Origin of the sequence: Spirilliplanes yamanashiensis, from assembly GCF_016863475.1 — a bacterium.
Taxonomy (GTDB): domain Bacteria; phylum Actinomycetota; class Actinomycetes; order Mycobacteriales; family Micromonosporaceae; genus Spirilliplanes; species Spirilliplanes yamanashiensis.
In genome coordinates, this window is record NZ_BOOY01000033.1 from 54,265 (window position 1) to 109,605 (window position 55,341).

55 protein-coding genes (2 of these 55 cut by a window edge) are annotated in these 55,341 nt (G+C 76.8%); 27 read left to right on the forward strand and 28 right to left on the reverse strand.

Translation table 11 applies throughout. From position 1 onward, the window contains the following. Together Sya03_RS23875 and Sya03_RS23880 are read left to right on the forward strand one after the other, a co-directional pair. Positions 1 to 536, forward strand: partial view of an SGNH/GDSL hydrolase family protein gene (locus Sya03_RS23875; RefSeq protein ID WP_203940635.1) — the 3' portion only. Its footprint begins 238 nt before the window's first position; 536 of the gene's 774 nt are visible here — the last part of the coding sequence; the start codon falls outside the window, past its left edge; it ends in the stop codon at positions 534 to 536. 375 nt (positions 537 to 911) lie between these two features. Beyond that, positions 912 to 2,435 carry a TROVE domain-containing protein gene (locus Sya03_RS23880; protein WP_203940636.1) on the forward strand — a complete coding sequence of 508 codons (1,524 nt, stop codon included), beginning with the start codon at positions 912 to 914 and terminating at the stop codon, positions 2,433 to 2,435. A 1-nt stretch (position 2,436) separates the two neighbouring features. Here the strand turns inward: Sya03_RS23880 and Sya03_RS23885 are convergent, their stop codons facing one another. Continuing rightward, the gene (locus tag Sya03_RS23885) at positions 2,437 to 2,898 is read right to left on the reverse strand and encodes an SRPBCC family protein (protein WP_203940637.1); all 462 of its coding nucleotides are present in this window, start codon (positions 2,896 to 2,898) and stop codon (positions 2,437 to 2,439) included. After that, positions 2,895 to 3,224: an ArsR/SmtB family transcription factor gene (locus Sya03_RS23890; RefSeq protein ID WP_203940638.1), complete on the reverse strand. Its 330-nt coding sequence runs from the start codon at positions 3,222 to 3,224 to the stop codon at positions 2,895 to 2,897. The genes Sya03_RS23885 and Sya03_RS23890 overlap by 4 nt, the downstream gene beginning before the upstream one ends. An 87-nt stretch (positions 3,225 to 3,311) precedes the next feature. Between Sya03_RS23890 and ygiD the strand changes: the two genes are divergently transcribed. From ygiD to Sya03_RS23905, 3 genes are read left to right on the forward strand one after another with little or no spacing between them, the layout of a single operon-like run. Further along, a complete protein-coding gene (gene ygiD, locus Sya03_RS23895; RefSeq protein WP_239107796.1) occupies positions 3,312 to 4,166 on the forward strand; it encodes a 4,5-DOPA-extradiol-dioxygenase in 855 nt (284 codons plus the stop codon). A gap of 10 nt (positions 4,167 to 4,176) precedes the next feature. After that, on the forward strand, positions 4,177 to 5,676 hold the full coding sequence (locus Sya03_RS23900) for a DUF4419 domain-containing protein (RefSeq protein ID WP_203940639.1): 1,500 nt from the start codon (positions 4,177 to 4,179) through the stop codon (positions 5,674 to 5,676). Positions 5,677 to 5,691: 15 nt separating this feature from the next. After that, a complete protein-coding gene (locus Sya03_RS23905) occupies positions 5,692 to 6,651 on the forward strand; it encodes a CE1 family esterase (protein WP_203940640.1) in 960 nt (319 codons plus the stop codon). Positions 6,652 to 6,661: 10 nt separating this feature from the next. Here the strand turns inward: Sya03_RS23905 and Sya03_RS23910 are convergent, their stop codons facing one another. Both Sya03_RS23910 and Sya03_RS23915 read right to left on the reverse strand, forming a co-directional pair. Further along, complete coding sequence (locus Sya03_RS23910) at positions 6,662 to 7,486, reverse strand: amidohydrolase family protein (protein ID WP_203940641.1); 825 nt, start codon at positions 7,484 to 7,486, stop codon at positions 6,662 to 6,664. Further along, positions 7,483 to 8,703 carry a kynureninase gene (locus Sya03_RS23915; protein ID WP_203940642.1) on the reverse strand — a complete coding sequence of 407 codons (1,221 nt, stop codon included), beginning with the start codon at positions 8,701 to 8,703 and terminating at the stop codon, positions 7,483 to 7,485. Before Sya03_RS23915 ends, Sya03_RS23910 begins: the two co-directional genes overlap by 4 nt. Positions 8,704 to 8,770: 67 nt before the next feature. On the opposite strand from Sya03_RS23915, the gene Sya03_RS23920 reads away from it, so the two are divergent. Together Sya03_RS23920 and yidC are read left to right on the forward strand one after the other, a co-directional pair. Then, the gene (locus Sya03_RS23920) at positions 8,771 to 9,034 is read left to right on the forward strand and encodes a DUF6412 domain-containing protein (RefSeq protein WP_239107797.1); all 264 of its coding nucleotides are present in this window, start codon (positions 8,771 to 8,773) and stop codon (positions 9,032 to 9,034) included. 69 nt (positions 9,035 to 9,103) lie between these two features. Continuing rightward, positions 9,104 to 9,766 (forward strand): membrane protein insertase YidC, encoded by a 663-nt coding sequence (yidC, locus tag Sya03_RS23925; RefSeq protein WP_203940643.1) that lies wholly within the window; start codon positions 9,104 to 9,106, stop codon positions 9,764 to 9,766. On the opposite strand, the gene pcaF is transcribed toward yidC, so the two are convergent. Both pcaF and Sya03_RS23935 read right to left on the reverse strand, forming a co-directional pair. After that, positions 9,763 to 10,965, reverse strand: coding sequence for a 3-oxoadipyl-CoA thiolase (gene pcaF, locus Sya03_RS23930; protein ID WP_203940644.1), 1,203 nt, complete (start codon positions 10,963 to 10,965; stop codon positions 9,763 to 9,765). The two genes, yidC and pcaF, sit on opposite strands and share 4 nt — an antisense overlap. Before the next feature lie 78 nt (positions 10,966 to 11,043). Then, positions 11,044 to 11,274, reverse strand: a complete 231-nt coding sequence (locus Sya03_RS23935) for a hypothetical protein (RefSeq protein WP_203940645.1) — start codon at positions 11,272 to 11,274, stop codon at positions 11,044 to 11,046. Between the two features lie 331 nt (positions 11,275 to 11,605). Between Sya03_RS23935 and Sya03_RS23940 the strand changes: the two genes are divergently transcribed. From Sya03_RS23940 to Sya03_RS23950, 3 genes are all read left to right on the forward strand, one after another. Beyond that, positions 11,606 to 12,511 (forward strand): TIGR03619 family F420-dependent LLM class oxidoreductase, encoded by a 906-nt coding sequence (locus tag Sya03_RS23940; protein ID WP_203940646.1) that lies wholly within the window; start codon positions 11,606 to 11,608, stop codon positions 12,509 to 12,511. Positions 12,512 to 12,681: 170 nt separating this feature from the next. Beyond that, positions 12,682 to 13,401: a SigB/SigF/SigG family RNA polymerase sigma factor gene (locus tag Sya03_RS23945; protein ID WP_203940699.1), complete on the forward strand. Its 720-nt coding sequence runs from the start codon at positions 12,682 to 12,684 to the stop codon at positions 13,399 to 13,401. 48 nt (positions 13,402 to 13,449) lie between these two features. Then, positions 13,450 to 13,650 carry a helix-hairpin-helix domain-containing protein gene (locus Sya03_RS23950; RefSeq protein WP_203940647.1) on the forward strand — a complete coding sequence of 67 codons (201 nt, stop codon included), beginning with the start codon at positions 13,450 to 13,452 and terminating at the stop codon, positions 13,648 to 13,650. A 7-nt stretch (positions 13,651 to 13,657) separates the two neighbouring features. Here Sya03_RS23950 and Sya03_RS23955 read toward each other — a convergent pair whose 3' ends face one another. Together Sya03_RS23955 and Sya03_RS23960 are read right to left on the reverse strand one after the other, a co-directional pair. After that, positions 13,658 to 14,299 (reverse strand): hypothetical protein, encoded by a 642-nt coding sequence (locus tag Sya03_RS23955; protein WP_203940648.1) that lies wholly within the window; start codon positions 14,297 to 14,299, stop codon positions 13,658 to 13,660. 131 nt (positions 14,300 to 14,430) lie between these two features. Next, positions 14,431 to 15,357, reverse strand: a complete 927-nt coding sequence (locus Sya03_RS23960; protein WP_203940649.1) for an FAD-dependent oxidoreductase — start codon at positions 15,355 to 15,357, stop codon at positions 14,431 to 14,433. A gap of 78 nt (positions 15,358 to 15,435) precedes the next feature. Between Sya03_RS23960 and Sya03_RS23965 the strand changes: the two genes are divergently transcribed. Further along, a complete protein-coding gene (locus tag Sya03_RS23965; protein ID WP_203940650.1) occupies positions 15,436 to 18,192 on the forward strand; it encodes a hypothetical protein in 2,757 nt (918 codons plus the stop codon). Between the two features lie 57 nt (positions 18,193 to 18,249). Here Sya03_RS23965 and Sya03_RS23970 read toward each other — a convergent pair whose 3' ends face one another. Beyond that, entirely contained in the window at positions 18,250 to 19,539 is a 1,290-nt protein-coding gene (locus tag Sya03_RS23970; RefSeq protein WP_203940651.1) for a hypothetical protein, read from the reverse strand. A 157-nt stretch (positions 19,540 to 19,696) separates the two neighbouring features. Between Sya03_RS23970 and Sya03_RS23975 the strand changes: the two genes are divergently transcribed. Beyond that, positions 19,697 to 20,821: a sensor histidine kinase gene (locus Sya03_RS23975; RefSeq protein WP_203940652.1), complete on the forward strand. Its 1,125-nt coding sequence runs from the start codon at positions 19,697 to 19,699 to the stop codon at positions 20,819 to 20,821. Next, positions 20,818 to 21,471, forward strand: a complete 654-nt coding sequence (locus Sya03_RS23980) for a response regulator (protein WP_370872073.1) — start codon at positions 20,818 to 20,820, stop codon at positions 21,469 to 21,471. Before Sya03_RS23975 ends, Sya03_RS23980 begins: the two co-directional genes overlap by 4 nt. Here Sya03_RS23980 and Sya03_RS23985 read toward each other — a convergent pair. Continuing rightward, positions 21,438 to 22,370 (reverse strand): DMT family transporter, encoded by a 933-nt coding sequence (locus Sya03_RS23985; protein ID WP_203940653.1) that lies wholly within the window; start codon positions 22,368 to 22,370, stop codon positions 21,438 to 21,440. The genes Sya03_RS23980 and Sya03_RS23985 overlap by 34 nt on opposite strands. A gap of 88 nt (positions 22,371 to 22,458) precedes the next feature. Between Sya03_RS23985 and Sya03_RS23990 the strand changes: the two genes are divergently transcribed. Next, complete coding sequence (locus Sya03_RS23990) at positions 22,459 to 23,688, forward strand: glycoside hydrolase family 32 protein (protein ID WP_203940654.1); 1,230 nt, start codon at positions 22,459 to 22,461, stop codon at positions 23,686 to 23,688. Here the strand turns inward: Sya03_RS23990 and Sya03_RS23995 are convergent. Together Sya03_RS23995 and Sya03_RS24000 are read right to left on the reverse strand one after the other, a co-directional pair. Then, on the reverse strand, positions 23,685 to 24,584 hold the full coding sequence (locus Sya03_RS23995; protein ID WP_203940655.1) for a M56 family metallopeptidase: 900 nt from the start codon (positions 24,582 to 24,584) through the stop codon (positions 23,685 to 23,687). The two genes, Sya03_RS23990 and Sya03_RS23995, sit on opposite strands and share 4 nt — an antisense overlap. Before the next feature lie 4 nt (positions 24,585 to 24,588). Further along, a complete protein-coding gene (locus Sya03_RS24000) occupies positions 24,589 to 24,960 on the reverse strand; it encodes a BlaI/MecI/CopY family transcriptional regulator (protein WP_203940656.1) in 372 nt (123 codons plus the stop codon). A gap of 86 nt (positions 24,961 to 25,046) precedes the next feature. Between Sya03_RS24000 and Sya03_RS24005 the strand changes: the two genes are divergently transcribed. The 3 genes from Sya03_RS24005 to cydC are packed head-to-tail and all read left to right on the forward strand — an operon-like array spanning position 25,047 to position 30,783. After that, positions 25,047 to 26,387 (forward strand): cytochrome ubiquinol oxidase subunit I, encoded by a 1,341-nt coding sequence (locus Sya03_RS24005; RefSeq protein ID WP_203940657.1) that lies wholly within the window; start codon positions 25,047 to 25,049, stop codon positions 26,385 to 26,387. 11 nt (positions 26,388 to 26,398) lie between these two features. Further along, the gene (gene cydB, locus Sya03_RS24010; RefSeq protein WP_203940658.1) at positions 26,399 to 27,367 is read left to right on the forward strand and encodes a cytochrome d ubiquinol oxidase subunit II; all 969 of its coding nucleotides are present in this window, start codon (positions 26,399 to 26,401) and stop codon (positions 27,365 to 27,367) included. Further along, positions 27,364 to 30,783 carry a thiol reductant ABC exporter subunit CydC gene (gene cydC, locus Sya03_RS31650; protein ID WP_203940659.1) on the forward strand — a complete coding sequence of 1,140 codons (3,420 nt, stop codon included), beginning with the start codon at positions 27,364 to 27,366 and terminating at the stop codon, positions 30,781 to 30,783. Before cydB ends, cydC begins: the two co-directional genes overlap by 4 nt. On the opposite strand, the gene Sya03_RS24020 is transcribed toward cydC, so the two are convergent. Genes Sya03_RS24020 through Sya03_RS24055 form a run of 8 tightly spaced genes read right to left on the reverse strand, consistent with a single transcriptional unit; the run spans position 30,758 to position 37,754 of the window. After that, positions 30,758 to 31,342 carry a 3'-5' exonuclease family protein gene (locus Sya03_RS24020; protein ID WP_203940660.1) on the reverse strand — a complete coding sequence of 195 codons (585 nt, stop codon included), beginning with the start codon at positions 31,340 to 31,342 and terminating at the stop codon, positions 30,758 to 30,760. The two genes, cydC and Sya03_RS24020, sit on opposite strands and share 26 nt — an antisense overlap. A 57-nt stretch (positions 31,343 to 31,399) precedes the next feature. Then, a complete protein-coding gene (mnhG, locus tag Sya03_RS24025) occupies positions 31,400 to 31,744 on the reverse strand; it encodes a monovalent cation/H(+) antiporter subunit G (RefSeq protein ID WP_203940661.1) in 345 nt (114 codons plus the stop codon). After that, positions 31,741 to 32,046 carry a monovalent cation/H+ antiporter complex subunit F gene (locus Sya03_RS24030; protein WP_203940662.1) on the reverse strand — a complete coding sequence of 102 codons (306 nt, stop codon included), beginning with the start codon at positions 32,044 to 32,046 and terminating at the stop codon, positions 31,741 to 31,743. Before Sya03_RS24030 ends, mnhG begins: the two co-directional genes overlap by 4 nt. Continuing rightward, on the reverse strand, positions 32,043 to 32,588 hold the full coding sequence (locus Sya03_RS24035; RefSeq protein ID WP_203940663.1) for a Na+/H+ antiporter subunit E: 546 nt from the start codon (positions 32,586 to 32,588) through the stop codon (positions 32,043 to 32,045). The genes Sya03_RS24030 and Sya03_RS24035 overlap by 4 nt, the downstream gene beginning before the upstream one ends. Continuing rightward, positions 32,585 to 34,081: a Na+/H+ antiporter subunit D gene (locus Sya03_RS24040; RefSeq protein ID WP_203940664.1), complete on the reverse strand. Its 1,497-nt coding sequence runs from the start codon at positions 34,079 to 34,081 to the stop codon at positions 32,585 to 32,587. The genes Sya03_RS24035 and Sya03_RS24040 overlap by 4 nt, the downstream gene beginning before the upstream one ends. Next, the gene (locus tag Sya03_RS24045) at positions 34,078 to 34,491 is read right to left on the reverse strand and encodes a Na(+)/H(+) antiporter subunit C (RefSeq protein ID WP_203940665.1); all 414 of its coding nucleotides are present in this window, start codon (positions 34,489 to 34,491) and stop codon (positions 34,078 to 34,080) included. Before Sya03_RS24045 ends, Sya03_RS24040 begins: the two co-directional genes overlap by 4 nt. Further along, positions 34,488 to 37,241, reverse strand: coding sequence for a Na+/H+ antiporter subunit A (locus Sya03_RS24050; protein ID WP_203940666.1), 2,754 nt, complete (start codon positions 37,239 to 37,241; stop codon positions 34,488 to 34,490). The genes Sya03_RS24045 and Sya03_RS24050 overlap by 4 nt, the downstream gene beginning before the upstream one ends. 39 nt (positions 37,242 to 37,280) lie before the next feature. Continuing rightward, positions 37,281 to 37,754, reverse strand: coding sequence for a cation:proton antiporter regulatory subunit (locus Sya03_RS24055; protein ID WP_203940667.1), 474 nt, complete (start codon positions 37,752 to 37,754; stop codon positions 37,281 to 37,283). Between the two features lie 158 nt (positions 37,755 to 37,912). Here Sya03_RS24055 and Sya03_RS24060 point away from each other — a divergent pair, with 158 nt between their 5' ends. Genes Sya03_RS24060 through Sya03_RS24075 form a run of 4 tightly spaced genes read left to right on the forward strand, consistent with a single transcriptional unit; the run spans position 37,913 to position 41,744 of the window. Beyond that, the gene (locus Sya03_RS24060; RefSeq protein WP_203940668.1) at positions 37,913 to 39,592 is read left to right on the forward strand and encodes an FAD-dependent oxidoreductase; all 1,680 of its coding nucleotides are present in this window, start codon (positions 37,913 to 37,915) and stop codon (positions 39,590 to 39,592) included. Beyond that, on the forward strand, positions 39,592 to 40,386 hold the full coding sequence (locus tag Sya03_RS24065) for an SDR family NAD(P)-dependent oxidoreductase (RefSeq protein WP_203940669.1): 795 nt from the start codon (positions 39,592 to 39,594) through the stop codon (positions 40,384 to 40,386). Before Sya03_RS24060 ends, Sya03_RS24065 begins: the two co-directional genes overlap by 1 nt. A gap of 57 nt (positions 40,387 to 40,443) precedes the next feature. After that, positions 40,444 to 41,109: a hypothetical protein gene (locus Sya03_RS24070; RefSeq protein WP_203940670.1), complete on the forward strand. Its 666-nt coding sequence runs from the start codon at positions 40,444 to 40,446 to the stop codon at positions 41,107 to 41,109. Next, entirely contained in the window at positions 41,106 to 41,744 is a 639-nt protein-coding gene (locus tag Sya03_RS24075) for a hemerythrin domain-containing protein (RefSeq protein ID WP_203940671.1), read from the forward strand. The genes Sya03_RS24070 and Sya03_RS24075 overlap by 4 nt, the downstream gene beginning before the upstream one ends. Here the strand turns inward: Sya03_RS24075 and Sya03_RS31655 are convergent. After that, entirely contained in the window at positions 41,741 to 45,118 is a 3,378-nt protein-coding gene (locus Sya03_RS31655) for an ATP-binding protein (protein WP_203940672.1), read from the reverse strand. The genes Sya03_RS24075 and Sya03_RS31655 overlap by 4 nt on opposite strands. A 90-nt stretch (positions 45,119 to 45,208) precedes the next feature. Here Sya03_RS31655 and Sya03_RS24085 point away from each other — a divergent pair, with 90 nt between their 5' ends. Then, on the forward strand, positions 45,209 to 45,751 hold the full coding sequence (locus Sya03_RS24085; RefSeq protein WP_203940673.1) for a hypothetical protein: 543 nt from the start codon (positions 45,209 to 45,211) through the stop codon (positions 45,749 to 45,751). A 15-nt stretch (positions 45,752 to 45,766) separates the two neighbouring features. On the opposite strand, the gene Sya03_RS24090 is transcribed toward Sya03_RS24085, so the two are convergent. Beyond that, positions 45,767 to 46,396 (reverse strand): histone deacetylase, encoded by a 630-nt coding sequence (locus Sya03_RS24090; RefSeq protein WP_203940674.1) that lies wholly within the window; start codon positions 46,394 to 46,396, stop codon positions 45,767 to 45,769. An 11-nt stretch (positions 46,397 to 46,407) separates the two neighbouring features. On the opposite strand from Sya03_RS24090, the gene Sya03_RS24095 reads away from it, so the two are divergent. Next, complete coding sequence (locus Sya03_RS24095) at positions 46,408 to 46,761, forward strand: DNA polymerase ligase N-terminal domain-containing protein (RefSeq protein ID WP_203940675.1); 354 nt, start codon at positions 46,408 to 46,410, stop codon at positions 46,759 to 46,761. On the opposite strand, the gene Sya03_RS24100 is transcribed toward Sya03_RS24095, so the two are convergent. From Sya03_RS24100 to Sya03_RS24115, 4 genes are read right to left on the reverse strand one after another with little or no spacing between them, the layout of a single operon-like run. Beyond that, complete coding sequence (locus Sya03_RS24100) at positions 46,736 to 47,749, reverse strand: zinc-dependent alcohol dehydrogenase (protein ID WP_203940676.1); 1,014 nt, start codon at positions 47,747 to 47,749, stop codon at positions 46,736 to 46,738. The two genes, Sya03_RS24095 and Sya03_RS24100, sit on opposite strands and share 26 nt — an antisense overlap. A gap of 32 nt (positions 47,750 to 47,781) precedes the next feature. Then, the gene (locus Sya03_RS24105) at positions 47,782 to 48,177 is read right to left on the reverse strand and encodes a ChaB family protein (RefSeq protein WP_203940677.1); all 396 of its coding nucleotides are present in this window, start codon (positions 48,175 to 48,177) and stop codon (positions 47,782 to 47,784) included. Between the two features lie 29 nt (positions 48,178 to 48,206). Then, on the reverse strand, positions 48,207 to 49,451 hold the full coding sequence (locus Sya03_RS24110; RefSeq protein ID WP_203940678.1) for an erythromycin esterase family protein: 1,245 nt from the start codon (positions 49,449 to 49,451) through the stop codon (positions 48,207 to 48,209). A gap of 36 nt (positions 49,452 to 49,487) precedes the next feature. Next, positions 49,488 to 50,369, reverse strand: coding sequence for a phosphotransferase enzyme family protein (locus tag Sya03_RS24115; protein ID WP_203940679.1), 882 nt, complete (start codon positions 50,367 to 50,369; stop codon positions 49,488 to 49,490). 71 nt (positions 50,370 to 50,440) lie between these two features. Here Sya03_RS24115 and Sya03_RS24120 point away from each other — a divergent pair, with 71 nt between their 5' ends. Further along, positions 50,441 to 52,090, forward strand: a complete 1,650-nt coding sequence (locus Sya03_RS24120; protein WP_203940680.1) for an EVE domain-containing protein — start codon at positions 50,441 to 50,443, stop codon at positions 52,088 to 52,090. Positions 52,091 to 52,094: 4 nt separating this feature from the next. On the opposite strand, the gene Sya03_RS24125 is transcribed toward Sya03_RS24120, so the two are convergent. Beyond that, the gene (locus Sya03_RS24125; protein WP_203940681.1) at positions 52,095 to 53,324 is read right to left on the reverse strand and encodes an MFS transporter; all 1,230 of its coding nucleotides are present in this window, start codon (positions 53,322 to 53,324) and stop codon (positions 52,095 to 52,097) included. A 22-nt stretch (positions 53,325 to 53,346) separates the two neighbouring features. Further along, complete coding sequence (locus Sya03_RS24130; protein WP_203940682.1) at positions 53,347 to 54,348, reverse strand: sulfotransferase family protein; 1,002 nt, start codon at positions 54,346 to 54,348, stop codon at positions 53,347 to 53,349. A gap of 98 nt (positions 54,349 to 54,446) precedes the next feature. Between Sya03_RS24130 and Sya03_RS24135 the strand changes: the two genes are divergently transcribed. The 3 genes from Sya03_RS24135 to Sya03_RS24145 all read left to right on the forward strand — a co-directional run. After that, positions 54,447 to 54,824 (forward strand): cupin domain-containing protein, encoded by a 378-nt coding sequence (locus Sya03_RS24135; RefSeq protein WP_203940683.1) that lies wholly within the window; start codon positions 54,447 to 54,449, stop codon positions 54,822 to 54,824. After that, complete coding sequence (locus Sya03_RS24140; protein WP_203940684.1) at positions 54,821 to 55,177, forward strand: VOC family protein; 357 nt, start codon at positions 54,821 to 54,823, stop codon at positions 55,175 to 55,177. The genes Sya03_RS24135 and Sya03_RS24140 overlap by 4 nt, the downstream gene beginning before the upstream one ends. 78 nt (positions 55,178 to 55,255) lie before the next feature. Continuing rightward, positions 55,256 to 55,341 carry the 5' portion of a sensor histidine kinase gene (locus Sya03_RS24145; protein WP_203940685.1) on the forward strand. The gene runs 1,306 nt beyond the window's last position, so the window shows 86 of its 1,392 coding nt (coding positions 1-86); the start codon lies at positions 55,256 to 55,258; its stop codon lies beyond the right edge, outside the window.

Below are 55,341 nucleotides of genomic sequence, written 5' to 3' on the forward strand. Positions count from 1 at the left end.
CCGCCGACGTGCGCAACCTGCAGCTGTGGGCGCTGAGCGCGAAGACCGACCTCGTCACCCTGACCGTCGGCGGCAACGACGCCGGGTTCGTGCCCGCCGTGCTGACCTGCCTGCTCGGCACCGACGCCGCGTGCCTGCGCGAGGCCGAGAAGAGTCGCTCCTTCATCCGCACCGGGCTGGCCGCCCGCCTCGACGCCACCTACCGCGACGTCGCCCGCCGCGCCCCCAACGCCACGGTGGTCGTGCTGTCCTACCCCCGCCTGTACGACGAGGCGGCCACCACCTGCGACATGAGCCCGGCGAAGCGCCGCACCCTCAACGCGGGCGCCGACGAGCTCGCCGCCGTCACCCGCGCCCGCGCCGCCGCGGCCGGCTTCACCTACGCCGACGTCCGCGACACGTTCGCCGGGCACGGCATCTGCGCCCGCACCCCGTGGGTCAACCCGGTGAACGTCCTCAACCCGGTGGCGTCGTTCCACCCCAACGCCGCCGGCTACCGCGGCGGCTACCTGCCCGCCCTGTCCGCCGCCCTGTGAGGCATTATTCGATCGACGCCCGGCCCGGCCGCGGTTAGCGTTCGTCCTGCGTGAAGCCGTCCGGTGCGCAGGCGCCGGCTACTTCGACTGTTCATCGGCAGGTCGGCGGGTTCGAGTCCCGCCCCCGGCTCCGGCCGGGTAGCTCAGGGGCAGAGCGGCACGTACCGGCACCGACTCCGACCTCGGGCGGTCTTCACGCACCTGACGCCCGGTGCGCAGGGCACGGTTACTTCACTCCACGGATCCGGAGGTTGCGGGTTCGAGCCCCGCGGGCGGCCCCGGCCGCCGTAGCTCAACTGGCAGAGCGCCGGAATGAACACCGTGCCCGACTCCTGATCTCGGGCGCTCCACATGCGACACCACGGGGGCACCACCATGGCCAAGTTCAACCTGATCCGGCGGCGGGCGCCCGCGACCACCCACGAGGGCGGGCGCGGCTACCGGCGCGACCCGAAGCGCGAGCTGTTCCTGCTCGCGGTCACCAACCTCGTCGGCGAGGGCACGTTCTACGAGCGGGCCGCCGACCGCGACGACCGGTACGCGCGGCTCGTGCGCGAGGTCGCGGCGCAGGACCCGGCGTGGACGCTGGCGTTCCTGCGCTGGCTGCGCGGCGACGCGAACATGCGGTCCGCCGCGCTCGTGGGCGCCGCCGAGGCGGTGCGCGGCATGCTGACCGCCGGGCACCCGGGCGGGCGGGCCGTCGTGGACGCGGTGCTGCGCCGGGCCGACGAGCCGGGCGAGCTGCTGGCGTACTGGACGGGCGCGTACGGCCGGGCCGTGCCGAAGCCGGTCAAGCGCGGCCTGGCCGACGCGGCGACCCGGCTGTACTCCGAGCGCAGCCTGCTCAAGTACGACACCGCCACCAAGGGCTTCCGGTTCGGCGACGTGCTGGAGCTGGTGCACGCGGCGCCGGCCGACGAGCGGCAGGGCCTGCTGTTCCGGCACGCGATCGACCGCCGGCACGACCGGGGCGACCACGCGGGCCTGCCGACGGTGGCCGCGCAGGCGGCGCTGCGGGCGGCGGCCGCGGACGACCCGGCGGTGCTGCTCGACCCGGACGCGCTGCGGGCGGCCGGCATGACGTGGGAGGACGCGCTGTCGCTGGCGGGCCCGCGGGTGGACCGGCGCGCGCTGTGGGAGGCGCTGATCCCGTCCATGGGCTACATGGCGCTGCTGCGCAACCTGCGCGCCTTCGACGGCGCGGGCGTCTCCGACGAGGTGGCCGGGGCCGTCGCGGCGAAGCTGGCCGACCCGGGCGAGGTGGCCCGGTCGCGGCAGCTGCCGCTGCGGTTCCTGTCGGCGTACCGGGCGGCGCCGTCGCTGCGCTGGGCGTACCCGCTGGAGCAGGCGCTCGGGCACAGCCTGGCGGGCGTGCCGGAGCTGCCGGGGCGCACGCTGGTGCTGATCGACACGTCGTACTCGATGCACTCGGGGTTCTCGCGCGACGGCAAGCTGCTGCGCTGGGACGCGGCGGTGCTGTTCGGGCTGGCGCTAGCGCGCCGGTGCGCGGCGGCCGACGTGGTGTCGTTCTCGAGCGCGACGCGGGTGTTCCCGCGGGTGCCCGGCGAGTCGGTGCTGGCGGCCGTGCAGCGCTGGCAGCGCGACGGGTACTTCCTGGGCCAGGGCACCGACACGGCGGCCGCGCTGCGCGACCACGTGCGCGGGCACGACCGGGTGGTGGTGCTGACCGACGAGCAGGCCGCGGCCGACGCGCACGGCGGCGTGCACGCGGCGGTGCCGGCGGGCACGGCGCTGGTGACGTTCAACCTGGCCGGCTACCGGCACGGCCACGCGCCGGACCCGGCGCCGGGCCGGATCACGGTCGGTGGCCTGTCGGACCAGGCGTTCCGGCTGCTCCCGCAGCTGTCGGGAGCAGCCGGCGCCTGGCCGTGGGAGTAGATCAGCGGATGGCGGCGAGGTACTTGTCGAGGGCGGTGTAGCTCTCGTTGGCGCCCGCCTCCATCCCCGACTGCACCATGCCGTCGCGCGCCTCGGTGGAGTCGAACTCGCTGACGGTGGTGACGATCGTCCGGCCGTCCTCCTCGGTCAGCGTCAGCGTCTCGACGCAGACCTGGCCGGGCATGGGCTCGTACTCGAAGGTCTGGACGATCCTCTCGCCGGGCACAATCTCGCGGTACTCGCCGCGGAAGGCGTGCTCCTGGCCGTCGGCGTGCTCGACGAAGCGGTAGCCGCCGCCGACCCGGAAGTCCATGGTGACGTCGAGCGGGTTGCCGCGGCCCCACCAGTGCTTCACGTGCTCGGGCTCGGTGTGGGCGGCCCAGACCAGGGCGCGGGGCGCGTCGAAGGCGCGGACCATCTTGATCGTGGTGGCGGTGGGCTGGGTGACGGTGATGGCGGTCATGACTGCTCCTTCAGGTCGCGGAGGTAGGTGTCCAACGTGTCGTAGCGCTGCTCCCAGTGCCGGCGGTACTGCTCGACCCACTCCGCCACGCTCTTGAGCGGGGCCGGGTCGAGGCGGCAGCGCCGCCACTGGGCGTCGCGGGTGCGGACGATCAGCCCGGCCTTCTCCAGCACCCCGAGGTGCTTGGAGACGGCCTGCAGGCTCATCGGGAACGGCTCCGCCAGCTCGTTGACCGTGGCGTCGCCGGCGGCGAGCCGGGTGAGGATCGCGCGGCGGGTCGGGTCGGCGAGTGCGGCGAAGATCGTGCTGACTGTGTCCGTTGCCATTGCTTTCAACCACCTGGTTAATCAACCGATAGGTTGAACATAGCGTTCCGGGCGCGGATGTCAAGGGGCAAGCGGAGAATGACCGGCATGACGACGATGCCGGCGGCCTTCATCGGGCACGGCAGCCCCATGAACGCGCTCGAGGAGAACCGCCACACCACCGCCTGGCGCGACCTCGGCGCTGCCGTGCCCAGGCCGCGCGCCGTGCTGGTCGTGTCCGCGCACTGGTACATCCAGGCCACCGCCATCACGACCATGGCGCGCCCGCGCACCATCCACGACTTCTTCGGCTTCCCGCAGGAGCTGTTCGACGCCGAGTACCCCGCGCCCGGCCTGCCCGAGCTGGCCGACGAGATCGCCGACGTCGTCGAGCCCGTGTGGATCGGCCGCGACGTCGACAGCTGGGGGCTGGACCACGGCACCTGGTCGGTGCTGCGGCAGATGTTCCCCGCCGCGGACGTGCCGGTCGTGCAGCTGTCCGTGAACGCCACCAAGCCCCTCGGCTACCACCTCGACCTGGGCGCCCGGCTCGCCCCGCTGCGCGAGCGCGGCGTCATGATCGTCGGCAGCGGCAACGTCGTGCACAACCTGCGCATCCTCGACCGGGCGATGGGCGAGTCCGGCTTCGACTGGGCGCACCGCTTCGACGACGCGGTCCGCGACCGGATGACCGCCGACCCCGCCGAGGTGGCCGGCATGACCGCGCACCCGGACTTCGGCGTCGCCGCCGAGCTGCCCGACCACTTCCTGCCGCTGGCCTACCTGGCCGGGCTGGCGGCCGCCGCCGGGCGCGGCACCGGCGTGCTGACCGACGGCTACCTCGGCGGGTCGCTGTCGATGACCGCGTACACCCTGGACGCTCCCCCGCTGCCCGCCGGCGGCGGCGGGGCGGCCGGCGCGGTCGTGCCGAGCGGGGTCCCGGCGGACGGGGCGAACGTCTAGGGTCGCCCCCGTGGTGACCTTCCCCGTGGACGACGTGCCCCCAGCCACCGACCGGCTGCCCACCCGGGCGCTCGGCGAGCTGTGCGACGGCGCGCTGGCCGTCGGCGGCGACCCCGGCCTGCCGGTGCTGGAGCCGGACGGGATGCACCCGCTGCTGTCCGCCGTCGGGCGGGCCTTCGCGCAGCACCGGCCGCTCGTGCTCAGCCCCGACGCGGTGTGGCTCACCATCGCCCAGGGCGTCGCCCAGCACGTGCGCCTCAACGCCGAGCGGCTGCGTCCCGCCCTCGTGCGGCACACCGGGCGCAAGCGGCTCACCGTGCCGCTGCACGGGCCCATGCCCCGCGACGCCGCGTCCTGGGGCGGCATCGTCGACGCGTTCACCGGCCTGCTCGGCGCCGAGATCCGCGACCCGGGCCTGTTCGAGTGCGACTTTTCCACCAGCACCGGCGTCGAGCGCACCGCCGGGCGGATCGTGCTGCTCGACGCGTACTCCGCCTACTTCGGCCTGCAGCTGGTGTGCGTGTGCGGCATCCCGTCCGTCACCCTCACCGGCACCGCCGCCGACTGGCGGCGCATCCGCGAGCGCGTCGACGCGATCGCCGCGCTCGACCCGGACCTGCGGCGGTGGTGCCGGTCGCTGGCGCCCATCGCCGACCAGTTCGTCCGCGCCGCCGCCGGGGATCCCGACACCGCGTTCTGGCGGCGCATCTACAGCCCGCTGGACGCCTACGGTGGCGACGTCGTCACCGGCTGGGTCGCGCGGCTGTACCCGTACCTGATGGGCGACGGCGCGCAGGACCGCCCCAACCCGCTGCTGCGCCTGCCCCTGGACGAGCCGCGCGACGTGCCCGCGGGGCAGCGCCCGGCCGGCATCCGCACCGACACCGTGCCCGCCACGCTGTCCCGGGTCACCGTCACCGTCACCGACCTCACGGACGCCGACAACCGGCTCGTCGCCCTGCACGCGGGCGTGGCCGCCGTCGCCCAGGACGCCGACGGGGCGCTGCGCCCGGTCGCCGGCTGGCACCTCGCGCCGGCCACGCGGGGCATCGACGAGGTGCTCGACCGGATCCTGGACGACCACGAGCCCGGCCCCGAGCAGCCGCTGCCGCCGACGGCCGACGTGCCCGCCGACCTCGTCGCCGTCTGCCGGCGGCTCGGGGCCACCACCCTGTTCGGCGGGGCGTGGCGGCTGCCGTTCCACGACGAGCGCCGCACCGCCTGGTGGGCCGCCGGCCGGCGGCAGCTCGTCGAGGTCGCCGGTCTGGCGGACGGCCGCAGCATCTGCGCGGTGCCCGGCGCGGGCGACACGGTGCACTGGGCGCTCTGCCGGCTCGACCCGCCCGAGGACCCGGACGACCCGGACGCCCACCACCGCCCGGCCGGCGACCCGGCCGACGTGCCGCTGCTCGGCACGTCGCTGGCCGTGCTGCTGGACGCCGCCGCCGACTCCGGCGGCGACGTGGACCACCTGGCGACCGGCCGGCTGGCCGACCTGGCGCGGGCCTGACGCTACGATCCGGCGGTGCGTCCCGCCCTGCTCGCGCTGACCGCCGCGCTCGTCCTCGGTGGAACCGCGGCGTGCTCCGGCCCGCCCGCCGGGCCCGCCGCCCCTCCCCCCGCGTCGTCCGTGCCGGCCCCGCCGGCCGCGCCGGCCGGCCCGCCGGCCACCGTGCTCACCGTCGGGGACCGGCCGGTGGCCGTGACCGTCCCGCCCGGGTACCGGCCCGGCACGCCCGCGCCCCTGCTGGTGATGCTGCACGGGTACGGCGGCACCGGCGACCGGGAGGAGGCGTACCTGCGGCTCGCCCCCGAGGCGGCCGCCGCCGGCATGCTGTACGCCCGGCCCGAGGGCACCGCCGACGCCCGCGGCGAGCGGTTCTGGAACGCCGACCCCGCCTGCTGCGACACCGCCCGCACCGGCGTCGACGACTCCGCCCACCTGCGCCGCGTCATCGGCGCGCTGCAGGACGCCTACACCGTCGACCCGGACCGGGTGTACCTGGTCGGCGTGTCCAACGGCGGGTTCATGGCGCACCGGCTCGCCTGTGACCACGCCGGGCTGGTGGCGGCGATCGTCAGCGCCGCGGGCGCCGGGCCGTCCACGCCGTGCCGGCCGGCCGCGCCGGTGAGCGTGCTGCAGATCCACGGCGACGCCGACTCCGTCGTCGGCTACGCCGGCGGCACGGTGTTCGGCCCGCACCCCGGCGCGGTCGGCACCGTCGCCGACTGGGCCCGCCGCAACGGCTGCGCCGCCGCCACCCGGCCCGGCCCGGACCTCGACCTGGCGCTGTCCGCCGACGTGCAGGCCCCGGGCACCCGGCCGCTGGACGGCCCGGAGACCCGGGTCACGAGCCACCCCGGGTGCCGGCCCGGCGGGCACGCCGAGCTGTGGACCGTCGCCGGCGGCGACCACGCCCCCGCGCTCGCCCCCGGCCACGCCCGGCGGGTGGTGCGGTTCCTGCTCGACCACCCGAAGCCGTAGCGCCGCGGGGCTAGTCGGCCACCCGGGCCGTGGCCAGGGAGTCGGCGAAGCGGGCCGGGCCGAGGTCCAGCCCGCCCGGCACCACGCAGTCCGGGGCGGGCAGGTCGTCCGGGTCCACGGCGGTCATCGCGGCCAGCACGTCGTCCGGGCTCAGGCCCGCCGACTGCAGGGCGCGGACCTCGTGCGGGTTCACGCCGGGCGGCTGCGGGCCGTTGCCCAGGTCGGTGCCGTAGCGGACCTCGCCGCCGTGGCCCAGGAACAGCCGCAGGTTGCGCAGCGCGGCGTCGCGGTCGCCGCCGCCGTGGATGGCCAGGGTGCTGATCCACACCTGGCGGGCGGCGCACGCGCGCAGCAGGCCGTCGTCGAGCGGCCCGGTCCACGGGGTGTGCGCCAGCCGCGGCACGCCCGCGTCCAGCGCCAGCTCCACCATGCCCGGGCCCTGGGCGTGCGCGACCACCGGCAGGCCGGCCGCCACCACCGCGGCGACCGTCGCGCGGTCCGGCACCGGGCCCGCGTCCGCGTTCAGGCACACCTTCAGCAGGGTGGCGCCGGCGGCGCGCTGCTCCGCGGCCGCCTCCGCCGCGTCGGCCGGCGAGCGCACGAACCGCCAGCAGCCCGGCGGCGCCCACGCCCGGTCGCTGGGGTAGCCGCCGGGCGCAGTGAGGAACGCGCCCGCGTACCGGACCACCGGCAGGCCCGGCCCGCCCAGCCGGGCCAGGTCCGCCGGGACGCCGCCGAGGTCGGTCACGGCGGCGATGCCGCCGCGCCGGACCGCCGCCAGGTCGGCCAGGGCACTGTGGACGTGCGCGTCGCGCAGCGCCGGCAGCCGGGTCATGCCGGGGTACGGGCGAGCAGGTCGCGCAGCGCCGCCAGCCCGTCGTGCACCTCGCGGAAGCTGGTGCTCAGCGGCGACAGGCCGACGCGGATGCCGTCCGGGCGGCGGTAGTCGGGGATGACGCCGCGCTCGTACAGCGGGGCGAGGACCCGCTCGAAGCCGGGGCGCCGGAGCATCAGGTGGCCGCCGCGGCGCGCGTCGTCGCGGGGGCCCGCCACGGTCACGCCGAGCGGCGCCAGCCAGGCGTCCGCCAGGTCGAGGGCGTACCCGGTGAGCCGCAGCGACTTGGCGCGGATCGCCGCGATGCCCGCCCGCTCGATCAGGTCGAGGCTCGCCGCGAGCGGCACCATGCCCAGGATCGGCGGGGTGCCGCTGATCAGGGCGCGGGCGCCGGGGGCGGGCACGTGCTCGGGGCCCATCGCGAACGGCTCGGCGGTGCCCAGCCAGCCGCGGATCGGCTGGCGCACGTCGAGCCCGGCCCGCACGTACGCGTACGCGGGCGCGCCCGGCCCGCCGTTGAGGTACTTGTACGTGCACCCGGCGGCCAGGTCGGCGCCCCAGTCGTCGAGCGCCACCTCGACGGAGCCGCCGGAGTGGCTGAGGTCCCACAGCGTCAGCGCCCCCGCGTCGTGGGCGATACGGGTGATGGCGGCCGCGTCGGCGATCCAGCCCGACCGGTACGCCACGTGGCTGAAGCTGACCAGCGCCGTGTCCGGGCCCACCGCGGCGGCCACCTGCTCGGGGCGGATCCCCTCGGCCGGGTCGGTCTCGATCCAGTCCAGGTGCAGGCCGCGCTCGGCGGCGACGCCGGCCAGCACGTACCGGTCGGTGGGGAAGTTGTCGGTGTCCAGCACGATGCGGGTGCGCCCGGGGCGGGCGTCGACGGCGGCCCGGGCCAGCTTGTAGAGCAGCACGGTGGTGGAGTCGGCGACGACGACCTGGCCGGCGGCGGCGCCCAGCACGGCCCGGCCCAGCCGGTCACCGAGCGTCTGCGGCCAGTCCAGCCAGCCGTCGGTCCACCCGCGGATGAGCCGGCCGGCCCACTCGTCGGCGACGAACGCGGCGAGCCGCTCGGCCGCGGCCCGGGGCGGGCGGCCCAGCGAGTTGCCGTCGAGGTAGGCGAGCACGTCGCCGCTGGGCAGGAACTCGTCGCGGAACCCGGCCAGGGGGTCGCCCCGGTCGAGCTCGTCCGCTCTGTCGCGCGCACCGTCGGTCACGACTCACCAGCATCGCGGCCCTTACGCCGCGGGGCAAGCGTTGCGCGGCGGCGCTACCGTTCGCGTCGTGCTGGTCGCGGTGCTGTGGCTCGGGGCGTTCGTCGGTGGTCTCGCCGACGTGTCCCCCGCCGCCGTGCTGACCGGGGCGCTGGTGCTGCTGGTGGCCGCCGTCGCGGCCCGCGCCGTGCTGCGCGCGGCGGCGGGCGGCGCCCGGCCGTGGGTGGCGGCGCGGCACCGGCAGCGCGCCGCGGGCGTGCCCCGGCACCGCGACCCCGACGCGGCGGGCCGCTCGCGCCCCCGGGCCCCGGCGGCGGTCCCGGCGACCCCCTGACCCGCCCCGCGGCGGGCGCGGTCGCCCTCAGGATCCGTCCTGTTTGACCGCCGCCCGAGGAGCACCCCCGTGTCCATTCCCGTGCTGGACGACGTCGTCGCCGCCGTGTCCCCCCTGATCGAGAGCCTGTCCCACCTGACCGGCGGCCCGGCCGCCGCCATCGTGCTGTGCACGGCCGCGCTGCGGCTGGCGCTGCTGCCGCTGACCCTCGCGGCCGTGCGCGGCGAACGCGCCCGCGCCGCCCTCGCCCCGCGCGCCGCCGAACTGCGCCGCGCCCACGCCGACGACCCCGCCCGCTACGCCGCCGAGCTGACCGCCCTGCACCGCGACGCCGGGGTGTCGCTGTTCGCGGGGGTGCTGCCGATGCTGGCGCAGGCGCCGTTCCTCCTGCTCTGGTACCGGATCTTCAGCACCGGCCTGCTGTCCGGCACGCTGCTCGGCGCGCCGCTGTCGGCCCACCTGACCGCCGCCCCGCTGGCGTTCCTGCCGCTGGTGGCGGTCCTGGTCGCCCTCGGGGTCGTCACGGCGTGGCGGTCCCGCCGCGTCGCGGCGGCCACCGGCAACCCGCCGCCGCCGGCGCTGATCGCGGCGCTGCCGCTGCTGAGCGCGGTGACGGCGCTGTTCCTGCCACTGGCCGCCGCCCTCTACCTGACGACGACGGTCGCCTGGAGCACCGGCGAGTCGTTCGCACTGCGCCGCGGTCTGCCCGCCCGGTCCGCGCCGGCCGGTTAGGGCCGGGACAGCAGCAAGGCGATGCCCTGGCCGACGCCGATGCACATGGTGCACACGGCCCGCCGGACGCCGCGCAGCCCGAGTTCGTGGGCGGCGGTCAGGGCGAGCCGGGCGCCGCTCATGCCGAGCGGGTGGCCCAGCGCGATGGCGCCGCCGTTCGGGTTGACGTGGTCGGCGTCGTCGGGCAGGCCGAGGGTGCGCAGCACGGCGAGGGCCTGCGCGGCGAACGCCTCGTTCAGCTCGATGACGTCCAGGTCGGCGACGGTGAGGCCGGCGCGGGCGAGCAGCTTGCGGGTGGCGGGCACCGGGCCGAGGCCCATGAGGCGGGGCGCGACGCCGGCGACGGCGGCCGACTCGACGCGGGCCAGCGGGGTGAGGTCGTGCCGGGTGACGGCGGCCTCGCTCGCCACCAGCAGGGTGGCGGCGCCGTCGTTGACGCCGGAGGAGTTGCCGGCCGTCACGGTGCCGCCGTCGCGGAACGGGGTGGGCAGGGCGGCGAGCCTGTCGGCCGTCGTCTCGCGGGGGTGCTCGTCGGTGTCGACGACGGTGGCCGGGCCGCGGCGGGTGGGCACCTCGACCGGGGCGATCTCGGCGGCGAACCGGCCGGCGGCCTGGGCGGCGGCGGCCCGCTGCTGGGAGCGCAGCGCGAACGCGTCCTGGTCGGCGCGGGACACCCCGCACTCGGCGGCGACGTTCTCGGCGGTCTCCGGCATCGAGTCGGTGCCGTACGCGGCGCGCATCGCCGGGTTGACGAAGCGCCAGCCCAGCGTGGTGTCGTGGATCTCGGCGGTCCGCGCGTACGGGGTGGTGGCCTTGGGCAGCACGAACGGCGCGCGGCTCATGCTCTCGACGCCGCCGGCGACGACCAGGTCGGCCTCGCCGGCGCGGATGGCGCGGGCGGCGGTGGCCAGGGCGTCGAGGCCGGAGCCGCAGAGCCGGTTGACGGTGCTGCCGGGGACGCTGTCGGGCAGGCCGGCCAGCAGGGCGGCCATGCGGGCCACGTTGCGGTTGTCCTCGCCGGCCTGGTTGGCGCAGCCGAGCACCACGTCGTCGACCTCGGCCGGGTCGACGGCGGGCAGGCCGGCCAGCAGTTCGCGGATCGTGTGGGCGGCGAGGTCGTCGGGGCGGACGGCGGCCAGCGCGCCGCCGTACCGGCCGACCGGGGTCCGGACACCCGCCACCAGGTAAGCCTCGGCCATGACTCGGCAGCTTACGCCGAACGGGCGGCCCGCCGCAGTGGCGGACCGCCCGTGGCCGGCTGCCGTGCCGCGCCCACGTCAGCGGTGGGCGATCGCGGAACGCCGGCGCGCGGCCTGCTCCTGGAGGATCTCCTCCATCTCGCGGATGTCCTCGGCGCTGTGCCGGCTCATCAGCATCTCCAGCTCGGCCAGCTCGGCCGGGGTGGTGTAGCCGGCGAGCTCACGCTCGAGGCGGCGCCGCTCGTCGCGGCGGGCGCGGTGCGCGTCCAGGTCGGCGCGCAGTCCGTTCAGTGCGGTGGCGATGCTCATCGGTGTTGTCCTCACCTTTCGTCGGGGCGCCGGTACGACGCGGGGAAGTGCGGGTTGAAATGGAAGGCCGTCCAGTCGTCCAGCCATTTTCCGAAGCGGCGCACAGGCCACTCCTTCCAGGTCGGTGCAGGATTGCCCGGCGGTGGCCACGTTGCCTCGCCGTCCCTGTCAACCATCCGGGTTCTGCGTTGCGATGCCACGACTAAATAGTTAAAGGCGGGCGACGACACATTCTCGGCAGTGGTGCGCGCCACGTTTTCCGGGTTATTTCTCAGGTCCGAAACAATGCGGTGACAATGCCCGCCGGCGGGACCGCCGGTACGGTGGCGGCATGAAGGTCGGGATCGGGTTACCGGTGTCCGGGGCGTGGGCGCAGCCCGCGTCGGTGGTGCGCGTCGCGGAGCTGGCGGAGTCGCTCGGCTACCACAGCGTGTGGACGTTCCAGCGGCTGCTGGTGGGCCGCGACCAGGACCTCGACCCGGTGTACCGCAGCGTGCTCGACCCGATGACGGCGCTGGCGTACGTGGCCGCCCGCACGTCGCGGGTGCGCCTGGGCGTCGCGGTGGTCAACGCGCCGATGGTGCACCCGGTGCCGCTGGCGAAGCAGGCGGGCACCCTCGACGTGCTGTCCGGCGGCCGGCTCGACCTGGGGCTGGGCACCGGCTGGTCGGAGGTGGAGTTCGCGGCGACGGGCAGCTCCCCGGAGCGCCGGGGGGCGCTGCTGGAGGAGTACCTGGCGGTGCTGCGCACCCTGTTCGCCGACGACGTGAGCGCGTTCGACGGCGAGTTCTACCGGCTGCCGCCGAGCCGGATGCGGCCGCTGCCGGTGCAGCCGGGCGGCCCGCCGGTGCTGCTGGGCGGCACGGCCGACGCGGCGCTGCGCCGGGCCGGCCGGGCGAGCGCCGGGTGGATCAGCGGCAGCACGGCCAGCCTGGAGCAGATCACGCGCGGGGTGCGGGTGGTGCGCGAGGCGGCGGAGCGGGCCGGCCGCGACCCGGCCGCGGTGCGGGTGGCCTGCCGGGGCACCCTGCACCTGGGCGAGCCGCAGCCGGACCGGCCGCTGTCGGGCTCGTACGAGCAGGTCCGCGCGGGCGCGGCGGAGCTGGCCGCCCGGGGCGTCGACGAGCTGTTCTACGACCTGAACTGGGACCCGCTGATCGGGTCCCCGGACGCGGACCCGGAGGCGGCCGTGGAGCGGGCCGCGGAGATCATCACCACACTGGCTCCGGGCGGCTGAGCGCGAACCGACGCAGGCCTCGTACTTTCGGTTGGTCACCGCTCCATCGTTCAGCTAGCTTCGTTGCCGGTAGACAAACATTCCACCAGGCAAGGGAGCGGCCCGTGAGCGTGACCACGACGCACGTCGACTCGTACCGCGACGCCGAGGAGCTGCAGGCCGACGAGCTGATGCAGCAGCTGGCGACACTGCCCGCCGGCACGCCGGGCCGCGAGCGACTGCGGGCCCGCGCCATCGAGGCCTGGGTGCCGATGGCCAACCGCCTCGCCCGCCGCTTCTCCGGCCGCGGCGAGCCGTCCGACGACCTGCAGCAGACCGCGATGGTCGGGCTCATCAAGGCCGTCGACCGCTACGACGCCGACCGCGGCATCGACTTCGCCGCCTACGCCATCCCCACCATCATCGGCGAGATCAAGCGCCACTTCCGCGACCGCACCTGGTCCGTCCGCGTCCCCCGCCGCCTCCAGGAACTGCGCCTGGCCATCAACGACGCCAACAACGTCCTCACCCACACCCTCGGCCGCGCCCCCACCGTCGCCGACATCGCGGCGCACCTCGGCGTCACCGAGGAAGAGGTGCTCGAAGGCCTCGAAGGCGCCCGCGCCTACCAGGCCACCTCCCTGGCCACCCCCACCGGCGGCGACACCGGCACCATGGAACTCGGCGACACCCTCGGCGAGGACGACCACGGCTTCGCACTGGCCGAGCTGCGCCTCGACCTCGGCCCCGCCATGGCCACCCTCGACGAGCGCGAACGCCGCATCCTCACCCTGCGCTTCTACGGCAACCAGACCCAGACCCAGATCGCCGAGCAGATCGGCATCTCCCAGATGCACGTCTCACGCCTGATCACCCGCGCCCTCGGCAAGCTGCGCACCCAGCTGGCGTGACCCGCCGGCGCCGCCGGCCCCACGGGGCCGCGGCGCTAGGGTCCGGTCATGCATGACGAGGGCGTGGACTTCCCCCGGGCCGCCGGCCGGCCCGCCCGCCGGGCGCTCGCCGCCGTGGGCCTGCGCGAGCTGGCCCAGGTGGCCGGGCGATCCCGCGCCGAGCTGCTGGCGATCCACGGCGTCGGGCCCCGGGCGCTGGACGCCATCGAGGCGGCGCTGGCGGAGCGCGGGCTGCGGCCGCTCACCTGAGCGGCGGTCAGCGCCAGCCGGGCGGCGCCGGCGGGCGGCGGTTGTCGCTGAGGCCCGGCAGCAGCGTCAGGGCCGCCGCGATCGGCCCCACCACCACGGCCAGGTACATGAAGAACAGGCCCAGGTCCGCGCCCGCCGCCACCACGAGCAGGCCGAACACCCCGCCGACCAGTGCGGTGCCGACGGCGACCACGGCGGCCACCGCCTTCTGCGCGCCCGTCCACCGCGGGGAGCCCATCGCCACCAGCAGGCCGGACAGCGGACCCACCACCGGCAGCAGCACGGCCCCGCCGGTCAGCAGGGCGATGGCCGTGTACTCGGAGGCGCGCGACTCGCCCCGCGGCGCCGGCGGGCGCGGCGCCGGCGGTGGCGGCCGGAGCGGGCCGGTCAGGTGCACCGGCATGCGGCCGCGGCGGGCCGCCGCCACCAGGGACTCCGGCGGGCCGAGCAGGCGCAGCACGTACTCCGGGTCGTCGCCCGGGCCGGTGCGGCGCAGCGCGATGTAGTCGGCCACGACGCCCATCAGCTCGTCGCGGGTGTCCGGGGTCAGCTCCTCGGCGGCCGCCCACAGCGCGGCCAGGTAGTCCAGCACGAGGACGTCGGTGTGGGCGAGCGGCGCCGGGACCGGCCGGTGATCTGCTGTCGTCATCGTTCCCCCAGTGGTGGTGTGCGGTCCGCGCGGATGGCGACCAGCCTGCCCGGGGCGGGCGGCGACGCGTATCCGCCCGCGGACCGGAAACGCCCGCGCGGCCTCTGCCTTTCGGCCGATGCCCGGCCCTGCTAGGCGCCCAGCGCCAGGTCGGCGACCGTGTCGGCGCACCCCCACGACAGGGTCATGCCGGCGCCGCCGTGGCCGTACGCGTGCACCACCCGGGTGCCGCCGGCGGTCTCGCGCTCCACCCGCGGGCCACCCGTGCGGACCGGGCGCAGGCCGGTGCGCTCGGCCAGGACCGGCGCCCCGGCCAGCTCCGGGACCAGGGCGACGCACCGGCGCACGATCGCCGCCGACACGGCCGGGTCCGGGCGCACGTCCCACTCCCCCGGCTCGTACGTGCCGCCGAGCACCACGTCGCGGGCGCGCGGGTGCACGTAGGTGACCGGGTCGCCTTCGGCGCGCACCGACACGTCGATGCCCGGGTTGGCGACCAGCACGACCCGGCCGCGGGCGGGGTGCACCGCCGCGTCGCCGCACAGCTCGCGGGCGGCCAGCCCGGTCGCGTTCACGACCACCGGGGCGGCGCCGGACAGCTCGGCGAGGCGGCGCACCCGGCGGCGCTCCACCCGGCCGCCCGCGGCGCTGACCCGGCCCGCCAGCCACGGCAGGTACGCGCCCATCTCGGCCAGCGGCGCGGTGAACCGGACCTCCGCGCCGGCCAGCACCACGCCGCCGGCGGCGGGCGCCCACCACGGCGCGGCGGCGGCCGGGGCGGCCAGCAGGTTCCGGGTCGGGTGCAGGGACACCCCGGGCACCCCGGTGGCCGCCTGCCGGGTGAACTCGGCGTACGTGGCGGCCGCCCACGACAGCACCCGCGGGTCCGGGTCGGTGCGGGTCGGGTACCAGACCGCGGCCGCCACCGACGACACGACGTCCGCCGGGTCGTCCGCGGTCAGCACGGTCACCCGGGCGCCGCGCTCCAGCAGCCGCACCGCCGCGGTGAGCCCGACGACGCCCCCGCCCACCACGATCACGTCCGTTGCGCCGGTCACCCGGACATCGTGTCCCGGGCGGGGGGGTTGCGCGACAGTCCTATACAGAGTCCGGACATCGACGGGGAGGACTCTGTGATGCGTACCCGCGCAATCTTGGTGCCGCTGCTGGTCACGGGCCTGGCGGCCGCCGGGCTGGCCGCACCGGCCCAGGCCGAGGCACCACCGCAACCACCGGGGGTGGCCGCCGCGCTGCCGTCCGGGTGGCAGATCACCGACAGTCCGGACGGGCCGCGGCTCGTCTGGACGGCCGCCGAGCGCGTGCCGATGGGCGACGCGGCGGTCGAGTTCTGGGCGGGCGGCAAGCCGCTCGGCCGGCCGCTCGCCGACCGGGGGCACCGCACGTTCACGCTGGACGCCGCCGGCCTCGGGATGCGGGAGCTGCGCTCGCTGGAGGTGCGCGCCGCGGGCCGCCGGCTCGACGCCGCCGCCCCGCAGGCCGCCGCCCGGCGCGCCGCGCTGCCGCCGATCGACCTGCCGCCGCCCGCACAGCGGCACACCGTCGACCCCGGGCAGCCGGGGCCGTACCGGACCACCACCGGCGAGTACACCGTCACGCCCGTCGCGCTGCCCGGCTTCGCGCAGCCCGTCGAGATGCAGGGCGTCGTCGTCGCGCCGCGCGGCGCGCCCGGCAGCCGGCCCCTCGCGCTGTTCCTGCACGGCCGCCACTACACCTGCTTCGAGGGCGACGACCCGGAGAAGATCACCGGCGACTGGCCGTGCGCGCCCGGCGCCGAGCCGGTGCCCAGCCACCGCGGCTACCTGCAGGCCCAGCGGCTGCTGGCCTCGCAGGGGTACGTGACGGTCTCCATCTCCGCCAACGGCATCAACGGCCAGGACTACCAGGCCGAGGACGGCGGCGCCCAGGCCCGCTCGTCGCTCGTGCGCCACCACCTGGCCCGCTGGGCGGACTGGGCCGGGGCCGGCCGCGCCGGCGCCCCCGCCGCGGTGCGCGCCGCCCCGCCCGCCGACCTCGGCCGGGTGTTCCTCGTCGGGCACTCCCGCGGCGGCGAGGGCGTCAACCGCGCCGCCATGGACAGCCTCACCCCGCCGCCCGCCGTCCCGGCGAGCCCGGTGCAGGACGGCTACCGCGGCCCGGTCCGCTGGTCCATCCGCGGCACCCTGCTCATCGGCCCGACGATCTTCGGCCACAACCCGGCCCCCGACGTGCCGTCGGCCACCATCCTGCCCGGCTGCGACGGCGACGTCTCCGACCTGCAGGGCCAGCAGTACGTCGACGCCACCCGCGGCGTCAGCCGCGGCACGGCCCTGCACAGCGCCATCTACCTGATCGGCGCCAACCACAACTTCTTCAACACCGAGTGGACGCCGGGCCAGTCGGTCGCGCCGTCCTTCGACGACTTCTACAGCGGCGACGAGCCCGACCCGGTCTGCACGCCCGGCCACGCCCGGGCCCGGCTCACCGCCGCGCAGCAGCAGACCGCCGGCGCCACGTACATCGCGGCGGCCGCGCGGCTGTTCGTCACCGACGACGACCGGGTGCTGCCGCTGTTCGACGGCTCCGGCGTCCGCGCCCCGTCCGCCGATCCGGCGCGCGCCCTGACGCACGCGCTCGGCGGCGCCCGCACCCCGTTCGTGACGCCCGCGGAGCGCACCCGGGTCACCGGGGCGCGGCTGTGCGACCAGGTCACGACGTGCCTGGACCGGGAGAAGGACGCGCAGTCGCCGCACTTCATCCCGTTCGGCTGGTTCGGCGCCGAGCCGGGCCGCACCGCCGTCGCCCTGTCGTGGCGGGCCGCGGGCGGCCGCGTCACGGTGGCCGGCCGCACCGCCGACCTGTCCCGCGACAGCTCCCTCGCGCTGCGCGTGGCGGTGCCGCCGAACAGCGCCGAGACCCGCTTCACCGTCGCGGTCAAGGACTCCCGCGGCCGCCGCGCCACCCTCGGCACGGTGCGCCTGAAGGGCCTGCCGGCCGGCCCGTACTCGGCCGCGGTGTGGGGCCAGGAGCTGCGGGTGAAGCTGCCCGCGAAGTCCCGCGCCGACCTGCGCCGCATCACCACGCTAGAGCTGGTCCCGCAGACCCGTAACGGGCGGGCGTGGCTGGTCGACGCGCACGGCCGCCGCGCCGGCACCCCGCCGCCGCGCCCGGTCGCCCTGCCCCGGGTGGACATCGGCGACCTCACCGTCGACGAGGGCGACTCGGGCACCCGCACGTACCGGGTGCCGATCCGGGTGACCGGCAGCGGCACCGGCGCGGTGCGCCTGTTCATCACCACCGGCGACCGGATCACCACCCGGCTGGCCGGGGTCCGGCCGGGGCAGCGCGAGATCCGCGTCGACGTCCCGGTCACCGGCAACACCCGCTACGGCGGCGACCGCACCCACGAGGTCGCCGCGAAGGCCGTCCGGGGCACGGTGGTCGGCGACTACACCGGCGGCGTGTACGTCCGCGAGGACGACCCGATGCCGACGATCACCGTCTCCCCCGTGGCCAACGCCGTCACCGAGGGCGGGAGCCTGAGCTGGCGGTTCACGCTGTCGCAGGTGGCCGACACGGAGGTGTGGGGCGTCCTGGTGCCGCGCGTGCCGGACCTCGGGCCGGAGCTGTCCAGCGTGGACGTCGACCCGGACTGGTTCAGCGAGAACGCCTACGAGGACCCGGCCCCGGCCCGGCCCCTGTCGGGCACGCGGCTGGAGCTGCTGATGCTGGTGCCGGCGGGCGCCCGCAGCGTGGACGTCGCCGTGCCGACCGTCGCCGACACGGCGGCCGAGCCGGCCGAGCACGTCCGGTTGCAGCTGATGACGTGGCCGGACTTCTCGTCGGACCCGGTGCCCGGGCCGGAGTTCGTCGGCACGGTCACCGACCGCCGCTGACCGCACGGGAGCGGGCCACCGGTCGTGCCGGTGGCCCGCTCCTCCGCGTCACACCCGCTAGACCGTCCTAGGATCATGGGCCGGGACCGGCTCCCGCGGCGCCTCGGCGGCCGAGGCCGGGTCCGGCACCGTGCGGGCCGCCGTGGCGAACGCCGCGAGCAGCAGCAGCGGGCCGGTCACCCCGATCAGGCCGAGCCCGAGCAGCAGGAACGCCGCCAGGCCGGCCACCGTCAGCGCCGGCACCCACCAGCGCACCACCCGGTCGGCGGCCGCGCCCGCCGTCACCGCGATCAGGCCGAGCAGGCTCAGCGCCATGCCGGGCAGCGCCCAGCCCAGCGAGAAGAACGGCAGGCCGCCGAACGCCTCCGAGACGCGGTCCGCGGTGGCCGGGTCGAGGACCTGGCGGGCGGCGAGGTCGGCGGAGTCGCCCACCATCAGCGCGCTGAAGTTGATCAGGGCGACGGCCGTCACCCCGCCGGCCACCATGGTGAAGCGGCGGCCGCGGGCGGCCAGGCCCAGGACCGCCGGCACGAACAGCACCCACCCCAGGTGCAGCAGGAACGCGCTGATCTGGGTCTGCACGGGGTGCGCGACGGAGTCGGCGACGTCGCCGGTGACGTCCGGGACCGTGGCCATGCCCGCGGCGAACGACAGCGGGGCGGCCACCATGCACACCCGCGCGGCGCGCCGCCGGAACCGGCCGTAGGAGTCGGGCTCGGCGGCGGCGCCCGCGGCGCCCGCGCCGCCCCGCACCAGCTGCCGGGCCGCCGCGGTGTAGCCGACCGCCATCACGGCCGGGCCGATGAGGCACAGCGGGACAGGCGAGATGGCGAAGACGAAGTACAGGGCGGTGCCGGCCAGCGCCGTCGCCGCCGCCCACCAGCGGATGACGCCCGCGCGGGCCGCCGCGAGCGGCGCGAGCAGCAGCGCGAGGCCCCAGCCGAGCAGGCCGGGCCACTGCCAGCCGGCCACCGTCCAGGTCAGCCCCTGGAAGCGGGTGTCGACGGCCTCGACCTGGGCGTCGGGCAGGGTCTGCTCGAGGGCGAGCAGGAAGAAGTCGAAGGCCATCAGCGCCGAGAACGTGGTCAGGCCGACGACCACCGCCACCCACGCGACGCGGGCCAGGGCGGCGCCGCGCCGGCGCACCCCGGCGAGCAGGCCCAGCAGGCCGGGGACGAACAGCACCCACGCCCAGTGCAGCAGCAGCGAGTGCCACTGCACCGCCGTGGGGTGGGCGCGGTAGACGCCGTAGCCCTGGTCGTCGCCCAGGGCGGGGTCGACGCCGGTGGCGACCGCCAGCAGGATCGGGGCGGCCACCAGGCAGCCGGCCGCAGCTCTACGCCACATCGTGGCCTCCTTGAGGATCGGGTTCGGCGACGGACGCTACGGACGCCCGGCCGCGGGGTAACCCGTACGCGGGCGGAACGGCCGTCCCCCGGGCGGCGGACGCCGTGTCCCCCGCGAGGCGGGCGAGTCCGGCGGGCGGCGCCCGTACCGTCAGGGGGTGCGCCGCATTCGCCCGATGGACTACGCCCTGGCCGGGGCGTTCGCCGCGTTCGCGCTGGTCGAGGAGCTGCTGGTCCGGATGCCCGGCTGGTGGTGGCCGTACGTGCTCGTCGTCGCGGCGGCCCTCGTGGCGGCCCGCCGGGTGCTGCCGCTGAGCGGGCTGGTGTTCGCGATCGCGACGAGCCTGCCGTACTTCGCGGGCCGGGAGGAGGTGACGTTCCGGCTGTGGCAGGTCGTGGCGATGATGATCTCCGCGTACACGCTGGGGTCGCTGTTCCCGCCCCCCGGCCGGGACCGGGCGACGCGGCTCCGGGCCGGCGCGGGCGCCGCGCTGCTGGCGGCGCAGGCGCTGAGCTACTGGACCCTGGACCCGACCGACCCGATGGCGGCTTTCCTGTTCCCGGCGGCGCCGTACGGCCTCGGCATCGCCGTGGCCGCGCAGGCCCGCCGGCTGGGCGAGGCGGCCGAGGCGCAGGCGGCGGTGCGCGAGCGGCAGGCGCGGGCGGCCGTCACGGAGGAGCGGGTGCGGCTGGCGCGCGAGCTGCACGACCTGGTGGCGCACAGCGTGACGGTGATGGTGGTGCAGGCGGGCGCGGTGCGCCGGCGGCTGGACGCGGGCCTGCCGGTGGACCCGGAGCTGCTGCGCGGCATCGAGGAGGCGGGCCGGGACGCGGTCGGCGAGCTGCGCCGCACGCTGGGGCTGCTGCGGGGCGAGGGGGCGCCGGACGCCCCGGCCGGGCTGGACCGGCTGGACGAGCTGGTCGCGCAGGTGCGCGAGGCGGGGCTGGCGGTGACGGTGCGGCGCACCGGCGAGCCGGTGCCGCTGCTGCCGGCGGTGGACGTGTCGGCGTACCGGATCGTGCAGGAGGCCCTGACCAACGTGCTGAAGCACGCCGGGCCCGCGTCGGTCACGGTCGGCATCGGGTACGGGCCGCGCGGGCTGGAGCTGACCGTGGAGGACGACGGCCGCCCGGCCGCGGCGCCGCACGGCGGCGGGCAGGGGCTGATCGGGATGCGGGAGCGGGTGGGGATGTTCGGCGGCGAGCTGTCGGCGGGCCCGCGCGACGGCGGCGGTTTCGCCGTGCGCGCCCGGCTGCCGGTGGCGGCGGTGGCATCCCGGTGAGCATTTCCGTCGTCATCGCGGACGACCAGCGGATGCTGCGCACCGGGCTGCGCATGGTGATCGAGACGGAGCCGGACCTGGCGGTGGTGGGCGAGGCGGGCGACGGCGTGGAGGCGGTCGCGCTGGCCCGCCGGCTGCGCCCCGACGTGGTGCTGATGGACATCGCGATGCCCCGGCAGGACGGCCTGGCGGCGACGCGGGCGCTGCTGGCCACGCCCGACCCGCCGCGGGTCATCGTGCTGACCACGTTCGACACCGACGAGAACCTGTTCAACGCGTTGCAGGCCGGGGCGAGCGGGTTCCTGCTGAAGGTGTCGTCGCCGGAGCACCTCATCACGGCGATCCGGGTGGTGGCCGGCGGCGAGGCGCTGCTGGACCCGGCGGTGACGACCCGGGTCATCGAGGCGTTCGCGCACCGGCCCGGGCCGACGCCGCCCGCCGCGCTGGGCGACCTCACGCCGCGCGAGACGGACGTGCTGCGGCTGCTGGCGCGCGGGCTGTCCAACGCGGAGATCTCGGCGCAGCTGGTGGTGGGCGAGGCGACGGTGAAGACGCACGTGGCGCGGGTGCTGATGAAGCTGGGGCTGCGCGACCGCGTCCAGGCGGTGGTGTTCGCCTACGAGTCGGGGCTGGTCCGGGCCGGCGGCTGAGCGGCGGCGGCGGCCGCGGCGGGCTCGGGCACCGCCGGCGCCTCGGGGCGGCGGCGGCCGGCCGCGAGCACCGAGCCGGCCAGGATGAGCGCGAACGCCACCACCATCTGCACCGTCACCGGCTCGTCCAGCACCAGCGCGCCGGCGGCCACCGCGACGGCCGGGTTGACGTAGGTGATGACGACGGCGCGCGGCCCGCCCACCTCGCGGATCAGCGAGAAGAACAGGACCATGGCCAGCGCCGTGCACACCAGCGCGAGGGCGGCGAGGGCGACCAGCACGTCGGCCGCGGGCCACGCCGAGGGCCAGGTGACGACGGCCGCGGGCGTGTACACGACGGTGGCCACGGCGAGGCAGACGGCGGTCAGCGGCAGCGACGGCACGTCGGCGAGGTGACGCGACGCGATGATCGGCGCGACGGCGTAGCAGACGGCGACGATCAGCACCTCGGCGATGGGCCAGGGCGCGCCCCCGGCCAGGGCGGGCCCGGCGAGCACGGCGACGCCGCCGAAGCCGACGGCCAGGCCGGCCCAGCGCAGCGGCCCGAGCCGTTCCCGGTCGCCGGTGAGCCGGGCGGCGACCACCGCGACGACGGGCGTGGCGGCGATCAGCAGCCCGGTGAGCGAGCTGGTGATGTGCTGCTCGGCGTCCGACAGCAGGAACCACGGGACCATGATCTCGATGGCGGCGAAGGCGAGCACGGGCCGCCAGTGCCGGCGCACCCCGGCCAGGGCGTTGCCGCGCAGGGCGAGCGGCAGCAGCACGGCGGCGCCGACGGCGGTGCGGGCGAACACCAGCACGGGCACCGGCAGGCCCTCGACGGCGATCTTGATGAGCAGGTACGGGATGCCCCAGATGAGGCTCATCGCCGCGAACAGGATCCAGCCCCGGCGGCTCACGCCCGGCCCCGCGTCGTCGTGGTCATGCCGCCAACCTACGGCCCCGCCGGGCTGGAACGGCAGCCGCGGGCCCGGCACGATGGTCGGTGTGAGACCCCTGCTGCACTTCACCCCGCGCACCGGCTGGATCAACGACCCGCACGGCGTCGTGCACGCCGACGGCCGCTACCACCTGTTCTTCCAGCACAACCCGGCCGGCTCGGTGTGGGCGGAGGCCATCCACTGGGGGCACGCCGTCTCGGACGACCTGCTGACGTGGGAGGAGCTGCCCGTCGCGCTGTCCCCGGACGGCGGCGAGGCCGGCTGCTGGTCGGGCTCGCTGGTGCTGGACGGCGGCGAGCCGGTGCTGTTCTACACCCGGGTGCGGCAGCCGGACTGGGCGGTGGGGCAGGTCGCCGTGGCGCGCGGGTCGAAGGACCTGGAGACGTGGCGGCGCGAGCCGGTCGACGCGGTCGTCCCCGGGCCGCCGCCGGAGCTGGGCGTGACCGCGTTCCGCGACCCGGCCGTGTGGCGGGCGGGCGACGGGTGGCGGATGCTCGTCGGGGCCAGCCTGGCCGGCGTCGACGGCGCCGCCCTGCAGTACTCGTCGGACGACCTGCTGGGCTGGCGGTTCGACGGGGTGGTCGCGCAGCGCCCCACCACGGCCCGCGAGGGCACCCGCACCGGCGCGATGTGGGAGTGCCCGCACCTGTTCGAGCTGGACGGCTCGTGGGTGCTGCTGTTCAGCGTGTGGGCGGACGAGACGCTGCACCACGTGGCGTACGGCGTCGGCGACTACGACGGGGTGGCGTTCACGGCCCGGTCGTGGCACCGGTTCGGCCACGGCGAGCAGATGTACGCGACCACCACGTTCCTGGACGCCGACGGCCGCCGCTGCGTGCTGTCCTGGCTGCGCGAGCACGCGGACGCCGCGCCGGGCGACCGGGCGGGCGCGCACAGCCTGCCGTGGGTGCTGAGGCTGGACGGCGACACGCTGGTGGCGACGCCGCACCCGAATCTGTGCGGTGAGCCCGCCCCGCCGGCGGGCGCCCTGGGCCCGGCCGCGCAGGTCGTGCTGGCGGCCGACGGCCCCGCCACGGTGACCCGCGGCGCCCTGACGCTGACCACCGACCCGGCCGCGGGCACGGTGACGGTCGCCGAGGGCGGCGCGCCGCGCCTGACGATGCCGTGGGGGCCGCGGGTGCGGCTGATCGTGGACGCGGACATCGTCGAGGTGGCCGTCGACGGGGTGGCGGGGGTCGGCTCGACCCGCTGCGCCCCGGAGCCGGACGCGCCGCTGGCCGTCGAGGGCGGCACCGTGGCGGTGACCCGGTACTAGAGCGGCCAGTTGCCGAGCGCGGTGTCGAGCCACGGCACGACGAGGAACACGGTCGGCAGCACGAGCACCCCGGCCGCGGCGGCGAGCACCGCCGCCGCGAGCCGCCGGTCGGGGCCGGGGGCGCCGGGGCGCAGCCGTTCCAGCCGGCGCCGGCGTTCGGCCTGCTCGTCGCGGCCGCCGTCGGTCTCCGGCGTGGTGGTCGCGTCGCCCATGGTGGTCAGGGCGTCGCGCAGGGCGGCGTCGCCGTGGGCGCGCCGGGCCGCGTCGTCGGCGAGCATCTCCAGCAGCAGGTGGACGGCGTCGAGCGGGCGGCGGCTGCGCAGCGGCCGGGGCACCGCCCGGTGGAACGCGGTGAACGACTCGGTGACCAGGTCGTGCCGGCGGCGCAGGTGCGCCTGCTCGTGGGCGATGACCGCGGCGACCTGCTCGGCGGTCAGCACCTGCAGGGCGCCGTCGCTGACGACCACGCGCGGCGAGCGGCCGGGCAGGCAGTAGGCGAACGGCAGGGGGCCGTCGAGGACGCGCACCTCGTCGGTGAGGCCGGCGCGGCGCTCGGCGCGGTCGAGCAGGTCGACGAGCGTGCGGTGCCGCTCGCGGCGGGCCCGCGAGCGGTACATGACGCCGCCGAGGCACCACAGCAGGCGCACGACGATGACGGCGGCGACGGCGAGCGCGCCGATGAGCGCCGCCTCGGCGCCGCGCCCGGTGGCGCGGACCAGCTCCTCGGGGGCGGCGAGCACCACGCCGACGGCCGACAGCACGGCGGCCAGGGTGATGGCCTGCCAGAGGGCGACGGCGGCGGCGGGCACGCGGGCGGTCCACCGGGCGCGGGCCAGCGGCCGGGGCACGAGCAGCGAGAGGGTCAGCCCGAGGGCGCCCAGCAGCAGCGCGGTCACGCGCTCAGGCGCGGTTCCGGGCGGCTTCCAGGGCGCGGCTCAGCGCGGCCGCGCCGTCGGGGCCGACCCGGCCGACGAAGTGCGCGAGGGCGGCGTCGCGGGCGGCGCCGTCGGGGGCGGAGCTGAGCGCGTCGAGCATGAGCGCGGCGGTCATCTCCTCGCGGGTCTGGGTGGCGGCGTACCGGTAGGCGCGGTCGGCGCGCTCCTGGGTGACGACGCCCTTCTTGGCGAGCCGGTCGAGCACGGTCATGACCGTGGTGTACGCGAGGTCGCGCTCGCGGCTGAGCCGGTCGAAGACCTGCCGCACGGTGAGCGGCTCGCCCGCGTCCCACAGCTGCGCCATCACGTCGCGTTCGAGGTCGCCGAGTCCCGCCATGCGTCCATCCTAGCGGCCCGTACGGACGCCGTCGTACTACGTGGCGTAGTATCTACTACGAGACGTCGTAGAGAGGGGCCTCCCGGATGGACGTGCTCGACCTGACCCGCCTCCAGTTCGCGGTCGTGACGATCTACCACTACCTGTTCGTGCCCCTGTCGATCAGCCTCGCCGGGGTCGCCGCCGGGCTGGAGATCGCCGGCCGGCGCACCCTGGCGATCTTCGTCGGCAAGCTGCTCATCGTGACGTTCGCCGTCGGCGTCGTCACCGGGCTCGTCCAGGAGTTCCAGTTCGGCCTCGGCTGGAGCGCGTTCGCCACCTTCTACGGCGACGTCTTCGGCCCCACCCTCGCCATCGAGGGCATGCTCGCGTTCTTCCTCGAGGCCACGTTCCTCGGGCTGTGGTACTTCGGCCGCGACCGGCTGCCCCGGGCGCTGCACGTCGCCACCATCGTCGTCGTGTTCGTCGGCACCCTGCTCAGCGCGTTCATCATCCTGGCCGCGAACTCGTTCATGCAGAACCCCGTCGCGTACACCCTGGACCCGGACACCGGCCGGGCCCGCCTCGACAGCTTCACCGGGCTGCTGCTCAACGAGGTCAACCTCGCCGCCTTCCCGCACACCATGGCCGGGGCCGCCATGGTCGGCGGCGCCCTGCTGCTCGGCATCGCGGTGTGGCGCCGCGCCGACGCCGGGTTCGCCCCGCTCGCCCGCGTGGGCGCCTGGATCACCCTCGCCGGCGGGGCGCTGACCGCCCTCACCGGCGACCACCTCGGCAAGGTCATCACCCGGGTGCAGCCGATGAAGATGGCCGCCGCCGAGGCCCTCTACGCCACCACCACCGGCGCGCCGTTCTCCGTGTTCGCCGCCGGGCGCCCCGGCGAGGAGCCGTTCGTCAGCATCGAGATCCCCCGGCTGCTGTCGTTCCTGGTCGCGGGCGACCCGGACGCCACCGTGCAGGGCATCAACGACCTGCAGGCCCAGTACACCGCCGCCTACGGCCCCGGCAGCTACGTGCCGATGGTGCCCGTCGCGTTCTGGTCATTCCGGCTCATGATCGGCGCCGGGGTGCTCGCCGCCGTGCTCGCCGCCGCGTACCTGTGGTTCCACCGCCGCGGCGGCCTCCCGCGGTGGCTGCTGCAGGCGCTGCCGCTCGTGCCCGCGCTGCCCGCGCTCGCCAACACCTTCGGCTGGGTCTTCACCGAGACCGCCCGGCAGCCGTGGCTCGCCTTCGGCATCTCCACGACCGCCGAGGGCGTCTCCCCCGGCCTCACCGTGCCCGAGGTGGTCGCCTCACTGGCCGGCTTCACCCTCGTGTACGGGGTGCTCGCCGTCGTCTGGCTGCGCCTGGTGCGGCACCTGTCGAGGCAGCCGCTCGACCCCGCGCCCGCCCCGGCCCCCGCCGCCGAGTCCGCACCCGTCTACTGAGGAGCCCCGCGTTGATCGACCTGTGGTTCTGGCTCGTCGTCCTGTGCTGGGTGCTGTTCCTCGTCCTGGAGGGCTTCGACTTCGGCGTCGGCATGCTGGCCCCGCTGCTCGGCCGCGACGAGCACGAGCGGGCCGCCGCCGTGCGCACCGTCGGGCCGTTCTGGGACGGCAACGAGGTGTGGCTCGTCGCCGCGATCGGCGTCACCTACGCCGCCTTCCCCGCCTGGTACGCGGCGCTGCTCGCCGGCACGTACCTGCCGCTGGTGCTCCTGCTGCTGCTGCTCGCCGGGCGCGGCGTCGCACTGGAGTTCCGCGGCAAGGGCGACGGGGCGCGCTGGCGGCGCACCTGCGACGCGGTGCTGGCCGCCTCCTCCGCCGGCACCGTGCTCGTCCTCGGCGCCGTGCTGGCCGTGTTCGCCCGCGGCCTCGCCCTCGGCCCCGGTGGCACGGTCACCGGCGCCGGCCTCGGCCGCTCGCTCGGCGCGGTGCTGACATGGCCCGCCCTCGCCGGCGCCGTGCTGGCCCTGCTCGCGTCGCTGCTGCTCGGCGCCACCTTCCTCGCCCTGCGCACCACCGGGCCCGTCCGGCTGCGCGCCCGGCGGGCCGCCGGCGCCGCCGCCGTGCCGCTCGGCCTCGCCGGGTTCGTTCTCGGCCCGCTGCCCGGCCTGCTCACCGCGGCGGCGTGCGCGGCCGCCGCCCTGTGCGCGCGGTCCGGCCGCGAGGCCGCCGCCTTCGCGCTCACCGCGACCGGGGTGGCCGCCGCCGTCGTCGCCGTCCTCACCGCCAACGGCGACGTCGTGCTGCCGAGCACCCTCGACCCCGCGTGGTCGCTCACCCGCACCGGCGCCGCCGCCACCGACGGCGCGCTCGGCCTGCTCACCGCCGTCGGCGCCGTCGTCCTGCCCGGCGTGCTCGCGTACCAGGCGTTCTCGTACTGGGTGTTCCGCCGCCGCGTCGCCAGCGGCCGGGAGGCGACGTGAGCGGCCCGCTCGACCCGCGGCTGCTGCGCCGCGCCCCGGCGGCCGCCGCCGGGCTGGCCGCGCTCGGCGCCGCCCAGGCCGCCTGCGCGATCGCCGTCGCCGCCGCCCTCACCGGCCTGATCGCGTGGGGGTCGCCCTGGGCGCCGCCGCTGCTCGCCGCCGCCCTCGCCACCCGGGCCGCGCTCGCCTGGGCCGACCAGGTCGTCGCCCACCGCGCCGCCGCCCGCGTCACCGACGCCCTGCGCCGCGACGCCCTCGCCGCCGCCCTGCGCCACGGCCCCGCCTGGCTCGCCGGGTACGGCCCCGGCCGCCTCACCGCCGCCCTCACCACCGGCCTCGACGCGCTGCGCCCCTGGTTCGCCGGCTACCTGCCGTCGGTCGTCCTCGGGGTGCTGCTGCCGCCGCTGGTCGTGCTGCTGCTGTTCGCCGTCGACCCGGCGTCGGCCGTCGTCGTGCTGCTGACCCTGCCGCTCGTCCCGCTGTTCGGCGCCCTCATCGGCTGGGCCACCCAGCGCCGCGCCGCGGCCCGCTGGGCGGCCGGGGTGCGCCTCGCCGGCCACTTCCTCGACGTCGTCCACGGCCTCGGCACCCTGCGCCTGTACGGCCGCGCCCACCGCCAGGCCGCCGCCGTGGCCGCCATGTCCGACCGGCACCGCACCGCCACGATGGGCGTGCTGCGGGTCGCGTTCCTGTCGTCCACCGCCCTCGACCTCGTCGGCACCCTGTCCGTGGGCGTGGTGGCGGTCGGCGCGGGCGTCCGCGTCGCCACCGGCGACATGCCCCTCGCCCCGGCCCTGCTCGCCATCCTGCTCGCCCCCGAGGCGTACCGCCCCCTGCGCGAGATGGCCGCCCGCTACCACGCCACCACCGACGCGTCCGCCGTCGTCACCGACCTCGACGAGATCCTGCGCGCCACCCCGGCACCCCCGCCCGCCCCACCCGGCGGCCGGCCCTCCATCGTGGCCACCGGCCTGCGCGTACGCCACCCCGGCGCCCCCGCCGACACCCTCACCCTCGACCACCTCGCCGTCGCCCCCGGCGAGGTGGTGGCGCTGCGCGGCGCCAGCGGCGCCGGCAAGACCACCGCCCTGCGGGTCCTGGCCGGCCTGCAGACCCCGACGGCCGGCACGACCACCGTCACCGGCACCGTCCACTACCTCCCGCAACGCCCGGCCCTGCCCCACGCCCGCACCGTCGCCGACGCCCTGGGCGACGACCTCCCCCCGGCCACGGTGCGCCGCCTGCTGCACCCGGTCGCCCTCGACACCGAACTCCCCGACCCCACCACCCCCCTCGCGGACGACGGCCACGGCATCTCCTCCGGCCAGCGCCAACGCCTCGCCCTGGCCCGCCTCCTGCACGACGCCGCCCTCACCCCCGCCGTCCTCCTCCTCGACGAACCCACCGCCCACCTCGACGCCACCGCCGAACACAGGGTGGTGGACCTGCTGCGGTCGGCGGCTGCGCGCGGCTGCGCGGTCCTGGTGGTCGCCCACCGCCCAGCGGTCCTGACCGCCGCCGACCGCATCGTGGACGTGACCCGCCCGGCCCCTGCAGACGGGCCCTCACCCTCCGCCGCCTCAGCCGGACCAACCTCATCACCTCTCAACGCCGCTGGGCCCGACTTTTCTCCCACCGCCGCCGGGCTTGAGCCTTCCCCCACCACCTGGCCTGAGCCTTCCCCTACCGCCGCCGGGCCGGGCCCCTTCCCCGCCGCCGCCGGACCTCGCCCTTCCTCCGCCGCCGCCGGGCCGTCCACCACCACCGTGCCGGATCCTCTCGCCGCCGCCGGCGGGCCGGCCTCGTCACCCAGCGCGGCCATTGCCGCCAGCCCATCACCCATCACCGCGCCGTCCGTGGCCGGCAGGCGGCGTGGGTGGGGGGTCGCGGCTGTCGGGTTCGGGGCCGGGTCGTGGGTGGCCGGGGTGGTGCTGACCGCGGCCGCCGGGTGGTTGCTCGTGCGGGCCGCGGCGTTGCCGCCGATCCTCACCCTGTCCACCGCGGTGGTCCTGGTCCGCGGGTCGGCGGTGGCCCGGCCGCTGCTGCGCTACCTGGAGCGGCTCGTCGCGCACGACGTGGCGTTCGCGCGGCTCGGCGGGTGGCGGGCCGAGGTGTACGCGGCGCTCGTGCCCGGGGCCGGGCGGGTGCGGCGCGGCGAGGTGCTGACCCGCGCCGTCGACGACGTGGACGCCCGGGTCGACGGCCTGCTGCGGGGACGGCTGCCCGCCGCCGCGGCCGGGCTGGCGCTCGCCGCGGGCGTCGCCGCACTCGCCGCGGTCGCGCCGGCGACGGCCACGGTGGTGGCGGCGGGGTTCGCCGTCGCCGGGCTGCTCGCGCCCGCGCTGGCCGGGTGGCTCGCGGGGCGGCTCGACGCGCGCACCGGGCAGGCCCGGGCCGCACTGCGCGACGCCGTCGTCGAGACCGCCGCCGGCCTGGAGGAACTGGCCGGGCGCGCCGACGCGCTCGCCGTACCCGATCGGCGCAGCCGGGATCTGTCCACCCTGGAGTCGCGGGCGGCCTGGTCGTCGGGGGCGGCGGCCGCGCTCGCCCACCTGGGGTGCGCGGCGGCGGTGCTGGGCACGGCCGCCACGACCGGCGGCCTTCCGGCGGAGGTGGCGGCGCTGGTCCTGCTCGCGGTCGTGGCGCTCACCGAGCCCGCCCTCACGCTGCCGGAGGCGGCGGTGGCCCGGCGCCGGGCCCGCGGCGCCCACACCCGCCTCGCCACCCTCACCACCCTCACCACCCCACCGGCCGCGACCGCCCAGCCGGCCGCGACCACCGCGACCACCGCGGACGCACTCGTCCTCGACGGTGTCGTCGCCGGGTGGGATCCGCGCACACCCGCCCTCCGCGGCCTGACCCTGCGCATCCCCGCCGGCGGCAGCGTCGCCGTCGTAGGCCCGTCGGGGGCGGGCAAGTCGACGCTCGCCGCCGTGGCGGCCGGGCTGCTGACGCCGGCGGGCGGGCGGGTCCGGCGGGCGGGGCGGGTGGCGCTGGTCGGGGACGGGTTCGATCATGTCTTCGCGTCCACCGTGCGGGAGAACCTGCGGCTGGCGCGGCCGGGCGCCAGCGACGCGGAGCTGGTCGCGGTGCTGCGGCGGGTGCGGCTCGGCGAATGGCTCGCCGGGCTGCCCGCGGGGCTCGGCACGTGGCTGGGGACCGGCGGGGCGACGATGTCGGGCGGGGAGCGGCGGCGGTTCGTCACCGCGCGGGCGCTGCTCGTCGAGCCGGACCTGCTGATCCTCGACGAGCCGACCGAAGGGCTGGACGAGCCGGCCGCGGAGGCGCTGATGGCGGACCTGCTCGGCGCCGGCGGCCCGGCGGTGCTGCTGCTGACGCACCGGCAGGAGGGCCTGGACCGGGTGGACGCGGTGCGCGAGCTGGGGGCGGTCAGCCGTCCGTACGCCACTGCATGACGTTGCAGAACAGGTCGGCCTGCTCGATGGCGTCGTCGAGGGCGTGGTGGGTGTGCGGGCGGTCGCTGAGCAGCTCGCGCGGCATGGACCGCTTGCCGACGGCGCGGACCGGCACCCCGGCCCGGGTGGCGTACAGCGTCTTGACGTCGACGTGGCCGGAGTGGCCGAACGGCGAGCCGCCGGTGAACCGGACGTGGTACCAGTACACGAACATCCAGTCGAAGCCCAGCGGGTACGCCACGAACACCGGCCGGGCCCGGTGCCGGTCGGCGACGCCGGCGATCCAGGCGACGTTCGCGGCCATCGCCTCGGCGGGCGGGGCGCCGGTGCGGGCCAGCTCGTCGCGGTTCAGGCCGCTGACGGCGGCGGCCGCCGGCTCGAAGCGGTCGGAGATGGGGCGCAGCTCGCGGTAGAACGTGTCGGCGGCCGGGTCGAGGCGGGTGAACGTGGTGCCGTCGAACGTGGCGGCGGCCGCCATCCCGACCGACGACATGGAGTACGGGCCGGGGATGGGCCCGTCGGCCTCGACGTCGGCGGAGATGTACAGCTCGCGCGGCATGGCGGTCAGCCTACGATCGCCCCGGCGCGGGCGGCTGCCGGGAGAGCCGGCGATGGCTCAGGGGGCGTCCGGCGGGTGGTCCGCGAGTTCGTCGGTGACGAGCAGGTCGCGGCGGACCTGGCCGGTGCGGTACGCGGCGCGGCCCGCCATGTGCGCCGCCACCGGTGCCGTGACCAGCGCGAACGCGCCGACGAGCACGAGGGTGGTGATGTCGACGGCGGTGCGCAGCCGCAGCCCGCAGCCGATCAGCACGAGCAGCAGGCCGAGCACCTGCGGCTTGGCGGTGGCGTGCATGCGCGACAGCAGGTCGGGGAAGCGGACCAGCGCGATGCCCGCCGCGAGGCACAGCAGCCCCCCGCTGACGAGGGCGACGGCGGCGAGCACGTCGAGGACGGCGGTCACCGGTCCGGCTCCGCGGCGGAGGCGGGGGAAGGAGTAGCGGAGGGCGGGGCTGCGCCGGTGGAGAAGCGGGCGACGCTGACCGAGCCGACGAAGCCGAGCACGCTCAGCACCACGAGCACCGGCAGGGCGGTGGCGTCGCGGTGGTAGGCGGCGTCCGCGGCGACGGCGGCCACGATGATGGCGAGCAGCACGTCGGTGGCGATGACGCGGTCGAGGACGGACGGCCCGCGCAGGATGCGCACGAGGGTCAGTGCCCCGGCGAGTCCGAGCAGGACGGTGAGGCAGACGGCGACGGCTCTCATCGGGGTGCTCCCTCCGGGTCCAGGGCGGCGAGTTCCGCCGCCGAGCCGATGGCGCGCACGATGCGCGCCTCCAGGTCCAGCACCCCGGCGCGGGCGCGTTCGACGCCGGCGGGGCCGGTGACGCCGAGGACGTGCACGTAGAGGGTGCCGGTGCGCCGGTCGGCCTCGACGATGAGGCTGCCGGGGATCAGTGACACCGCCTCGGCGGTCAGCGTGAGGTTGAGGTCGGAGCCCACGCGCAGCGGCACGGCGATGATCGCGCTGCGCGGCGGCGGCCCGGGCCGGATCGCCAGCCAGGCGATCTGGGCGCTGGCGAGCAGCAGGTCGCGCAGGAACAGGGCGGTGAACACGGCGATCGGCCACGGCCGCAGGCGCCCGGCGAACGTGACGGGCGGCAGCGGGAACACGGCCAGCACGACGAGCGCCAGGACGATCCCGCCGGCGAGGGTGAGCGGGGTGAACGAGCCCCACAGCAGCAGCCACACGGCGACGAGCCCGGCGACGGCGACGATGCGGTTGCGGCGGCGCAGGCGCGGGGTCACGGGATCACCGCCGACACGTACGGGGTGCGCTGGAGCAGGTCCTCGGCGGCGGTGGCGCTGACGTCGAACAGCGGCCCGGCGACGAGCGTCAGCCCGGCGCCGAACACCACCAGGGCCAGCGTGGAGCCGACCATCATGCGCGGCATCAGCCGGGTGGGGCCGGGGGCGGGCAGCGACGGGTGCGGGGTGCGCCAGAAGGCGAGGTTCCACACCCGGGCGATGGCGTACAGGGTGAGCAGGCTCGTGACGACGCCGCCGGCGACGAGCGTCCAGGCCAGCGGGCCGCCCGTCTCGACGCCGGCCTGCAGCAGGCCGAGCTTGCCGAGGAAGCCGCTGAACGGCGGGATGCCGGCCAGGTTGAGCGCGGGCACGAGGAACAGCACGGCCAGCAGCGGCGACACCCGGGCCAGCCCGCCGAGCCGGTCGAGCGCGGTGGAGCCGCCGCGGCGCTCGACGAGGCCGGCGGCGAGGAACAGCGTGGTCTGCACGACGATGTGGTGCACGACGTAGAAGATGGCGCTGGACAGGCCGAGGCCGGTGCTGAGGCCGACGCCGAACAGCATGTAGCCGATGTGGCTGATGAGGGTGAACGACAGCAGCCGCTTGAGGTCGGCCTGGGCGACGGCGCCGAGGATGCCGACGACCATCGTCAGCAGCGCGACGATCATCAGCAGGTCGGCGACCCGGCCGCCGGGGAACAGCAGCGTCTCGGTGCGGATGATGGCGTACACCCCGACCTTGGTGAGCAGCCCGGCGAAGACGGCGGTGACGGGCGCGGGCGCGGTCGGGTAGCTGTCGGGCAGCCACGCCGACAGCGGGAACACGGCCGCCTTGATACCGAACGCGAGCAGCAGCATGGCCTGCAGCACCAGGCGCAGGCCGTCGGGCAGCGCGTCGAGGCGGCCGACGAGCTGGGCCAGGTTGAGCGTGCCGGTGGCGGCGTACACGAGCCCGATGGCGGTGAGGAAGATCAGCGAGGAGAGCAGGCTGACCACCACGTACGTGGTGCCGGCCCGGATCCGCGGCGCGGTGCTGCCGAGGGTCAGCAGCACGTACGAGGCGACGAGCAGGATCTCGAAGCCGACGTACAGGTTGAACAGGTCGCCGGACAGGAACGCGTTCATGACACCGGCGGTGAGGATCAGGTACGTCGGGTGGTACACCGACAGCGGCGTCTCCTCGTCGCCGTCGGCCATGCCCTGGCCGATGGAGTAGACGAGCACGCACAGCGTCACGGCGGCGGACACCACGCACATGAGCGCGGCCAGCTGGTCGGCGACGAGCACGATGCCGAGCGGCCCCCAGCCGCCGACGGCGACGACGAGCGCGCCCTCGCCGGTGGCCAGCCACAGCAGCGCGCACGCCACGACGAGGGTGGCGGTGAGCACGGTGAGGCTGACGGTGCGCTGGGCCCGGGGGCGGCGCACGAGCAGCAGGGTCAGGGCCGCACCGAGCAGCGGCATGACCACGGGCAGCGGGACGAGCCACGTCATGCGCTGCCCCGCACGTGCTCGTCGGAGGTGTCGGCGGTGCCGGGTCCCTCGTCGCGCTCGGCGAGCACCATGATGCGCCGGTCCTCGACGTCGTCCTGCACCTCGTCGTGGCCGACCAGGTGGCGGCTGCGGTAGGCGAGGGCGAGCAGGAACGCGGTCATGCCGAGGGTGATGACGATGGCGGTGAGGATCATGGCCTGGGGCAGCGGGTCGCTCATGCCCTCCTCCGGGGTGGCGCCGACGATCGGGGCGTCGCCGGCCCGGCCGCCGAGCAGGATCAGGACGTTGGCGCCGTGGCCGAGCAGGATCACCCCGATGAGGACGCGGGTGAGGCTGCGTTCCAGCAGCAGCGTGACCCCGGTGGCGAACAGCACGCCGACGAGCAGCACGTACACGAGGTTGGGGGTCACGCGGCCTCCTCCGGTTCGGACATCTGGCGGTCCATCTCGGCGCCGAGGCTGCGCAGGATGTCGAGCACGAGCCCGACGACGATCAGGTACACCCCGATGTCGAAGAACGTGGACGTCACCAGGTGGACGTGGCCGAGCACCGGCAGGTGCAGGTCCACGATGGCGCTCTGCAGGATCTGCCCGCCGAACGGCAGCGCGGCCAGGCCGGTGCCGACGCTGACGAACAGCCCGGTGCCGAGCACCTTGCCGGCGTCGACGGGCGCGGCCGCGTTCAGCTCGTCGCGGCCGCCGGCCAGGTAGCGCACGGCCAGGGCGAGCGCGGCGACGAGGCCGCCCGCGAAGCCGCCGCCGGGCGCGTCGTGCCCGGAGAACAGGAGGTACAGCGAGAACAGCACGATGACGTGGAAGATCAGCCGCGTCACCACCTGCAGCACGATGGACTGCTGGGCGGCGCCGGTGGCGGTGCGCAGCCAGCCGGTGCCCGGGCCGGGCGGCGGGGCGGGCGCCCGCTGCCGCAGGTCCGCCGAGCGGCGGAAGATGAGGCTGGCGACGCCGGTCGCGGCGACCACCAGCACGGAGATCTCGCCCATGGTGTCCCAGGCGCGGATGTCGACGAGGATGACGTTGACGACGTTGTCGCCGCCGCCGTACGAGACGGCCAGGTCGGGGAAGCCGAGGCTGACCGGCCGCGCCTGCCGGCCGGCGGCCGCCACGTACGCCATCGCGGCGGCGACCGCGCCGACCGCGACGCCGATGGCGACCCGCACCAGGCGGCTGCCGCGCAGCGGCCGCTCGGAGAACGTGGCGGGCAGGCGGCGCAGCACCAGCACGAACATGACGATCGTGGCGGTCTCGACGAGCGCCTGGGTGAGCGCCAGGTCGGGCGCGCCGTGCAGGATGAACAGGACCGCGACGGCGTACCCGGCGACCCCGACGAGGATCATGGCGGTGAGCCGCCGGTGGGCGCGGGCCGCGCCGATCGCGGCGACGGCGACCACCGCGCCGACCACGGCCTGCAGCGGGGTGTCCCAGGGGCGCAGCGCCACCGGCCACGGGGCGCCGGCCAGCAGCGCCACCCCGGCCAGCACCACCATGACCAGCAGGATCACGCCGAGGTAGAACGGCAGCGAGCCGCGCTGGGTGGCGCCGGTCAGCTCGACGGCGAGCCGGTCGACGCCGTGCATCAGCCGGTCGTAGGCCGCGGTGCCGGCGGGCGGACGCTCGGCGGCGTCGCGCGAGCGCCGCCGGGTGGCGGCGAAGACGGCGGCCCCGGCCGTGACGGCCACGGCCGACAGCCCGAGGGGTACGGACAGGCCGTGCCACAGCGCCAGGTGGTAGCCGGGGCCGGGCAGCCCGGCCGCGTACGGGGCGAGCAGCCCGTCCACCACGGGCGCGGCCAGGCCGGCGGCGAGCCCGGCGGCGGCGAGCAGGGCGGCGGGGGCGAGCAGCGCCGGCCCGGGCGGCAGCGCCTCCGACGGCTTGGCGCCGCCGAACGCGCCCCACACGAAGCGGGCGCTGTACGCGACGGTGAGCGCGGACCCGGCGACGAGCCCGGCCAGCACGGCGGTGTCCAGCGGCGCGCCGGTGGCGAACGCGGCGAACACGGCCTCCTTGCCGACGAACCCGGCCAGCGGCGGCAGCCCGGCCATGGACGCCGCGGCCAGCACGCCGACCGCCGCCAGCGCGGGCATCCGCCGCCCGAGGCCGGACAGCTCGCGCAGGTCGCGGGTGCCGGTGACGTGGTCGACGACGCCGACGACCAGGAACAGGGCGCTCTTGAACAGGGCGTGCGCCAGCACCATGGCGGCGCCGGCGAGCGCGGCGGTGCGGGTGCCGGTGCCGAGCACCGCCACGAGCAGCCCGAGCTGGCTGACCGTGCCGTACGCCAGCAGCAGTTTCAGGTCGTGCTCGCGCAGCGCGCGCCACCCGCCGTACAGCAGGGTGGCCAGCCCGGCGGTGACCGCGACCGCCTGCCAGACCGCGCTCACGGCGAACGCCGGGGTGAGCAGCGCGACCAGGAAGACGCCGGCCTTGACCATCGCGGCGGCGTGCAGGTACGCGCTGACCGGGGTGGGCGCCGCCATCGCCGCGGGCAGCCAGAACTGGAACGGCACGAGCGCGGACTTGCTGAGCGCGCCGAGCAGGATCAGCACGGCCGCCACGGTGAGCAGCGGACCGGACGGCAGGTCGCCCGCGATCACCGACCAGCGGTACGACCCGGCGTGCTCGCCCAGCACGATGAACCCGACCAGCATCGCCAGCCCGCCGAACGTGGTGACCAGCAGCGCCTGCAGGGCGGCCCGCCGGCCGGCCCGGCGGGCGGCGTCGTGGCCGATGAGCAGGTACGACAGGACGGTGGTGAGCTCCCAGAAGACGTAGAGCAGCAGCAGGTCGTCGGCGACGACGAGCCCGAGCATGGCCCCGGCGAACGCGACGAACAGCGCGGCGAACCGGCCCAGCCCCGCGTCGTCGGGGGCGAAGTAGCGGGCGCTGTAGGCGAGCACCAGCGCGCCGACGCCGCCGACCAGCACGACCATCAGCCGCCCCAGCGCGCCCATGTGCAGCGCCACCTCGAGGCCGAGCTGCGGCACCCACGGGTGGGTCTCGGTGGCGGTGGCGGTGGTCAGCGCCCAGCCGAGCGCGGCGGCGGGCGCCAGGGCGAGCAGGTAGAGGGCGCGCCGGCCGAGCGCCCGCACCAGCGACGGGGCGAGGACGGCGGCGAGCGCGTGGACAGCCAGCAGTACGAGCACACGCCCCCCAGGCGGTAGCCCCGCGCGGTGGGGGCAGGATCAGGACATCGTCAGCAGCGCGCCGAGCGCGGCCGTTCCGGCGGTCGTGCCGGCGGCCACCACCTCGTCGTCGCGGTCCAGCGCGAGGTCGGCGGCCGGGGCCGGGATCACCCGGCCGTCCCGGACGACCGCGATCACGGACACTTCGGGGGGCAGCGGGTCGGGCAGCGGCAGCCCGTCGTACGGGGACCCGGCCGGCACCCGGACGCGGACCACGGCCATGCCGGGCACCTGCCGTTCCAGGTCGGCGACGTGCTCCCGGGTCACCTCGGCGCAGAGCAGGTCGGCGGCGGCGTGCGCCTCGTCGCGCTCCAGCACGACGGTGTGCAGCACCGCGTCGCCGTCGTCGGGGTGGTAGATCACCACCTCGCGGCGGCCGCTCAGGTGGGACACGACGCCGACCGTCTGGCCGTGGGCGGTGCCGAAGCGCTGCACCACGCCGAGGCCGGGCAGCACGCTGCGTTCCAGTTCCACGCCCCGACCTCCCGTCCGGCTCTGCGGTGTCCGGCTCCCAGGTTGCCCGGGCGGTTTGACGGGCCTCCCCCGGCTTCGTGACGGTCTCGTGACACCCGGCGATCCCCGGGCCGCGGCGCCGGTGGCCCGCGCCGCGCCGGCCGTGTGACAGTGGGGGCGTGACCGACTACGACGTGGTGGTCGTCGGCAGCGGGTTCGGCGGCAGCGTGGCCGCGCTGCGGCTGGCGGAGAAGGGCTACCGGGTGGGCGTGCTGGAGGCCGGCCGCCGGTTCACCCCCGCGACGATGCCGCGCACGTCGTGGGACCTGCGCACCTTCCTCTGGGCGCCGCGGCTGGGGCTGCGCGGGATGCAGCGGATCACCCTGCTGCGCGACGTGGTGGTGCTGTCGGCGGCGGGCGTCGGCGGCGGCTCGCTGGTGTACGCCAACACGCTCTACACCCCGCCGCCGGAGGTGTACGCGGACCCGCAGTGGGCGCACATCACCGACTGGGCGGCCGAGCTGGCGCCGCACTACGCGCAGGCGTCGCGGATGCTGGGCGTGGTCGAGCAGCCGTCGACGACGCCGGCGGACGCCGTGATGGCGCGGGTGGCGGCCGAGATGGGCGTGGGCCACACGTTCCGGCGTACCCCGGTGGGGGTGTTCTTCGGCGCCCCGGGCGTGCGGGTGCCCGACCCGTACTTCGGCGGGGCCGGCCCGGCGCGCACCGGGTGCCTGGAGTGCGGCGACTGCATGATCGGCTGCCGGTACGGGGCGAAGAACCGGCTCGACCTCAACTACCTGCACCTGGCCGAGGGGCTGGGCGCGGAGGTGCACCCGGACACGACGGTGACGGCGCTGCGGCCCGCGCCGGGCGGCTGGGCGGTGCACGCCGGCCCGCGGGTGTTCCGGTGCCGCGACGTGGTGCTGGCCGCCGGGGCGCTGGGCACCCAGCGGCTGCTGCACGCCATGCGGGACACCGGCGTGCTGCCCGGGCTGTCGGACCGGCTGGGGGCGCTGACCCGCACCAACTCCGAGGCGCTGCTCGGCGCCACCGCGCCGCGGGTGCCGGCGGCGCCGTTCTCGCGCGGGGTGGCGATCACGTCGTCGTTCCACCCGGAGCCGCACACCCACGTCGAACCCGTCCGGTACGGCCCCGGCAGCAACGCCATGGGCCTGCTGTCGACGCTGCTCGTGGACGGCGGCGGCGGGCGGGCCCGACGGCTGGCCCGGTTCGCCGGCCAGGCGCTGCGGCACCCGCGGCGGCTGCTGCGCACGCTGGACCGCCGGCGGTGGAGCGAGCGCACCGTCATCGCCCTGGTGATGCAGAGCGTCGACAACTCGCTGACGGTGCGGCGCACCCGGCGCGGGCGGCTGACGACCGGGCGCGGGCACGGCCCGCCGAACCCGGTGTGGCTGCCGGTCGGCCACGAGGTGGTGCGCCGGGTCGCCGCCCACCTCGGCGGGGTCGCCGGCGGCTCGATGTTCGACCTGGTCAACGTGCCGATGACCGCGCACGTGCTGGGCGGCGCGGTGATCGGCGACTCCCCCGCCACCGGCGTGGTCGACCCGTACCACCGGGTGTACGGGTACCCGGGCCTGCACGTCGCCGACGGCGCGGCGGTGCCCGCGAACCTGGGCGTGAACCCGGCGCTGACGATCACGGCGCTCGCCGAGCGGGCGTTCGCGCTGTGGCCGAACGCGGGCGAGGCCGACCCGCGCCCCACCACCGGCTACGTGCGGCTCGACCCGGTGCCGCCGCGTCGGCCCGCCGTCCCGCCGCACGCCCCGGCCGCGCTGCGGCTGCGGCCGCGCGACACTGTGCGGGACCCATCCCCCACCGGCACGGAGGCTCCCTGATGGATCTGCAGCTGCGCGACAAGGTCGCCGTGGTCACCGGCGGCAGCGCCGGCATCGGCCTGGCCGTGGCGGCCGGGCTGGCCGCCGAGGGCGTGCACGTGGCGATCTGCGGCCGCGACCCCGGCCGGCTGGCCGAGGCGGCCGACGGGCTGCGCGCCGCGCACGGCGTGCGGGTGCTGCCGGTCGAGGCGGACGTGGCCGCCGCCGACGGCACCGACCGGCTCGCCGCCGCCGTGGCCGCCGAGTTCGGCGGCGCCGACATCCTCGTCAACAACGCCGGCACCGGCAGCGAGGAGACCATCCTGGCCGCGCCGGACGAGCGCTGGCAGGCGTACTGGGACCTGCACGTCATGGCCGCGGTGCGGCTGGCGCGCACCCTCGCGCCGGGCATGCAGGCCCGCGGCGGCGGGGTGATCCTGCACAACGCGTCCATCTGCGCCACCCAGCCGCTGTACTACGAGCCGATCTACAACGTGACCAAGGCGGCGCTGGTGATGTTCTCCAAGTGCCTCGCCGCCGAGCTGATCGGCTCGAACATCCGGGTCAACGCCGTCAACCCTGGCCTGGTCATGACCGGCGACTGGGTGAAGACCGCCAAGGCGCTCACCGCGGGCACCGACCAGACCTGGGAGCAGTACCTGCAGAAGATCGCCGACGACAACGCGCCGATCGGGCGGTTCGCCACCCCCGAGGAGGTGGCCGACACGTTCGTCTTCCTCTGCTCGCCGCGGGCCGGCTACACGGTGGGCTCCACCGTCTACGTCGACGGCGGCTGGCTGCGCACCACCACCTAGCAGGGCTTTCAGCCGGCGTTAGGTGGGCTGAAAGAGGGCGGCCGCAGAGTTCCCGGCATGACCAACACCTCACTGCACAAGCTCACCGGCGCCGCACTGATCGGCTCCTTCGTCCTGTCCCTCGCCGGCGGCGTCGCCCACCCGATCGTCGACGGCCAGTCGCACTCCGTCGCCGCCCTGACCGCCCCCGCCTCGCCGTGGGCGCAGCTGCTCATCTACGCGGGCGCCCTGCTGCTCATGGTCGGCCTGCCCGGCATGTTCGTGTGGCTGCGGCCGCACGTCGGCCGCGTCGGCATGATCGGCATCGCGCTCTACTTCCTGGGCAACGCGCTCAGCGCGCAGAGCCACCTCGTCGTCGAGGCGTTCGTCGCCCCGGCCATCGCCGCCGACCCGGCCGCCCGGCACCTCATCGCCTCCGACGGCACCATCGTCGACTCGCCGGCGTTCCTCGCCCTCATGCTCGGCGGCGCCCTGGTCTTCCAGCTGGGCCTCGTGCTCACCGGCATCGGCCTGTTCCGCTCCGGCGTCGTGTCGCGCTGGGTCGGCGTCCTGGTCACCGGCGGGGCGCTGCTCACGCTCGTGCCGCTGCCCGAGATCCCCGTCGTCAGCGGCCTCATCATCGAGCTGCCCCGCGGGCTGGCCGTCGCGATCGTCGGCTACCTGATGATCCGCGCCGCGGGCGCCGTCCGGACCCCCGCCACCCGGGAGCTGGTGACCGCGTGACCGCCGCCGCCGGCACCACCGAACCCACCGGGCTGCTGCTCGCCCACCGGGCCATGCTGCGCGACCTCGACCGCCTCACCGGCCTGCTCGCCGGCACCACCCGGTTCGGCCGCAAACGGGGCGCTGCCGTCGCCGGCTACCTCGACGACCTGTGCACCTCCATCCACCACCACCACAGCGCCGAGGACGAGGTGCTGTGGCCGGTGCTGGAACGCTCCGCCGGCGCGCACGTCGACCTCACCGAGCTGACCGACGACCACGCCGTGCTCGACCCCAAGCTGCACCGGGTCCGCGCCGGGGCCGCCGCCCTGCGGGCGTCCGGCGTCGCGCCGGCCGCCCTGGCGGCCGACATGACGGACCTGCGCGACACCCTGCACGAGCACATCGCCGACGAGGAGCGCACGATCGTCCCGCTCATCCGCCGGTACGTGACGCCGCGGGACTGGGCGGCCGTCGAGGCGCGGATCCGGCGGCGCGGCGCCAAGATGACCTTCGAGGCGCCGCGGGTGCTGGCCGTCGCGTCCGCCGCCGAGCTGGCCGAGATCCGGCGCGACGGCGGCGCCGCCGTCACGGTCATGCTGGCCGTGCTGCCGCGGCTGTTCCGCCGCCGGGAACGCCTCGTCTTCGGGGCCTAGACCGGCGCCGCCAGGGCCGCCGCCACCTGTTCGCGCAGGTGCGCGGCGGCCGCGCGGCGTCGCGCCGCCTCCTCGGGGCGGCCCAGCGCCTCGGCGAGGGCGGCAAGCGCGTCGTCGACCGGGCCCGCGTACAGGGTGCCCGAGTCGAGCCCGGCGATCCGGCCCGCGTACGGCAGCAGCTCGTCGTACAGCAGCCGCGCCTCCGCCACGTCGCCCAGCCGGCCCGCCACGTGCGCGCGCAGCGCCGTGAACCCCAGCCAGTAGTAGTCGCGCACCCGGCGCCGGCGGGCCGCCCACACCCGGCGGGCGTCGTCCTCGCGGCCCTCGTCCAGCAGGGCCAGCGCGACCAGCTCCCCCATCCCGCCCGGGTACAGGCTCTCCACGTACTCCAGCTCGGGGCGCAGCGGGCTCAGGTCGCCCCGGTACACCGCCACGCCGATCCGGCCCACCATCGCCATCAGCCCGCCGTTGACGGCGCCGTGCTCGATCAGGCGGCGCGACACCTCCTCGTACCGGGCGGCCGCCGCGTCCAGCCGCCCCGCGAGCACCTCCAGCAGGGCCTGGAAGATCGCCACCGTGGCGAGCAGCGCCCCCAGCTGGCCGGTGCCGGCCCGGGCCACCGCGAGCGTCATCTCCGCCCGCGCCGCCGCCAGGTCCGTGCGCGACGCCGCCTCCAGGAACAGCAGCCAGTGCGCGACCGCCTCGTGGTCCACCTCGCCCGCCGCCGCGGCCACCGCCACCAGCTCGTCCTCCAGCGCCCGCCGCTCGTCGCGCAGGTCCGGGCCCAGCGCCGTGTACGCCCGGGCGTTCAGCGCCAGGCACAGCAGCCGCGGATCGTCCACGGTGCGCGCCAGCGCCAGCGCCTCCCCGGTGACGGCGATCGCCGCCGGCACGTCGTGGCCCTCGTGCTCGCGGAACAGCGCCAGCAGCAGCCGCACCCGCGTCGCGGCCGGCAGGTCCGGCTCGGCGAGGAATTCGGCGGCCGCCGCCAGCACACCGGCGTCCGGCTCCGGGTTGGCGCGGGTCGTCCACACCAGCGGGGCGTCCCACGCACACAGCACCCCCAGCCGGTCGCGCCCCTGCGCCGCCGCGACCGCCCGCACGTACGCCGCGCGCGCCCCCGCCGTGTCGCCCGAGCGGGCCAGCGCCGTCACCGCCGGGGTCAGCAGCGCCACCAGCGCCTCCTGCTGCTGCGCGGCCGGGCCGGCGCGCCGCTCGGCCAGCTCGTGCAGGCGCAGCGCCGACGCCCACCGGCGGGCCGCCTCGCCCCACGCGCCCACCGCCTGCGCCTCCCGGGCCGCCGCCACCGCGTACGGCACCGCCTCGTGCGCCGTCGCGGGCCCGGCCGCCGCCTCCGCGTGGTGCGCCAGCGTCGCCGCGTCCGCGGTGCCGGCCAGCACCCGCAGCGCCGCCGTGTGCAGCCGGGCGCGGCGCAGCAGCGGGGTGTCCTCGTACAGGGTGTCGCGCACCAGCGCGTGGGTGAACCGCACCCGGCCCGGGGCGGGCTCGTCCAGCAGCCCGGCCAGCACCGCCACCTCGAGGGCGTCCAGCAGGTCGTCCGGGTCGCGGCCGGCCACCTCGGCCAGCACGTCCACGTCGACGTCGCGGCCCAGCACCGCCGCCTGCCGCAGCGCCGTCGTCGCCGGGCCGGGCAGCCGCGCCACCCGCCGCCGCAGCGTCTCGCGCACCCCCGCCGGCACCACCGTGTGCGCCGCCCGCGGCCCCTCGGCCGTGATCAGCCGCGCCAGCTCCCGCACGAACAGCGGGTTGCCGCCGGTGCGCTCCGCCAGTGCCGCCAGCACCGCCGGGTCCGCGTCCGTCAGCCCCTGCTCCCGCGCCAGCACCCCGACCGCGACGGGGTCGAGCCCGCCGAGGACCAGGTGCGCGGCGGTCGCGCCGAGCAGCGCCCCCACCGCGGCCGCCAGCTCGTCGGGCGCCTCGTTGCCCCGGTACGTGGCCACCACCAGCAGCGGCCGCCCGGCCAGCTGCGCCAGCACCTGCCGCAGCAGCTGCAACGTCAGGTCGTCGCCCCGGTGCACGTCATCGAGCAGCACCACCACCGGCGCGGCGGCGTCGATCACCGCGGCCACGGCCCGCCCCAGCCGGAACGGGCTGGGCTCCCCCTCCGGCAACAGCCCGGCGAGCGCATCCTCGGAATCCGCGCCCGGCGCCCCCAGCGCCCGGACCACCTCCGACCACGCCCACCCCGGCGGCGCCCCGGCCACCTCGGGACACCGCCCGCGCGCCACCCGCCACCCCGCCCCGGCCAGCTCCCCGACGGCCGCCTCGGCCAGCGTGGTCTTCCCACCCCCGGCCTCCCCGACGACCCACACGACCCGCGCCCCGGCCCGCCTCGCCTCGTCGGCAGCGGCTTGGACGGCGGCGATCTCGGCGGCGCGGCCGAGCGCGGTGGCCCCCATCGACGGCCGCCCCGGCCCGCCGGCCGCGGTCCCGGTCGCCGTTGTTCCCGCCGCCGTTGTCCCGGCGCCTTCCCCGGTCCCGGCCGTCGTGGTCCCGCTCGGCGCGGGCCCGGCCGTCGTGGTCCCGGCCGTCGCGCGGTCCCGGCCGGTCGACTGCCCCGCCGGCCCCGGGGCCGGGCCGTCCAGGGTCGGCGCCTGGGCCAGCACGTCCGCCTCCAGGGCCCGCAGCGCCGGCCCCGGATCCACCCCCAGCTCCTCGGCCAGGTGCTCCCGCGCCCGCCGCAGCACCCCCAGCGCGTCGCCCTGCCGCCCGGTCCGGTACAGGGCGAGTGCCAGCAGCCGCACCGCCTCCTCGCGGCCGGGGTGGTCGTGCAGGTGCCGCTCCAGCTCCGGCACCGCCCCGGCGGCCCGGCCCAGGTCCAGCGCGGCGGCCGCCCGCGCCTCCACGGCGGTGAGCCGCAGCTCGGTCAGCCGGGCCGCCTCCGGCGCCGCCCACGCCGCGTCGGCGACCTCCGCGTACGCGCCGCCCCGCCAGCACCCGAGCGCCGCGGTCAGCGCCGCGTGCCGCTGCCCGGCGTCGCCGGCCTCGGCCGCGGAGCGCACCAGGTCCTCGAACCGCCGGGCGTCGAGCCCGGCGCCGACCCGCAGCGCGTACCCGGGCGCGGCGCTGACCAGCACGGTCGCGGGCGCGCGGCGGGCCCGGCCGGGCTCCAGGGCGCGCCGCAGGTGCGACACGTGCACCTGCAGCACGGCGAGCGCCTTGGCGGGCGCCTCCGCGGCGTCCCACAGGTCGTGCACGAGCCGGTCGGTGGAGACCACCTCGCCGCCGGCGACGGCGAGCCGCGCCAGCACGGCCCGCGGCCGGGGCCCGCCCAGGTCGGCCTCGCACCCCCCGACGGCCGCGACGACCGGTCCGAGCACCCCGACCGTGACGTCGCTCTGAGCCCCCTGCACGTCGCACACGGTACCGCCGGCGGATCTTCCTGACCCTCGCCCGCGCGGCCACGTCAGACTGACCGCTTCCGCCGAACCGGAAGGAGTCGCATGGAGGTCGCGGGCACGGTCGTCACCGGCGCGGGGATGTGCGGGCTGTGGTCCCCCGCCGCCTTCTCCGCCGTGGTGGACCTGGACACCTGGGAGGAGGCGCTGCTGGCCGACGATGACATTGCCGCACACGTCGCCGCCGGCGCGTTCGTGCCGCTCAACGTCGGCGCCGACGGCGCGTTCGGCGTCGTCGCGCGGGTGGGCACGGTGGACACCCCGGCCCGGTTGACCCCGCGCGAGGGGGTTCACCTGCTCGTCGAGTCCGAGCCGTACCTGTTCGTCTCGGCCGGGACGGCGATGCTGAGCGGCATCGAGCACGTCGCCGCGGACGCCCGCGAGGGGTTGCCGATGGCGGTGCCGCCGGGCCGGTGGCGGGTGACGGTGGCGCTGATCGAGTGGGACGCCGAGCCGGGCGCCCGCGACGGCTCGGGCGGGCCCGGCCCGGGCGCGCTGCCCGACTTCGTGGTGCTCGCCCACCCGGACACCGGCGCCGGGCCGTACCGCAGGTCGATCCTGACGTTCGATCAGCCGCGGGCCGCGTAGCGGCGCGCCGCGCCGTCAGGCCGGCAGGGCCGCCGCGACGACCCCCGCCAGGTCCGCCGGGTCCCAGGCGCCGGTCACGCCGGGGCGGCCGAGGAGGTAGGTGGTGATCTGGGTGGCGTCCCAGTGGTGCGACTCGTGCAGGCCGCGGGCCAGCATGCCGAGGTACGCGGGGGCGGGGCGGGCAGGCTCGCCGTCGGCGCGGCCGAAGCCGGCGGTGAACGTCAGCATCGGGTGGCCGGAGCGGGCGCCCGCGTACACCAGGGTCTCGTAGCGGCCCGGGCCCAGGGTGAGCCGGCCGGTGCGGACGACCTCGCCGAGGTCGGCGAGGTCGGCGCCGGGCGGGCGGTACATCTCCTGGGCGACCAGGTCGGCGAACTGGCCGGCGGTGAGCAGGTACGCGCGGGCGGCGGCCGCGCCCGGCAGCAACGGGTCGTAGAGGGCGTAGCCGCCGGTCCAGGCGGCGGACTCGCCGGTGAACCAGATGCCGCCGGGCAGCATCACCGGGGCGGTGGCGCGGGGGTCGGCGGGGTCGCGGCAGCCGGGGTACGTGCGCAGGCCGCCCGGCGGGGTGCCGCCGCGCAGGTAGTGGCGCAGCCGGTCGGCGTGCATGTTCGAGCCGTACGCCGCGTACCAGACCAGGGTCATAGGCTGGCCCGGTGAGCGACCGGCCCGCGTTCGTGCTGCACGAGCACCGCACGCCGCGGCACCACTTCGACCTGCGGCTGGCCGAGGGCGGGGTGCTGCGCTCGTGGGCGCTGCCGCGGGGGCTGCCGACGGATCCGCGCGGCAACCGGCTGGCGGTGGCGGTGCCCGATCACGACTACGCGCACCTGACGTACACCGACGCGGACAAGGACATCGCCGACACCGGGTGGTGGGAGGAGCACGACCGCACGGAGCGCCGGATGCTGTTCACGCTGCACGGGCGGGCGGGCAGCCGCCGGTACGCGCTGATCCGCACCGGCCGGGACTGGCTGCTGCACCTCACGAAGGAGCAACCAGCACCTTGACGTGCGCGCCGCTTTCGGCGTCGGCGAACGCGGCCGCCGCGTCGGTGATCGGGTGCACGGCGGTGACGACCCGGTCGACGGGCACGGCGCCGGCGGTGAGCAGCCGGGTGGCCTCGGCGAAGTCGGCGGGCAGGTAGGTGGCGCTGCCCTGCAGGCGCAGCTGGGCGTCCTGGACGAGGTGCAGCGGCACGGTGACGTCGCCGGGCGGGACGCCGACCACGACGATCGTCGCGCCCTTGGCGCCGATGCCGGCGGCCTGCCGGATGGTGGACTCCTCGGCGACGCAGTCGAACACCACGTCGGCGCTCTCCCCCAGCGCGGCCCGGACCTGCTCGACGGCGTCGGCGGCGCGCGCGTCCACCACGGCGTCCGCGCCGAACTCCAGCGCTCGCGTCCGGCGGGCCTCGGACCGGGCGGTGACGACGACCCGCCGGGCGCCGCCGGCCTTCGCGACGAGCAGGGTGAGCAGCCCGATCGTGCCCGCGCCCAGGATCGCGACGGCCCGGCCCTCGACGCCGCCCGCCAACCCGGCCGCGTGCACCGGTGTGGCCAGGGGTTCGATGAGGGCGGCGGCCCGGTCGTCGAGCTCGTCGGGCACGGCGTGCAGGCGGCGGATGTCCAGCGTGAACGCGTCGGCGAGGCCGCCCTGCGGGTGGCCGCAGCCGAAAAAGCCGAGGTTCTCGCAGATGTTCTCCCGGCCGGCGAGGCACTGCTTGCAGTTCCAGCACGGCAGGTAGGGCTCGAGCGTGACCCGCTGGCCGGGCGCGAACGACTCGACGCCCTCGCCGACCGCCTCGACGACGCCGACGACCTCGTGGCCGGGGTGGAACGGCAGCGCCACGAACGGGTGCCGGCCGTGCAGGGCGTGCACGTCGGAGCCGCAGACGCCGGCCAGGGTGGTGCGGATCAGCGCCTCGCCGGGCCCAGGGTGCGGGGTCTCCGCCTCGACGACGGTGACTCCGGACGCGGTGACGACGACGCGGCGCATGGGGTCAACCTGTCAGGCCGCCGGGCCGGTTGTCACGAGCGCGCCTTGGCGGTGCTCTTGCGGTTGGCCTTCTTGATGGCGTCCACCAGCTCAGCCTTGGTCATCTTCGACCGGCCGCGGATGTCGAGCCGCTTGGCGAGGTCCTGCAGGTGGGTCTTCGAGGCGTTCGCGTCGACGCCCTCGGCGGTCGGCGCCTTCGTCGACCGGCCACCCGCCGCCTTGGCGTCGCTGGGGCCCTTCTTCGCCTTCGGCTCCCAGTGGTCGCCGACCTTCTCGAACGAGTGCTTGACCGCGGAGAACGCGGTGCGGTGCGCCCGCTCGCCCTCGCCGTACTGCTCGACGGCGGAGTCGTGCGTCTCGGCCCAGGTGTCCTGCGCCTTCTTCGGCGACCGCTTCAGGGTGCTCGGCATGTCCTTGCGTGCAGGCATGCGGTTCTCCGTTCCCGGCCCCGGCCGGGTCAAACCCCGCTCGGGTACGTCTCGGGCGCCAGCGCGTCCACGCCGTGGGTGTGCAGCGGGCGCACCGCCCGGCTGCGGTCGAACCACAGGAACGCGTCGTAGCGCTCGCCCAGCACGGTCGGCACGTAGTTGGCGTGCGCGTCGCGCTCCGGCCGGTAGACCACCCCGATGGCCCGGTGCCCCAGCTCGTCGGTGAGCAGCGCGGGCCGCCCGGTGCGCGGGAACACGTACAGGGCCTGCGGCGGCGCGGCGGCGTGCAGCACGTCCTCCAGCGAGCCGGGGCGCGCCGGCGGCACCGGCATCACCCGCATCGGCTCGCCCCAGCCGGACCCGGCGACGACGGCGCCGGCGTGGCTGCCGAACCCGACGAGCAGCACCGCGCCGGGACCCCAGCGCTCGCGCGCCAGCCGGCCCAGGTTGACCTCGCCGTGCCGGGCCATGTCGGTGGCGGCGGAGTCCCCGACGTGGGTGTTGTGCGCCCAGACGACGGCCTTCGCGCCCGGGCCGTAGTGGGTGAGCAGGCGGTCGAGGGTGTCGTCCATGTGCCGGTCGCGCACGTTCCACGACTCCGGCCTGCCGCGCACCATCGCCCGGTAGTACCGCTCGGCGCCTGCCACCACCTCGGCGTTCTGCCACGGCGTCAGGCCGGTGCCGCGCAGCCGGGCCAGCAGCGTGACCACCTCGTCCTCGCAGGTCTGCGGGACCAGCCGGGTGGCCCACGCGTACTCCTGCGGGTCCTCGCCGTACGGCTCGAAGCACCGGTACGCGGCCAGCGCCGCCGGAACCTGGTCCGGGTCGTGCTCGCGCAGGTGGACGAGGATCTCGCGCAGCGAGTCCCACAGCGAGTACACGTCGAGGCCGTGGAAGCCGACCGGCGCCGCGGCGGCGGCGTTGTGCGCGCGCAGCCACCGGCAGAAGTCGGCGACCTCCTCGTTCGCCCACATCCAGGTGGGCCAGCGGATGAACTCCCGCAGCGCCTCCCGCGGGTCGCCGCCGCCGGGGCGCACGGCGCGGTCGACGCGGGCGCAGTCCGGCCAGTCGCCCTCGACGGCCACGAACGAGAAGCCCAGCTCCTCGACGAGGCGCCGGGTGATCGCCGCGCGCCACGCGTAGAACTCGTGGGTGCCGTGGCTGGCCTCGCCGAGCAGCACCACGCGGGCGTCGCGGGCCCGGTCGAGCAGCACGTCGAGGTCGTCCGGGCCGGTCAGGGGTGCCGCCAGGGCGGCGGCCTCGTCGCCGTACATGTCCTCCGCATACCCACCCCGGGCGGGTCACACCTGTCAGCCGGCGCGGCGCAGCGACCCCTCCGCGACGGTGACCAGCCCAGCCGGGGAGTGCAGTCCGTCGAGGTAGGACCACTCGCCCCGGTCGGCGAAGTCGAGGACGTCCTCCAGCGCCCGCACGCACTGGTGGTACGCGATCCGCTCCGGGTCGGCGGCGACCGGGCCGTACCCGTCGCCGAACGCCTCCTGCGCCGCCGCCGTCACCGGCGCGAACCCCAGCACCCCGCCGGTGAAGAACATCAGGTCGCGTTCGGCGGGCGCCAGCATCGCGTCGTCGAAGTCGAGCAGCCACACCCCGTCGTCGCCGTCCAGCAGCACGTTGCCGACGTGCGGGTCGGCGTGGCACACCACGTCGCGCCGGGGCCGGTCGCGCAGCCGCGCGGCCAGGGCGTCGGCCCCGCGCAGCAGCCCCAGCATCCGCTCCGGCGCGGGCAGCCGGCCGGCGACCCGCTCGTACACCGCCCACCACGCCGCGTGGTCGTGCTCCTCACGGGGCAGTCCCGGCACGGGCGGCGCCGCGTGCACCGCCCGCAGCACCCGCCCCAGCGACCGCCAGTGCGCCGCCGTCATCGGACCGTCCACGGCGCGCGCCCCGGCCAGCCACGGCACCACCGACAGCCGGCGCCCGTCGCGGTCGCTCCACGCCCGCCCGTCACCCGCCGCGAGCGGTCCCGCGATCCCGGGTACGCAGTGCGCGGCCAGGTGCGCCGCCACCACCAGCCCGGCCGCGGTGCCGCCGCCGCTGAGCTTCACCGCGTACGCGTCCCCGCCGGCCGTCACCCCGCGCCACAGGCGGGCCCGGTGGTCGGAGCCCAGCCGCACCTCCTCGGCCGCGACCAGGTCCACACCGAAGTCCGCCCGCACCCACTGGCCGATCACGATCCCGCCCTGTTTCGATTCCCGTCGGCGTTTCTGCGCCCGCCCGGACGCTGATCCCGCACAATCCTCGGATGGCGCTCTGGATCCTCCAATGCAACCCGAAGACCTGGCGCATCCGCGACTTCTTCGCCGACGGCCACACCACCACCGTCTGGCCGGTCCGGCGGCACCGCCAGGACATCGCCGCCGGTGACGAGTTCGCCGTCTGGGTGAGCGGCCCGGGCGGCGGCGCGGTCGCGCGCGGCACCGTCCTCGGCCCCCCGACGGACGCCCCGCTCCCGCCGGACCACCTGAAGTACGCCACCGAGCCGCCCCGCCCCGACGAGCCGGCCCTGTCGGTGCCCGTCCGCTTCGACCACGTCTTCATCGACGAGCCGGTCGGCCGCGCGGCGCTGAAGGCGGACCCGCGCTTCGCCCAGGCCGCGATCATGCGCGCCCCCATGGGCGGCAACCCGTTCCCGCTCGACGAGGCCGCGTGGGCGGCCCTGACGGAACGCACCCCCGCCACCGCCGGGAACGGCACCGCCGCGGCGGCCGCGGCCGTCAGCGAGGCGCTGGCCGCCGCCCCGGTCCAGCCGGCGAAGAAGACGACGGGCCGCAAGACGGCCCCCGCCAAGGCGGCGACGCCGGAGGCGGCGGTCGCGGAGGCGACGGCGGCCACGCCGGCCGCACCCGTGGCACCGGCCGCGAAGGACGCGAAGAAGGCACCCGCGAAGCGGACCCCCGCGGCGAAGAAGACGGCCGCCACGGCCGCGGCGGACCAGGCCGCTCCCCCGGCCGACGGCGCCGAGTCCGCGACCGCGGCGGCGGCCGCCCCGGCGGCGGCGAAGGCGACGCGGGCCCGGAAGGCCCCGGCGAAGAAGGCGACCCCCACCCCGGACCCGGTCGCAGCCCCCGCAGCCCACGCAGCCCCCGCAGCCCCCGCGACCACCTCGGCCGCGGCATCCGCGGCCACCTCGGCCGCGACCCCTGCGGCCTCCTCGGTGGAGACCCTCACCGGGTTCCCCGCCGAGACCTCTGCCAAGGCCCCCACCGGCACCGCCACGGGGACCATCGGTTCCACCACCGACTCGACCACCGGGCCGGCCACCGGGTCACCTGCCGGGTCCGCCGTGGGATCCGCCGCCGAGACCTCGACCGGATTCCCGGCCGAGACGACCCCCGAGCCCACCACCGGGTTGATCACCGAGACCCCCGCCGGGTCGGTCGCCGAGACCCCCGCCGGGTCGGTCGCCGAGACTCCCACCGGCTCGGTCGCCGAGACCCCCGCCGGGTCGGTCGCCGACACTCCCACCGGGTTCCCGGCCGAGACCTCGGCCCCGGCCGAGACCTCCACCGTGGCCCGCACGGCCACGAGCCCGGCGGATGTCGCGGCCGGTATCCCCGCCGAGATCCCGGGCCCGGCCGAGACCCGGGCCGCCGCGCCGCGGGCCGAGGCGGAGACCACCGCGGAGATCGCCGCCGACCTGCCCACGCCGGCTCCGGCCGAGGCCGCAGCGACGGCCGCGGAGACGGCCGCGGGGCCCGCCACGGGCCTGACGGTCCGCGACGCGGCGCCCGAGGGCGCGCCTGCCGGGAGTGGCGCGGAGGAGATCGCCGCCGCCGTCGAGGAGCGGCCCGTCGGTGAGGCGCCGGCCGAGGGAACCATGCCGGAGAAGAAGCCGGGGCTGGGCGGTCGGATCCGGGCGGCGTGGCGGAAGGTCGTGCGGAGCAACCGGTAGGCGGTCAGCTGATCGGGGCCGGGTCGCGCGGGGCGTTCGTGTCCGGTGTGGTGCGGGGCGGGAACGCCGTGCGCGCGGCCAGGACCAGCGCGGCCGCGGTCAGCGTGACTGCGGCGCCGATCAGCGGGAGGGCGTCGAGGTGGCCGGCGCGGAAGAGGCGTTCGCCGAGGAGGGCGCCGCCGCCGATGCCGATCTGGAAGGCGACGACGTAGACGGCGGAGGCGGCGTCGCGGGCGTGCGGGGCGACGCGCAGGATGGCGGCCTGCAGCACGACCGGTGACGCCGTGAACGCGGCGCCCCACAGCAGCACCGCGGGCACGGTGCCGACGGGGCCGGGGAACGCCGCGATGGTGGCGAGGGCGGCGGTCATGGCGACGGCCAGGGCGGTGAGCAGCCGGCCGGGGCTGCGGTCGACGTGGCGGCCGACGAGCCAGTTGCCGAGCAGGCCGGCGGCGCCGTAGCCGAGCAGCAGGGCGCTGAGGGCGACGCCGGTGGGGCCGCCGTCGCGGCGGGCCAGCGGGGCGATGTAGGTGTAGGCGACGAACTGGCCGACGACGAGCAGCACGGTGACGGCGCAGACGGCGGCGACGGGCCGGGCGCGCAGTACGGTCACCGCGCCGCGCAGCAGGGCGCCGAGGCGGGCGTCGCGGTCGTGGGGCAGGGCGGGCAGCGGGGGCAGCAGCCGCCAGATGGCGACGAGGCTGAGCGCGCCGGCGAGGGCGAACGCGCCGACGGCGACGCGCCAGCCGAGGGCCTGGCCGAGGGCGGTGCCGAGCGGGACGCCGAGGACGATGGCGGCGGAGTTGCCGAGGAACACCAGTGCGGTGGCGTGCCCGGCCCGGCCGGGTGGCACGAGCCGGGCGGCGACGGGCGCGATGGTGGACCAGAAGACGCCGTGGACGAGCGCGCAGACGAGCCGGGCGGCGGCGAGGGTGGCGAGGCTGGGCGCGAGGGCGGCGGCGGCCTGGGACGCGACGAAGACGGCGACAGTGAGCGCGAGGAGCCGGTGCCGCGGGATGCGCATGGTCAGCGCGGTGAGCGGGATGGCGCTGACGCCGGCGACGACGGCGTAGCTGGTGAGCAGCAGGCCGACGTCGGACTCGGCGGCGCCGAGGCCGGCGGCGATGTCCGGCAGCAGCCCGACCGGCAGGGTCTCGGCGGCGACGAAGGCGAAGGCCGAGGCGGCGAGCGCGGCGAGGGCCGCGCGCGGGGGCCGGTCGGGCGTGCGCGTCATGCGCCCGACGATAGGGCGTCGGTCAGCCGGCGACCTGGCGGCTGGTGAGCCGGGCGGCGACGGGCGCCTCGGCGCCGCGCGGCCGCAGCCGGCCCTTGGCGTCGACGATCGCGCGCTTGGCGGGGGCCAGCCGGTAGGAGGCGGCGTGCCAGGCGTACCGGGCGCGGTCACGCGGGCCGGGGACGGGGGTGCCGGACAGCTCGTACCCGAACTGGACGAGACGGTGCCCGAACGCGGCCTCGCACATGCGGATCTCGTCGGGGGTGAGCCGGGTGCGCCAGCTCTGCACCCGCTCGGTGGTGACCTCGCCGTGCGTGAGCTTGTGCCAGACCTTGTACTCGGGGACGGCGACGCGGGCCTGCTCGCCGGGGCGGGCCATGGCGGGGTCGTAGTCCTCGTCGAGGAAGTCGCACATCGCCCGCAGCGCGGGTTCGGGGTCGCGGACGAGGTCCTCGTAGCGGACCTGGTGGTAGGTGGCCGGGTCGAGGCGGCGGGCGGCGCGGCGGGTCTCGTCGGCGGCGCGGGCCCAGAAGTCGACGAGTTCGCCGAAGCCGCGCTGGCGCCAGGGCACCTCCTTGAGGGAGGCGACGCAGTCGCGGCCGTCGCGCACGATGTTGATGATCTGCGCGTCGGGGAACAGCTTCTGGATGACGTCGAGGTGCCGCAGGTACGCGGGCCGCTTGTCGCCCCACCGCGGCTTGCCGAACTTCGCGGCGTACGCGCGCAGGACGGCCCCGAGGGCGGAGCCGAGGGTGGGCGGCGCGGCGACGACCTCCTCGACGACGTGGCCGGGGTCGAGGCCGAGGTCGCCGAAGGCGCGCTCGGCGACGATCCAGTCACCCAGCTTGCGGCGGTTGCCGGCGACGGTGAGGTCGCCGAAGTCGTGCCGGCGGGTGTAGGCGGGCAGCACGAAGCGGTTCTCGGGCGGCAGCGCGATGCGCGGGTGGGCGTGCAGCATCAGCTGGAGCATCGTGGTGCCGGAGCGCGGGCAGCCGACGACGAAGATCGGGCGGTCACTGGGCACGGGGCACCTCCGGAGGAACGAACGACCGGCACCATAGCGAATTAATATGGCAAAACGGGCATCTCGGGTGTCGTGTCGCGGTTCGATACGGTGTCCCGGTGATCCACACAGGCCAGGCCGAGCTCGACGGCGTCGCCAACCAGGGCTGGCTGCTGGGCCACTTCATGCCGCCCGGCACGCCGCTGCACAGCACCGCCGTCGAGGTGAAGTGGGGCGTGCACCCCGCCGGGCAGCGCCGCGCGGCGTGGGCGACCGCCGAGACCCGCACGGCGCTGCTCGTGCTGATCAGCGGCCGCTTCCACATGGAGATGCGCGACCGCACCGTGGTGCTGACCCGGCCCGGCGACTACCTCGTCTGGGGTCCCGGCGAGGACCACAGCTGGCACGCGCCCGCCGACGCGGTCGTGCTGACCGTGCGCTGGCCGTCCCTGCCGGGCTGGCGCCTCCCACCCCCACCGACCCAGGAGGACGCATGAGCGCCGCCCGGTTCAAGGACCTCTGCCTGGACGCCGCCGACCACCAGGCCCTCGCCGACTGGTGGTGCGCCGCGCTGGGCTACGTCCGGCACGAGGGCGAGGCCCCGGGCGACCCGTCCGGGCCGGTGCCGATCGTGGACCCGGCGGGGCGCGGGCCGATGATCTGGCTCAACCCGGTGCCGGAGCCCAAGACGGTCAAGAACCGCCTGCACTTCGACGTGGACGGCGACACCGGCGCGCTGCTCGCCGCCGGCGCCACCCTCGTGCGGGCGCGGGGCGGCGACATCAGCTGGGACGTCCTCGCCGACCCCGAGGGCAACGAGTTCTGCTGCTTCGCCCCCGAGGACGACTGACGATTCAACCGCCCGCCCCCGCCCGGCCGTATCCCCGGGCGGCGCCCGGACCCGGGCGCGGACGGGGGGTGCGCTGCCGTGACGCGCCGGCTGCTGGTCACCTACCTGACGTTCGCGCTGCTCATCCTCGTCGCGCTGGAGGTGCCGCTGGGCTGGGTGTACCA

What these genes read in the sequence shown, in the direction of transcription:
- Sya03_RS24070 (WP_203940670.1), top strand. Translation starts at nt 40,444, where the DNA reads ATGACCAACACCTCACTGCACAAGCTCACCGGCGCCGCACTGATCGGC.
- Sya03_RS23940 (WP_203940646.1), top strand. Translation starts at nt 11,606, where the DNA reads ATGAAGGTCGGGATCGGGTTACCGGTGTCCGGGGCGTGGGCGCAGCCC.
- Sya03_RS24020 (WP_203940660.1), bottom strand. Translation starts at nt 31,342, where the DNA reads ATGCCGCGCGAGCTGTACATCTCCGCCGACGTCGAGGCCGACGGGCCC.
- Sya03_RS24090 (WP_203940674.1), bottom strand. Translation starts at nt 46,396, where the DNA reads ATGACCCTGGTCTGGTACGCGGCGTACGGCTCGAACATGCACGCCGAC.
- Sya03_RS23955 (WP_203940648.1), bottom strand. Translation starts at nt 14,299, where the DNA reads ATGACGACAGCAGATCACCGGCCGGTCCCGGCGCCGCTCGCCCACACC.
- Sya03_RS23950 (WP_203940647.1), top strand. Translation starts at nt 13,450, where the DNA reads ATGCATGACGAGGGCGTGGACTTCCCCCGGGCCGCCGGCCGGCCCGCC.
- Sya03_RS24125 (WP_203940681.1), bottom strand. Translation starts at nt 53,324, where the DNA reads ATGACGCGCACGCCCGACCGGCCCCCGCGCGCGGCCCTCGCCGCGCTC.
- Sya03_RS24100 (WP_203940676.1), bottom strand. Translation starts at nt 47,749, where the DNA reads ATGCGCCGCGTCGTCGTCACCGCGTCCGGAGTCACCGTCGTCGAGGCG.
- Sya03_RS23880 (WP_203940636.1), top strand. Translation starts at nt 912, where the DNA reads ATGGCCAAGTTCAACCTGATCCGGCGGCGGGCGCCCGCGACCACCCAC.
- Sya03_RS23945 (WP_203940699.1), top strand. Translation starts at nt 12,682, where the DNA reads ATGCAGCAGCTGGCGACACTGCCCGCCGGCACGCCGGGCCGCGAGCGA.
- Sya03_RS24000 (WP_203940656.1), bottom strand. Translation starts at nt 24,960, where the DNA reads ATGGCGGGACTCGGCGACCTCGAACGCGACGTGATGGCGCAGCTGTGG.
- Sya03_RS23935 (WP_203940645.1), bottom strand. Translation starts at nt 11,274, where the DNA reads ATGAGCATCGCCACCGCACTGAACGGACTGCGCGCCGACCTGGACGCG.
- Sya03_RS23910 (WP_203940641.1), bottom strand. Translation starts at nt 7,486, where the DNA reads ATGACCCGGCTGCCGGCGCTGCGCGACGCGCACGTCCACAGTGCCCTG.
- pcaF (WP_203940644.1), bottom strand. Translation starts at nt 10,965, where the DNA reads ATGGCCGAGGCTTACCTGGTGGCGGGTGTCCGGACCCCGGTCGGCCGG.
- Sya03_RS24110 (WP_203940678.1), bottom strand. Translation starts at nt 49,451, where the DNA reads ATGTACGGCGACGAGGCCGCCGCCCTGGCGGCACCCCTGACCGGCCCG.
- Sya03_RS23890 (WP_203940638.1), bottom strand. Translation starts at nt 3,224, where the DNA reads ATGGCAACGGACACAGTCAGCACGATCTTCGCCGCACTCGCCGACCCG.
- Sya03_RS24085 (WP_203940673.1), top strand. Translation starts at nt 45,209, where the DNA reads ATGGAGGTCGCGGGCACGGTCGTCACCGGCGCGGGGATGTGCGGGCTG.
- Sya03_RS24105 (WP_203940677.1), bottom strand. Translation starts at nt 48,177, where the DNA reads ATGCCTGCACGCAAGGACATGCCGAGCACCCTGAAGCGGTCGCCGAAG.
- Sya03_RS24040 (WP_203940664.1), bottom strand. Translation starts at nt 34,081, where the DNA reads ATGACGTGGCTCGTCCCGCTGCCCGTGGTCATGCCGCTGCTCGGTGCG.
- Sya03_RS24065 (WP_203940669.1), top strand. Translation starts at nt 39,592, where the DNA reads ATGGATCTGCAGCTGCGCGACAAGGTCGCCGTGGTCACCGGCGGCAGC.
- ygiD (WP_239107796.1), top strand. Translation starts at nt 3,312, where the DNA reads ATGACGACGATGCCGGCGGCCTTCATCGGGCACGGCAGCCCCATGAAC.
- Sya03_RS24120 (WP_203940680.1), top strand. Translation starts at nt 50,441, where the DNA reads ATGGCGCTCTGGATCCTCCAATGCAACCCGAAGACCTGGCGCATCCGC.
- Sya03_RS24005 (WP_203940657.1), top strand. Translation starts at nt 25,047, where the DNA reads ATGGACGTGCTCGACCTGACCCGCCTCCAGTTCGCGGTCGTGACGATC.
- Sya03_RS24030 (WP_203940662.1), bottom strand. Translation starts at nt 32,046, where the DNA reads ATGAGAGCCGTCGCCGTCTGCCTCACCGTCCTGCTCGGACTCGCCGGG.
- Sya03_RS23970 (WP_203940651.1), bottom strand. Translation starts at nt 19,539, where the DNA reads ATGTGGCGTAGAGCTGCGGCCGGCTGCCTGGTGGCCGCCCCGATCCTG.
- Sya03_RS23965 (WP_203940650.1), top strand. Translation starts at nt 15,436, where the DNA reads ATGCGTACCCGCGCAATCTTGGTGCCGCTGCTGGTCACGGGCCTGGCG.
- Sya03_RS24140 (WP_203940684.1), top strand. Translation starts at nt 54,821, where the DNA reads ATGAGCGCCGCCCGGTTCAAGGACCTCTGCCTGGACGCCGCCGACCAC.
- Sya03_RS23885 (WP_203940637.1), bottom strand. Translation starts at nt 2,898, where the DNA reads ATGACCGCCATCACCGTCACCCAGCCCACCGCCACCACGATCAAGATG.